This window comes from Rhodoplanes sp. SY1 (assembly GCF_046000175.1).
GTDB lineage: Bacteria > Pseudomonadota > Alphaproteobacteria > Rhizobiales > Xanthobacteraceae > Rhodoplanes.
In genome coordinates, this window is sequence record NZ_JBEOMB010000045.1 from 1 (window position 1) to 54,393 (window position 54,393).

Consider the following 54,393-nt stretch of genomic DNA (forward strand, 5'->3'; position numbering starts at 1 on the left):
CGGCCTGCGAGTCCTCGGCCGGGGAGGCTGCCGGCACGGCCGGTGGCGCACGACGCGGCTCCGGCGGGCGGCGCAGATCGGGGACCGGACGACGGGCCTCGGGAGGTCGCGGCTCGGACATTCGCGGCTCGGGCATGCGCGGCTCGGGCCCCCGCATCTCCGGCATGCGAGCCTCGGGCATCCGCGGTTCCGGCATCCGCGGTTCCGACATGCGAGGTTCCGGCACGCGCGGCTCGGCCGTCCGGGCCTCCGGCATCCGCGGGTCGAGGACCCGCGGCTCGGGCATGCGCGGCTCGACGATCGGCGGCGGGGCGCTGCGGGCGAGCTCGGCGGCCAGCCCGGCGAGGCGGTCGACCGTCTCGCGGCGGCCCGGCTCCGCCTGCGGCTGCAGCGGCAGCTCCTCGGCGATCGGCGGGATCATGGCCCCGCGGGAGGCGCGGAACGGCGGCTCCGGAGCGGGCGGCGCCGGCGGCGCCCACAGGCCGTTCTCGGGGGCCGGCCGGCCGGCCGGCTCCATCCGGGGCGGCGCGGCCTCGCGCATCGGCGCGGCCGGCTGGCCGCGGACGATGCTGGCCTCGACCACCACGTCGGTCGGGCCGCCCAGCATGATCAGATGCTCGACATTGTCGCGGCGGACCAGCACGAGGCGCCGCCGGCTGTCCACCGCGGTCGCCTCGATCACGCCGAGCCGGGCCTGGCGGCCGCGCGCCGAGGCGGCGCCGAGCCCGCCGGCGCCGAACCGCCGCACCAGCCACGCGACGCCGCCGATCAAGGCGAGCACGATCACGAAGGCGATGAAGAACTTCGCGGGAAGCGGCATGTCGCCGATCATGGCCGTTAATCCTTTCTCCGCTCCTCGCCGCGCGTGCCGAGCCGATTCGTCGAAGCGTTAACGAAGGCGGCAAAAGCTGCCGCCCCGGATGTCGACGATTCCTTAACACGAAAGCGCAGGGGAGCCCACCCGATACGCATCTTCCACGGTTTTCCGGACCGGCAGAACGTGGCGATCCGATGGCGCCGCGCGGGATTAACGGGTCGTTAACCATAAGCCCGGCAATGTTTGCCGGGTGGTGGACTCAGGTGTCCTCCCGACGGCAGGCGACCATGGCGATCTCGGACATCCCGATCTTCTCGATGCTGCGCACCAAGATGCAATGGCACCAGGAGCGCCAGCGGCTGCTCGCCGAGAACGTGTCGAACGCCGACACCCCGAAGTTCCGGCCGCGCGACCTCGAGGCGCTGTCGTTCGACCGCGCCGCGCCGCCGCCGGTCCGGCTCGCCCAGACCGCACCGGGCCACATCGCCGCCCTGCCGGGCACCACGCAGTTCCGCGACAAGCCCGAGAAGTTCGCGGTCCGTCCCGGCGGCAACGCCGTCCACCTCGAGGACGAGATGCTGAAGGTGGCGAGCAACCAGATGGACTACCAGGCGGCGACGCAGCTGTATTCCCGCAGCCTCGCGCTGCTCAAGGCGGCGGTCGGCAAGGGCTGATCGTGACGTCCGTGGACCGTGACGAGTGAGGTGATGCCATGGATTTCGTCAAGTCGCTCTCCATCGCGGCGTCCGGCCTGCGGGCCCAGGCCGGCCGGATGAAGGTGCTGTCGGAGAACATCGCCAACGCCGATTCGACGGCGCAGAAGCCCGGTGCCGATCCCTATCGGCGCCGCATCCCGACCTTCCGGTCCGAGCTCGACCGCGAGCTCGACGCCCGCACGGTCCAGCTCGGCCCGACCCGTCCCGACCAGAGCAGCTTCCGCACCAAGCACGAGCCCGGCCATCCGCTGGCCGACGCCAACGGCAACGTGCGCTACCCGAACGTCAACTCGATCGTCGAGATGACCGACATGCGCGAGGCCCAGCGCTCCTACGAGGCCAACGTCAACGTGATCGGCGCGACCCGCCGGATGATCCAGCGCACGCTCGACATCCTGCGCGCCTGAACCAGAGGGGAAGACAGATGGCCATTCCGGGCATCGCCGCGAGCGCCTATGCGGCCACGGCACGTCTCGGCACGCCGGGCGCCGAGCTGAGCAAGACCATCGGCGACATCGCCGGCGGCAAGCCGGGCGATTTCGGCGCGATGCTGCGCGACGCCGTGCAGGACATCGCCGCGGCCGGCCACAAGGCGGACGCGAACAGCCACGCGCTCGCCAACGGCAAGGCCAACATCGTCGACGTGGTCACCGCGGTCGCCGAGACCGAGACCGCGATCGCGAGCCTCGTGTCGGTGCGCGACAAGGTCATCCAGGCCTACGAAGAGATCATGCGGATGACGATCTGACCATGCGGCGGGGCGCAGGGGGACGGGACGTGGTGCGAGCGGGACGCGACGGGGGAGCGGCATGACCGGACCGGAGGTCGTCGACGTCGCGCGCGACTCGATCATCACGCTCGTCCTGGTGGCGAGCCCGCTGATGCTGGTCGGCCTGGTGATCGGCGTGATCGTCTCGCTGTTCCAGGCGCTGACCCAGATTCAGGAGGCGACACTCGTCTTCGTTCCGAAGATACTCGCCATGTTCGCCGCGATGATTCTCGCGCTGCCGTTCATGGCGGACCAGCTCTACGGCCACATGATGCGGCTGGCGTCGCGGATCTCGGGCGGCTGAACCGCCCGGTCGGGACAGTCGCCCGGCGGGACACGGCACCGGGCGGCGAAGACGCCGGACAAGGCACGCCCGAATCGGCACGCCCGAATCGGCAGCCCAGGAGGGGCGGGAATGCGCATCGACCTCTCGTTCCTGCCCCCGCTCGCGGTCGCCTTCATGCTCATGTTCGCCCGCACCGGCACCATGATCATGCTGCTGCCGGGCTTCGGCGAGCGCAGCGTGCCGGTGCGCATGCGGTTGACCGCGGCCCTGGTCCTCGCGGCCGTGGTGATGCCGCTCTATCGCGACGCCTACCGGATCGACCTGACGAGCTTCGGCCCGGTGATCCGGATGCTGTTCAGCGAGCTCGCCGTCGGCTTCCTGCTCGGCATGACGGCGCGGCTGTGCATCTCGGCCTTGCAGGTCACCGGCTCGATCGTCGCCCAGCAGCTCGGCTTCGGCTTCGTCTCGACCATCGACCCGACCCAGGGCCAGCAGGGCGTCATCGTCGCGAACTTCCTCACGCTGCTCGGCATCGTGCTGATCTTCGCCACCGACACCCACCATCTCGCGATCGCGGCGCTGGCCGACAGCTACGTCCTGTTCCGCCCCGGCGAGGTGCCGGCGACCGGCGACATGGCGGCACTGGCCGCCAAGCTGGTCGGCGGCGCGTTCCTGATCGGGGTCCAGATCTCGGCGCCGTTCCTCGTCTTCGGCATCCTGTTCAATGTCGGGCTCGGCGTGCTGTCGCGGCTGATGCCGCAGATGCAGGTGTTCTTCGTCGCGATGCCGCTGTCGATCTTCGCCGGCCTGCTGATCTTCGCCTTCGTCATCGCCGCCATGATGGCGACGTTCCTGGGGTTCTTCGAGAGCGTGATGCACGACATCGCGCCGCGTGGCTGAGGACGCCGCTCAGCCATGGCCGAAGACCAGGACAAGTCGGACAAGACAGAAGACCCGACACAACGACGCCTCGACCAGGCCCTCGAGCACGGCGACGTCGTCAAGAGCCAGGAGGTCGCGACCTGGTTCGTCATCGGCGGCGGCACGCTGGCGCTCGCCATGTTCGGCGCCTCGTCGAGCACGGCGCTGACCGCCGTCATGAAGGGGCTGATCGCCAAGTCCGGGGCGATCCACACCGACGGCCACGTCCTGGTGCGGCTGACCGAGACGATCACGATCGAGGTGCTGGCCGCCATCGGCCTGCCGTTTCTCGTGCTCGCCATCGCGGCGCTCGCCGGAACCGCCATCCAGCACCAGCTCGTGTGGACGACCGAGACGCTGACCCCGAAGCTCTCCAAGATCTCGCCCCTGGCGGGGCTCAAGCGGCTGTTCTCGGCGGAGGCGCTGGCCAACTTCGTCAAGGGCCTGCTCAAGCTCGGCCTGGTCGGCACCGTGCTCGTCATGCTGCTGTGGCCCGAGCGCAACCTGCTCGAGGCGCTGGTGTCGACCGACCCGGCCGCGATCCTGCCGGTCTCGATGTCGCTGATGCTGAAGCTGCTCGGCAGCGTCGTCGCCATCATGGCGGTGATCGCCGGGGCCGACTACCTGTTCCAGTACCAGCGGTGGTACAAGCGCCAGAAGATGTCGCTGAAGGAGATCAAGGACGAGTACAAGGAGACCGAAGGCGACCCCAAGATCAAGGCCAAGATCCGGCAGATCCGGGTCAGCCGCATGCGCAAGCGCATGATGGCGGCGGTGCCGGGCGCCACCGTGGTGATCACCAACCCGACCCACTACGCCGTCGCCCTGAAATACGAGCGCGGCATGAACGCGCCGGTCTGCCTCGCCAAGGGCACGGACCGCATCGCGCTGAAGATTCGCGAGGTCGCGACCGAGGCCTCCGTTCCGGTCATCGAGAATCCGCCGCTCGCTCGCGCCCTCTACGCGACCGTCGAGATCGACCGCGAGATCCCGCCCGAGCACTACAAGGCGGTCGCCGAGGTGGTCGGCTACGTCATGCGGCTCAAGAAGGCGTGGCGGTAGGCGATCGCGCCGGCCGCCAGGGTTCGCGGCCGCCGGAGCGGGCCGTGTCGGCGCAGGGCGGCCGCCACCGGCCGAGGCGCGCGGCGCCCTTGTTCGAAGCAGGGGACTCGGGCACAGATTGATTCGCGCGGTCGGGCGACGGAGCCGATATCGATGACGACGCATGACCTGAGCAGGGGAGGCGGCGCGCCCGGCGGAGGCTTTTCCAGCGACGGTGCGACCGGCGAAGGCTCGTCCAGCGGCGGCTCGTCCGGCCGGCGCCCGGCCGGCGGAGGCTTCAACGGAGGCTTGGACGTGTTCCCGGGCGGCGAGCGACGAGGAAGCATCCGGTTCGTGCTGGTCATCGCGCTCGCGCTGATCGCCGCGGCCGCCGGCCTCCTGTTCCTCGGACGGCCCGACGCCGAGCCCTATGTGCTCGGCCTGCTCGCCGTGCTCGGCATGATCGGCGTGTTCTCGCTGCTCGCTACCGCGACCGGCATCCTGCGCTTCGCCGGCGGCGCCGAGGCGAACCCGATGTTCCGCCGGGTGCTCGACGACGCCTTCGACGGCATCGTGGTCACCGACGCCAACGGGCGGGTGGTCTACGCCAACCCGGCCTACTGCCAGCTCGTCGACGCCACCGACCTCTCCGACGTGCGGCCGGTCGAGCGGGTGTTCATCGGCGATCCCGACGTGTCGGAGGCCGTCTACCGGCTCCTCAAGGCGGCCCGCGAGGGGCGCCGCCTGCAGGAGGAGGTGCGGGTCGCGGGCGTGCCCGGCGAGCCCGCCCGCTGGCTGCAGATGCGGGTCCGGCCGCTCGGCCGCGCGGGCGCCGACGCGCGCCTCACCGTGTGGACGGTCGCCGACGTGTCGCGCGAGCGCGAGCGCCAGGAGAACGTCTTCCAGGAGCTGCAGCACGCCATCGACTATCTCGACCACGCGCCCGCCGGCTTCTTCTCGATCGATGGCGGCGGCGCGGTCGGCTACATCAACGCGACGCTCGCCGAATGGCTCGACTACGACCTCGCCGAGGTCGGCTCCGGGGGCCTGCAGCTCGAGGACATCGTGCCGGCCAACGGTGCCGCGCTCCTGACCGCCAGCGCCTCGCATCCGGGCGAGGTGAAGACCGACGTCGTCGACCTCGACCTGAAGACCCGCAGCGGCAAGAGCCTTCCGGTGAGGCTCTACCACAAGGTGGCGTTCGGGGCGGACGGCGTGCCGGGCGCGTCGCGCACCCTGGTGCTCAACCGCGCCCGCAGCGAGGGCACCGACCCGCAGCGCGCCGCCGAGGTGCGGTTCATGCGGTTCTTCATCAACACCCCGATGTCGATCGCGACCGTCGACCGGGCCGGCCGCATCGCCCGCACCAACGGGCTCCTCGCCAAGCTCTTCCAGGATCTCGCCCCCGGCGACGGCCGGCCGGAGGGGCGCTCGATCCTCGACGTGGTGGCCGAGCGCGACCGGCTGGCGCTGGAGACGGCGATCGCCAAGGCGGCGCGCGGGCAGGGCGACATTCCGCCCGTCGAGGCGGCGCTCGCCGGCGCGGGCGAGCGCTGGGCGCGCTTCTGGGCGACCGCCGTGGAGGAGGAGGGCGACCAGGAGGCCGCCATCGTCTACGCCCTGGAGACCACCGAGCAGCGCGCCCTGCAGAAGCAGGTCGATCAGGCGCAGAAGATGGACTCGGTCGGCAAGCTCGCCGGCGGCATCGCGCACGACTTCAACAACGTGCTGTCGGCCATCATGATGGCCACCGACTTCCTGCTCAACGCCCACCGGCCGACCGACCCGTCCTTCCAGGACATCATGCAGATCAAGCAGAACGCCAATCGGGCGGCCGCGCTGGTGCGGCAGCTCCTGGCGTTCTCGCGCCGCCAGACGCTGCGGCCGCAGGTGCTCGACCTGTCCGAGGCGCTGTCCGACATCTCGATGCTGCTGCGCCGGCTGATCGGCGAGAAGGTGGCGCTCGACGTCCGCCACGGCCGCGACCTGTGGCCCGTGAAGGCCGACCTCTCGCAGTTCGAGCAGGTGATCGTGAACCTCGCCGTGAACGCGCGCGACGCCATGCCGGACGGCGGCCGCCTCACGCTGCGCACCCGCAACGCCGGCGAGGACGAGACGCGGCGCGCCGCCCACAAGGGCATGCCGCCCGGCGAGTACGTGCTGATCGAGGTGTCGGACACCGGCTCGGGCATCCCGCCCGAAATCATCGACCGCATCTTCGAGCCGTTCTTCTCCACCAAGGAGGTCGGCAAGGGCACCGGCCTCGGGCTCTCCACCGTCTACGGCATCATCAAGCAGACCGGCGGCTACGTGTTCGTCGAGTCGGAGATCGGGCGCGGCACAACGTTCCGCATCTACCTGCCGCGCCATGTGCCGACGCTGGAGGAGACCGAGGCGGCCGCCGCGTCGCTGGCGCCGGCCCAGGCGGCGACGCCCGAGCAGGCGCGCGCCGCCGACCACACCGGGCAGGGCACCATCCTGCTGGTCGAGGACGAGGAGGGCCTGCGCGGCCTCAACGCGCGCGGTCTCACGTCGCGCGGCTACACGGTGTGCGAGGCCGGCAACGGCCAGGAGGCTCTGGAGCTGATCGACGCCGGCCAGAAGGTCGATCTGGTCGTCTCGGACGTCGTGATGCCGGAAATGGACGGCCCGACGCTCCTGAAGGAGCTGCGCAAGCGCGATCCGGACCTGAAGATCATCTTCGTCTCCGGCTATGCCGAGGAGGCGTTCGCCAAGAACCTGCCCGAGGGCGGGCAGTTCGCCTTCCTGGCCAAGCCCTTCACGCTCAAGCAGCTGGTCGCCGCCGTGAAGGAGACGATGGGCGGGTGAGCGTGGCCGGACGATATGCGTAGCCCGGCCGGAGCGCAGCGACCGGCGGGACCGGCGTCCGCCGATCTCGCCGCCGTCCGTCCGGGCCGCGCCGACGACGCGCGGGATGTCCGCGCATGACCGCACCGCCGCCCCGCAACGACGACGACGAGGACGAGGGCAGCCGTCGGACCACCAACATCATGCTGGTGATCTTCTTCCTCGCCGTGATCGCGGCCGGCTACTGGCTGGTCGAGGCGATGCTGGAGCAGCGCCGGGCCGACGATTGCGCGGCTCAAGGCCGCCGCAACTGCGGCGCCCCGCTGGTCGTGCCGCCGGCAAGGTGACCCGGCGACTGGCACGCGGCGTGCTTGGAAACGCCGTAGCCCGCATGGAGCGAAGCGGAATGCGGGGCCGGCAGCCACCCCGGATTGCGCTTCGCTCCATCCGGGCTACGGGTGGAGCAGGCCTGCGTCGCGGCTCGATGTCTGCAAGCGAAAGACCCCGAAGCAATCCATGGCGAAGGACGCTGACAAGACTTCGGCCAAGCGGCCGGGCGACCGGGCCGAGGCGATCTACCGGGCGCTGCGGCACGCCATCATCGAGCAGGCGCTGGAGCCCGGCGCCAAGCTGCCCGAGGACGCCATCGGCGAGCGCTTCGGGGCGAGCCGCACCATCGTGCGCCACGCGCTCGGCCGGCTCGCCGCCGAGGGGCTGGTCGAGCTGCGCCGCAACCGCGGCGCGTCGGTCGCGACGCCCGGCTGGGACCAGGCCGGCGACCTGTTCGACATCCGGCTCGGGATCGAGCGCCTGGTCGTCACCCGGCTCGCCGGCCGCCTGACGCCGGCCCAGATCGCTGCGCTCGAGGCCCATGTCGCCGAGGAGGAGGCCGCGCGCGGCACCGACGAGCGGCGCTCGATCCGGCTCGCCACCGAGTTCCACATCGTGCTGGCCGAGATGACCGGCAGCGCCGTGCTGGTCCGCTACCTCTCGGAGGTGGCGCTGCGCTGCGGCCTGATCCTCGCGCTCTATGCGCGGCCGCACTCCTCCGAATGCGCCGTGAGCGAGCACCGTGCCGTCATCGACGCGCTGGCGAAGGGCGACGCGGCGGCCGCCATCGCCGTGATGGACCAGCATCTCGGCGCCGTGATGGACCGCGCCCTGATCGTCCCGCGCCCCGCCAAGGAGCGCGACATCGGGGCGATCCTCGCCCCCTACGCCGAGGACGCGGCGCCGGCCGCCGCGAAGCGGGCGCGGGGCGGGCGGAAGCGGTGAGGGCCGTCATTCCGGGGCGCGGAGCGTCAGGTCCGCGAGCCCGGAATCCATACGCCCGGCCCAGGTGACTTACGAAAGACAGGAGTTATGGGTTCCGGGCTCGACGCTTCGCGTCGCTCCGGAACGACCAGCTCACGCCACGATGCCGTTCTTGGTCAGCAGGCGCTCGGCCGAGTCGTTCCACACGTCCATCTGGACGATCTTGCCGCTCCGGACGACGAAGCGGTCGATGTAGCGGTTGCCCTCGAACGGCGTGCCGTCCGGCCATTCGCCATAGAGATGGCCGAGATTGTAGCAGATGGTCTCGCCGGCGCCCGGCACCACGTCGGTGCGCAGCATGCGCTTCTTCACCCACTTGTAGCGGCCGGCGTTGAAGGCGGCGCTCTCGCGCGGATGCGAGAATTTCCGCCCGCCCGTGAAGGTGATCACCAGGTCGTCGGCGATGTAGGTCGCGGCCTTCACCGGATCCGGCACCATCGAGGCTTCGAGGAAAGCCTCGACGATGGCGGCGGCGGCCTGCGTCTCGGACGGGCTGTCGAGCGGGGCGGGGGCGGGTGTGGCGACGGGCATGGGGTCCTCCGGCTGTCGTTCGGATCGTGATCGGGGCGGTCGGGCACCTTGAAATGCATTTTCCCGGCCAGCCCGGCCGCGGCCCGGTTCGCCTGGAATCGTATGCGAACACGATCATGATTGTATACACTTTTGCATGCGATTTGGGCGCGGCGGCGATGCGTTTGCCCACCGGATAGGCGTTTCCTTGGGCTTCTCGGGGGCGTTTCGGAGCGAATCCCGAACATCGCGGCTGGCATGCGGCTTGCGAGGAGAGGGCCGGTCCACCCACCCCCGTGAGGTACGCCCATGTCCAGGATCGTCCTGCCCAGGATGTCGTTCGCCCGCCCGACCCGGCGGCTCGCCCTCGCCGGCGCGACCGCGCTGTTCGCCGGCACGCTCGCCGGTCTGGTCGCCGCGCCCGCGCAGGCGCAGGAGACCATCAAGCTCGGTCTCGTCGCGGCGATGTCGGGCCAGTCGGCAAAGTCCGGCGAGGCGATCGTGCGCGGCCTCACCCTCGCCGTCGACGAGATGAACGCCAAGGGCGGGCTGCTCGGCAAGAAGGTCGAGCTGGTCGTGCGCGACGACGAGAGCAACCCGGCCAAGGGCGTCGTGGCGGCGCGCGAGCTGGTGCAGCGCGAGAAGGTCGCGGCGTTCTTCGGCGGCCTCGACACGCCGGTGTCGATCGCCATCGTGCCGTTCGCCAACCAGTCCAAGGTGCCCTTCATGGGCGTGTGGGCGGCCGGCACGCCGATCACCAAGAACGGCGCGCCCGACAACTACGTGTTCCGCGTCTCCGCCGTCGACGAACTGGTCGACGTCGCGCTCGTCGACTACGCCGTGAAGAAGTACGGCGCCAAGAAGCCGGGCATGATCCTGATCAACAACCCGTGGGGCGAGTCGAACGAGAAGGGCCTCAAGGCCGCCCTGGAAGCGAAGAAGATCCCGTACGCGGGCGTCGAGAAGTTCGAGACAAACGACGTCGACGTGGTGCCGCAGCTCACCCGCCTGAAGCAGGCCGGCGCCGACGTGCTGTTCCTGGTCGCCAACGTGGCACCCTCGGCCCAGGTGGTGAAGTCGCTCGATCGCATGGGCTGGTCGGTGCCGATCGTGTCGCATTGGGGCCCGGCCGGCGGCCGCTTCGGCGAGCTCGCCGGCGCCAGCGCCGACAAGGTCCATTTCATCCAGACCTTCACGTTCTCGGGCAACGACGCGCCCAAGGCGGCCGCCGTGCTGGCCGCGCTCAAGGCGAAGTACCCGGCCGTCAAGTCGCTCGCCAACGTGACGCCGGCGGTCGGCATCGCCAACGCCTACGACGCCGCCCATCTCGTCGGCCTCGCCATCGCCAAGGCGGGCTCGACCGACGGCACCAAGGTGCGCGACGCCCTCTACGCGATCGACTCGTATGACGGCCTGATCAAGACCTACAAGACGCCGTTCACCAAGCAGAACCACGACGCGCTCGCCGCGTCCGACTACATCTTCACCCAGTTCAAGGGCGACGAGATCGTCCCGCTGAAGTGAGGCCTGAAGGCGTCGCCGGCGCGCCGGCGTGAGTTCCTTCTCCCCGCGCGCGGGGAGAAGGTGTCTCGCCGCGCAGCGGCGAGACGGATGAGGGGGCGTTTCCCCGGCGCAGAGACTCGCGGGCGCTCAAGCTCGCGGCGGCGCCCCCTCACCCGACGTCCGCGCTCATCGCGCGAACGTCGACCTCTCCCCGCGAGCGGGGAGAGGTGACGGACGGTGGAGATCGGGGCTGGCTCCCGGGGAGAACGAGATGCTGCTCACCTCGTCGATCGTCTCCGGGCTCGGGCTCGGCAGCATGTACGGGCTGATCGCGCTCGGCTTCCATGTCACCTACGTGGTGTCGAGCACGGTCAACTTCGCGCAGGGCTCGGCCATGATGCTCGGCGCCGTGCTGGGCTACGTGTTCGCGATAAAACTCGGCTGGCCGTGGGTGCCGGCCGCGATCCTGGCGCTGTTCCTGTGCGCCGCCTTCGGGCTCGTGATCGAGCGCGTGCTGGTGCGTCCCTTCGTCGACCGCCGCTCCGACGCCTGGCTGATGGCGACGGTCGCCGGCGGCATCGTGCTCGACAACGCCGTCCTGTTCACGTTCGGCAAGGAGCCGCGCAGCTTCCCCTCGTCGCTCGCCGTCGAGCCGGTGCAGATCTTCGGCGCCGGCGTCTATCCGCTGCAGCTCGTGATTCCCGTGGTCGGCCTCGGCATCGCGGTGCTGCTGCATCTCGCCTTGAGACGCACCCGGCGCGGCAAGGCGCTGCTCGCCGTGGTGCAGAATCCCGACGCGGCGCGGCTGATGGGCATCGACGTGCGCCGCGTCGTCGCCGTCGCCTTCATGCTCTCGACCGCGCTCGCCGGTCTCGCCGGCCTGCTGATCGCGCCGTTGTTCAGTGTGCAGTCCGAGATGGGCACGCTGTTCGGCATCAAGGCGTTCGCGGTGGCGATCTTAGGGGGCATCGGCTCGGCCTGGGGCGTGATGCTGGCCGGCCTGATCTATGGCCTCACCGAGGCGCTGGTGACGGCCTATCTCGGCTCGACCTACACCCAGATCGTCGTCTTCTCGGTGGTGATCGCCGCGCTCGCCCTGATGCCCCACGGCCTCCTCGGCCGCGCCGCCGTGAGCAAGGTGTGATGACGCGCCTCGCCCAATCATATGCGACCCCGGTCGCCGTCGCGCTGCTCACCGCGGTCGCCCTCGGCTTCGCGCTGCTCGCCGAAGGGTATGCGCCCTTCGTGCTGGCACTGGTCGCGCTCACCGTCGTCGTCTGCGTCGGGCTCAACATCCTGCTCGGGCTGACGGGTCAGGTGTCGCTCGGCCATGTCGGCTTCTATGCGATCGGCGCCTATGCGGTGGCGATCCTGACGCTCGCCGGCGTCGACTTCTGGCTGGCGCTGCCGGCCGCCGGGCTGATCGCCGCCGTGGTCGGGTTTCTTCTGTCGCTGCCGGCGCTGCGGGTGGCGGGTCCGACGCTCGCGATGCTCACCATCGCGTTCGCCTTCATCGTCCAGCACGGCACCATCGAGTGGCGGGCGCTGACCGGCGGCGCCAACGGCCTGATGGGCCTGCCGCCGCCTTCGATCGGCAGCCTCGTCTTCACCGAGCGCGAGATGGCGGCGCTCGCCGTGCTGCTCGCCGGCGCAGCGCTGTGGCTCTATCACCGCATCGCGGCGAGCGCCTGGGGCAAGAGCATGATCGCGGTGCGCGACGCCGAGATCGCGGCCCGCTCGGTCGGCCTCGATCCGGTGATCGTCAAGGCGGCGGCCTTCACCCTGTCGGCCGGCTTCGCTGGAGTCGCGGGCGGCCTGTTCGCGCCGCTGATGATGTTCGTCGCGCCGGACTCGTTCCCGTTCTCGCAATCGATCCTGTTCCTGCTCGCCGTGGTGGTCGGCGGCGCCGGCGCCGTGTTCGGCCCGGTGATCGGCGCGGCGATCAGCGTCGTGCTGCCCGAGCTTCTCTCGGGGCTCGCGGAGTACCGGCTGCTGTTCTTCGGCGCGCTGCTGCTGGGCGTGCTGTGGCTCGCGCCCGAAGGCGTCATCGGCACGTTGTCGCGGCTCTGGCGGCGCATCGATCCGCGCACGGCCGACGGCGCCGGCACCGACCTCGCCGCGCTGCTGACGCCGGCGGAGCCGAAGGCGCTGCGGGTCGAGGGGCTGACGCTCGCCTTCGGCGGCATCAAGGCGGCCACCAACGTCGCCGTCACGGCCGAACCCGGCCGCGTTACCGCCATCATCGGGCCGAACGGCGCCGGCAAGACGACGGTGCTCAACATGATCGGCGGCTTCTACCGCCCCGATTCCGGCAGCGTCCGGCTCGGCGACCGCGACCTCGCCGGTGCGGCGAGCCACACCGTGGCGCGCGCCGGCATCGCGCGCACCTATCAGACGACGCGGCTGTTCGGCTCGCTCTCGGTCCTCGACAACATTCTGGTGGCGCTCCGGCGCGGCAAGCTCGGCGGGCTTTTCGGCCGCTTCGCCGGGCCGGACGACGAGAGGGCCGCCGAGGCACTGCTCGCCTTCGTCGGCTATCGCGGCGCGCTGGCGACGCCGGCCGCCGACCTCGCCCATGTCGACCGCCGCCTGGTCGAGATCGCCCGCGCGCTCGCCATGCGGCCGCGCGTGCTGCTGCTCGACGAGCCGGCCGCCGGCCTGATGCGGGCCGACAAGGACACGCTCGCCTTGCTGCTGCGCCGGATCGCCGATCTCGGCATCGCCGTGATCCTGGTCGAGCACGACATGCAGCTCGTGATGGGCATCTCCGACCAGATCGTGGTGCTCGACGCCGGTGTGCCGATCGCGACCGGCACGCCGGCCGAGATCCGCCGCGACCCGAAGGTGATCAAGGCCTATCTGGGCGGCGAGACCACGGCCGGGCGCGGCCGCGGCGCGCCCTGGGAGGCGCCCGTCGACGCCATCCTCACCGTGATGCGGCTGACCGCCGGCTACGGGGCGGCCCCCGTGCTGGAGAACGTCGACCTCGAGGTCCGGCCGGGCGAGACCGTGGCGCTGATCGGCGCCAACGGGGCCGGCAAGTCGACCACCATGCGGGCGCTCGCCGGGCTCCTGCGGCCGGTCGACGGCGAGGTCGTGTTCAACGACCTGCGCATCGACTATCTCGACGCGCCCGAGATCGCCGCCGCCCGCCTCGTGCTGGTGCCCGAGGGCCGGCAGGTGTTCCCGGACCTCTCGGTGCGCGACAACATTCTGCTGGGCGCCCACACCCGCAACGATCGTGACATCGACGCCGACATGGAGCGGCTGCTCGATCTGTTTCCGCGATTGCGCGAAAGAATCGACAATCCGGCAGGCCTCCTGTCAGGCGGCGAGCAGCAGATGCTGGCGATCGTCCGCGGCCTGATGGCGCGCCCGCGCACGCTGATGCTCGACGAGCCTTCGCTCGGGCTCGCCCCGGCCGTCATCGAGGGACTGTTCGACGTGCTCGCACGGCTGCGCGACGAGGGCGTCACCATCTTGCTGGTCGACCAGATGGCGCAGCTCGCACTCGACGTCGCCGACCGCGCCTATGTGCTCGAGTCCGGACGCGTCGTGCGGGCCGACACGGCTGCGGCCCTGCGCGGCGACCCCGCCATCGAGGCGGCCTATCTGGGCCACGCGGCGGAGTGAGCTTGTGATGTTGTTTCGATCCTCTCCGCTGTCATGGCCGGGCTCGTCCCGGCCATCCACGACAGAGCCTCGCCGCTCGAGACGTGGATGCCCGGCACAAGGCCGGGCATGACGACTCAGAATTTGTCGCGCTTCCGGACCCTCGAAACAATGCCCCTCGATCTCGTCTTCAAGAACGTCCGCCTCGTCGGCCGTGAGGCGCCGTGCGACATCGGCGTCGCCGATGGTCGCATCGTCGCGATCGAGCCATCCATCGCGGCGGACGCGCTCGTGGAGGACATCGGCGGCCGGCTCGCCGTCGCCGGCTTCGTCGAGACCCACATCCATCTCGACAAGTCGTGCATCCTCGATCGCTGCAGGAGCGAGCACGGCACGCTGGCCGAGGCGATCGCCCAGGTCGCCGCGGCCAAGAAGAACTTTACCGAGGAGGATGTGTATGCGCGGGCGAAGCGGACCCTGGAGAAGGCGATCCTGCAGGGCACGACCCGCATGCGCACCCATGTCGAGGTCGACCCGCGCATCGGGCTGACGAGCTTCCGGGCGATCCGCCGGCTGAAGCGCGACTACGCCTTCGCGATCGATCTCGACCTCTGCGTCTTCCCGCAAGAAGGGCTACTCAACGATCCCGGCGCCGAGGATCTGCTGATCCAGTGCTGCGAGGACGAGCCCGACACGATCGGCGGCTGTCCCTACACGGACACGGATCCGCACGGCCAGATCGTCCGCATCTTCGAGATCGCCCGACGCTACGATCTCGACGTCGATTTCCATCTCGACTTCGATCTCGACCCGACCTGGACCCATCTCGACGAAGTGTGCCGGCAGACCGACCGCTTCGGCTGGGGCGGCCGTGTCGCCATCGGCCATGTGACCAAGCTGTCGGCGATGCCGGAGGTGGCGCGGGCGGCGGTCGGAAGGCGGCTCGCCGACGCCGGCGTGGCGTTGACCGTGCTGCCGGCGACCGACCTGTTCCTCATGGGCCGCGGCCACGACCACGATGTTCCGCGCGGCGTGACGCCCGCCCATCGCCTGGCGGAGCAGGGCGTCACCTGCTCGATCGCCACCAACAACGTGCTCAACCCGTTCACGCCGTTCGGCGACTGCTCGATGATGCGGATCGCCAATCTCTACGCCAACGTGGCCCAGCTCGGCCGCGCCGCCGAGCTGGAGACCTGCCTCGACCTGATCACCGCGGCGCCGGCGCGGCTGATGAATCTCCCCGATTACGGCATCGCGGTCGGCAACCCGGCCGATCTCGTGGTGCTCGACGCGCACGACCCGGCCGGCGCGATCGCCGAGATCGCCGTGCCGCTCGCCGGCTGGAAGCGCGGCCGCCGCACTTTCTCCCGCGCGCCCGCCGTGCTGCATCGGGACGACGTGGCGGCGGAGTGACGCCGTGCCGCTTGCGCCGGAACCGCGCAGGTCGATACCTTCGGCCGGAGCGCGTTCGGTGACTGATCCCTCGCACACGATGTCCGCTCGTCCCCGCGAAGGCGGGGATCCAGGGGCAGCACGGCACTGCGCTTCTGGATCCCCGCTTGCGCGGGAATGAGCGGAGGGGGCGAGAGCAGCGGAACGTCGCTCCGGACTCTGGTCGAGGCGTGGTCGCAATGCTGGTCGTCGGTTCCCTGTTGCTCTTCGCCGTCGTCGTTCTCGCGGCGTCGGCGCTGCTCTCCTGGTGGCTCGCCCGCACGATCGAGAAGGAGAACCCGCCGGTCGGCCGCCTGATCGACACCGGGGCGGCGCGCATCCACCTCGTCGACCTCAAGCCGGAGGCGCCGGCTCCGTCCGGCACCGAGTCCGCCGCGCCGCCGGCCGTGCTGCTGCTGCACGGCGCCAATGTCCAGCACACAGACATGCGGGTCGCGCTCGGCGACCGGCTCGCCCGCCGGCTGCGCGTCCTGCTGCCGGACCGGCCGGGGCAGGGCTGGTCGGGGGAGGGCGGTCCGGAGGTCTCCGACCCCGGCCATCAGGTGGCGCTGATTCGCACCGCCGTCGAGACGGTCGGGGCCGGCCCACTGATCGTCGTCGGCCACTCGCTCGGCGGGCTGATCGCGCTCCGCTACGCGCTCGACGAGCCCGGTGCCGTGAAGGCGCTCGTGCTGATCAATCCGACCACGCATCCCCGCCCCGGCGGGCTGCCCTGGTTCCAGCGGGTCGCCGAGGTGCTGTTCGTCGGCCCGCTGATCTGGACCGTGCTGCTGCCCGCGACCCTGCCGATGATGGACCGGCTGGTCGCCCGGCTGTTCCGGCCGGAGCCGCCGACGCGCGACTACGCCGCCCGCACGGCGCTGGCGCTGGCGCTGACGCCGCGGCGCTTCCGCAACAGCATGACGGAGTATTCGGATCTCCGCGACCACCTCGTCGCGGTCGCGCCGCGCTATCCCGACGTCACGGTGCCGACCGTCGTGGTGGTCGGCGACGCCGACCCCATCGTGCCGCCCGCCGTCCACGGCGAGGTGCTCGCCAAGGTCTTGTCGCACGGACGCCTCGTGCGCATCCCTGCGGCCGGCCACATGGCCCACCATCGCCATGCCGAGGTCATCGCGGCCGAGATCGAGCGGCTCGCCGGCCTGCCGCTGGCCTGAGTCGTCGGGCCGCCGGGCCGTGGCCGCGCGGCACCGGCGCGGCACCGTCCGCGAGGCTTCGCGACACGACCAAATTCACCCGCCGCCCGCCGTGCCGGCCTTGCCAAGGGGGCGGGGATCATGCATCTAGAGCCCGTGGCGGCTCGGTTACGCGCTGTCGCATCCTCGTCCGGAGGAGTGTAGCTCAATTGGTCAGAGCACCGGTCTCCAAAACCGGGGGTTGGGGGTTCGAGTCCCTCCACTCCTGCCAGCGAGAGCCGGACATCTCCCTCCCGAAGTCCTTCCACGGTTGACACGCGCTGTCGCTTGCCTCCGAGAGCCTCCTCTCGAAGGCCGCGCTCGACCACCGCATTCGCCGGTGACGGGCCGTGCGCGGCCGTCGCTTTCGCCCGGCGCGACCTTTCCGCTCCGCAACGGGTGTCCGCCGCCGGGAGTCGTGAAAAATTTCTCGGTCTTTCGATTTACGCTGCGCCGGCACATCCCCGTAGACGGATCGCCTGCTTGGGCTATGCTTCTGCAAACAAAGAGGTATTTTGTTCCTTCCGAAGGGGGTGCGAGAGTCTGTGGGGTTGTGCTAGACGCGGTCTAGTCAACTCAGGGTATTGTGGGCGGTCGCCTTTGCGGGGGACCGTGCGGGATCAACCTTGAAGTCGGGGCGGGACGATGGCCGCGGAAGCCGCAATGCTTCGGGGAGGTGACGCGGATCGCGACGCCCAGGCGGTGAACCGCGAGGCGCCGGCTGGCCGCGTCGGGCGTCGGCTTTTCATCCATATCGGCGGATTCGATCCGGAGCCTCCCGAGCGGGTGTATCAGCGCTTCGCCCGCGAGACGGGCCGCTTCCGCCGGGCCTGGTCGGTTCTCACGGTGATGTCCGAGCCGGCGCACCGGCCGGACGGCTCCGACTGGACGGTCGAGACCACCGGCCGCAACTGGCGGGTGACGACCCGGGTCCGGCTCCTGCGCTGGGACGATCTCCTGGACGCGTATGCGGCCGCCCCGTGGTGGAAACGCATGGGGCGCGGGGTGCTCGCCTGCCTCGACTTCGTGCTCGGCGGCGCGCTCCACCGCTATTTCCGGACCGCTTGGCGCTATGCGCTGTTCTTCCTCTACCCGCCCCTCACGGTTCTCGCTTTCGGCGTCGCGGCCGGCCTCGGCGGCGCGGCGCTGAGCCGGGCGACCGATTCGGCGGCCGCCGGGGTGCTTCTCGGCGCGACCGTCTTCGGCGCGCTGCTGTACGGGCCGGGCCGGTGGTTCAAGCTCCCGCTGGCGTTCGACGACTGGAGCTTCGCGAGCGCTTATGTCCGAGTTCCGCCGCGAGTTCTGGCAGACCGGCTCGACCGGCTCGCGGCCGACATCGTCGCCGCGGCGCGCGCCGGCGAGGTCGACGAGATCGTCGTGCTCGGCCACAGCCTCGGCGCGGTGCTCGCCGTCGACGCGATCGACCGTGCGCTGACCCTGGAGCCCGAGCTGGGGCGCACCGGACCTCCCGTGGGCCTGGTCACGGTCGGCTCGTCCGTCCTCAAGATCGCGCTGCACGGGCGCGCCGCCTGCTTCCGCGCGGCGCTCGCCCGGGTCGCGGCCGCGGACGGCCCCTTCTGGGTCGAGTATCAGGCGATCAGCGACGTGATGAACTTCTACAAGACCGACCCGGTCGGCGACGCCGGGCTGGCGCCGAGCGGACGGCCGCTGGTGCGCGTGGTGCGAATCAGCCGGATGCTGGACCCGGACTATTACCGGCGCATCTGGGGGCGGTTCTTCCGCCTGCATTGCCAGTTCGTCCGCGGCAACGACCGCCGCACCGCCTACGACTATTTCATGCTGGCCTGCGGGCCGCTCGCCGTGCGAGAGACGGCCTGTCTGCCGGATGGCCCGGCTTCGGCGTTCGCGACCGACGGATCGTTGATCGAGAGAGCGCCGGCGAACGCCGCGGCCCAGGTGGCCGGCTCGGAGATCGTGTTGGCGCGATGACCCCGCTAATCGCGAAGCTCGCCTACGGCGCGCTCGTCGTCGGCTGGTTCATCATTCGCTACCCTTATGCCCGGCGGGCCCGGCGGACGCCGGTCGCGTCCAGCCGTCGTGGCTTTCGGGAAAACCTCCTTCTGAGCGTCTCGCTGACCGGCCTCGGGCTGCTCCCGATCCTGTATCTCGCGACCGGGATGCCGCGCTTCGCCGACTACCCGTTCCATCCTGCCGTCGGGACACTCGGCGTTCTCGTCGCCGTCGCCGCCCTCGTGATGTTCCGGCTCTCCCACAAGGCGCTCGGCCGCAACTGGTCGATCAGCCTCGACGTCCGCGACCGCCATACGCTGGTGACCGACGGAATCTATCGCTGGGTCCGGCACCCGATGTACACGGCGTTCTGGCTGTGGGCGCTCGCGCAGGCCCTCCTGCTGCCCAACGCGATCGCCGGTCCGGCCGGGCTGGTCGGCTTCGGCATCCTCTTCTTCGGGCGGGTGGGCAGCGAGGAGCGGATGATGCTGGATGCGTTCGGCGACCAGTACCGCGCCTACATGGCGCGTACCCGGCGCGTCATCCCGCTGGTCTACTGATCCTCGGGTCTGGCCCCGCCGACCCCTCCGGCGTATCGCAGACCGAATCGTCGAAGCTCCGCTGCTCCTGCCGAAGCCATCGCCCACTCATCCCCAAGCTTCGAGAGGCTCTCCGAGCCACGAGGGCCCCCGGGCTATCCGGGACGGCTTGCCGGGAGGCGCGCGAGCGACTCGACCGATCCGACTTCCTCCATAATTACCATGGGTTTCCGCAGCTTTCTTCGGATGTCTTGTCGCGCAACTAACGTGAGCGTGCTAGGAGCTAGCCGTGCCCGTGAGGCGTGTCTTTGGTGCAACAATACTTTCGGAATGCGCTGCCTGGAGGGCGTTTTCGGGCTATCGACGGTTGCGCCGCCCGATGTCTTGCACGACGCTTCGGCAGCTCACGGTGGACGTGGGTACTTGGGGAAAGATCACGGGGGCTCACATGTTGAAACTCGCAGTCATCGCATCCGCCAGTCTCGCCTTGGTCGGCTCGGCCTTCGCCGCCGACATGCCGGTTCGGCAGCCGCCGCCGCCGGTCGCGGCCGTCGGCAAGGCTCCGATCGGCAAGGCTCCGATCGGCAAGGCGCCGATCGGCAAGGCTCCGATCGGCAAGGGCCCGGTCGTCGCGAAGTACTGAGACAGGTCTCGGGCCGGCCGATCGCTCGGCCGGCTCGCTCTTCTCGGCCGGTCCATGACCGTCGGCTGCAAGACCGTCCGTTACAAGACCGTCCGCTGCAACATCCGGGACCGCTGGTCGCTATGCTCGACCTGCGGTCCCGCAGCAACCGGTGCCGTGAGCCAGGAGGCCTCGATGTTCGACCTTTTCAATCGCAAACGTCTCGTCGCGATCGTCGCCGGCCTGTCAGCGATCGTCCTGTCGAGCGGCGTCGCGATCGATGCGGCCCAGGCGCAGAGCACCACTCTGACGCGCGTCTCCGCCGTCGGCCAGGTGGACGGCGACGTCGCCGCGCCGCGCCCGCCCAAGCCGGCCGCGAAGTCCGGCGGCCGCTACTATGTCGATTTCCGCGCCCGCACCGCGGCGAGCTACGGCCACGCCTTCATCTGGTACGGCAAGTCGGGCCAGCGCGCCGTCGAGGTGGCCGGCCTGCATCCGGCGACCGACAGCGTCATTCCCTACATTCTCGGGCATATCCTCCCGGTGCCGGCCGAGACCGGCAAGAGCTACGGCGATCTCGACGAGCAGTACCTGACCGCGAGCTACCGGGTGTACCTGACGGACGCCGAGGCCCAGAAGGTGTTTGCCTACATCAAGCGCAAGCAGGCCACCACGCTGGTGTGGAACGCCGCGACCATCAACTGCGTCGCGTTCATCTCCGACATCGCCCAGTACATGGGCCTCGAGGTGCCGAGCTCGAACCTGCTGTACCCGGAAGACTGGGTGAACAAGCTGCGCGCGCTCAACCGCGGCCGCAAGGTGACGGTCGGCGCGGAGACGCGCGGGTTCCAGAGCGACGCCCGTTGAAGGGCGGCGCCGGTCGCGGCGTAAACCGCCACGGGACCGGACGGATCGAGATGCGACGGCTCGCCCCCTGGGCGAGCCGTCGGCGTTCAGGGGGCCGGTCGCGGTGGCCGAGCGGGTCCGATCGGCGACGTTCGACTGTTCTTCGAGCCCTTGAATTTCCCGGAGAAAACCGCGCCCCGGCCGACCCGGATCGGCCGGGTTCTGTTGACGGCCCCGCCCGAACGTGTAAAACGGGCCGACCTAGACGTTCGAAGTTTCGGACGAGTCTGCAGGGACCGCCCCGATTTCGATTGCGATCCGAGCCTCCTGGCGTCTGGAATTCCTCAACTCCAGCCTGGTCTGAGCGTCGCCGATCGCACAGCCCGGCCGGGGGGCGGCTCTCGCGGCAGGATGTCCGTGAGGAGAGGGAGCCGACGGCGATCCGGCCGTCGCCCGCGCGGCTTTTCACGCATTTTGGGACGATCGGAAGAGGCGATGGCGAAGGTTAGCCCGTTCAAGTTCTTGCAGGAGGTCCGCTCGGAGACCGAGAAGGTCACCTGGCCGACCCGGCGGGAAACCGCGATCACCACCCTGATGGTGTTCGTGATGTCGGCGAGCGCCGCCATCTTCTTCCTGCTCGCCGACCAGGTGATCCGGTTCGGCGTGACGCTCGTGCTCGGGATCGGACGCTGACGCGGCGGATGATGGACATGAGCAAGCGCTGGTACATCGTTCACGCCTATTCGAATTTCGAGAACAAGGTCGCCGAGTCGATCCGCGAGCAGGCGCGCCAGCGCCACCTCGAGCACCTGTTCGACGAGATCCTGGTGCCCAAGGAGAAGGTCCAGGAGGTGCGCCGCGGCCGCAAGGTCGATTCGGAGCGCAAGTTCTTCCCCGGCTACGTGCTGGTGAAGATGGACCTCACCGACGAGGCCTACCACCTCATCAAGAACACCCCGAAGGTCACCGGCTTCCTCGGCAGCGACAACAAGCCGATGCCGATCTCCGAGGCCGAGGCCGGCCGCATCCTGCATCAGGTGCAGGAGGGCATCGAACGGCCGAAGCCGACCGTCTCGTTCGAGATCGGCGAGCAGGTGCGGGTCTCCGACGGCCCGTTTGCGTCGTTCAACGGCGTGGTCGAGGAGGTCGACGACGCCCGCTCGCGCATCAAGGTCGCGGTGTCGATCTTCGGCCGCGCCACGCCGGTCGAGCTGGAGTTCGGGCAGGTCGAGAAGGTCTGACCGCAACATCCTGTCAACCATGGAATTTCGTCGATCGGCCGGGCTTCGTCCCGGCCGTTTTCGTCGGCGGCGGGTCGGGCGCGGGGCGAGTCGGGTGAGCGTCGGTTCCTCCGGCGTCTCGGGCGTCACGCGGGGGCGCCCCCTTGTCTCCGGCCCGGTCCCGGGATAGAGAACCGCCACCCCGCCGCCGGCCTCGCGCCGACGGCGGCGGCGATACGTGGGAGGAGGGACGGTTCGCCGACCGCCCTTGATCCGCACCACGAACCCTGCGAGCCGGCGGCGCCGGCGCGAAGGACTTTGCCATGGCGAAGAAAATCACAGGATACCTGAAGCTTCAGGTGCCGGCGGGAGCGGCCAATCCGTCTCCGCCGATCGGCCCCGCGCTCGGTCAGCGCGGCCTCAACATCATGGAGTTCTGCAAGGCGTTCAACGCCCAGAGCCAGCAGATGGAGAAGGGATCGCCGATCCCGGTCGTCATCACCATCTATGCCGACCGCTCCTTCACGTTCGAGATGCGCACCCCGCCGGTGTCGTACTTCCTCAAGAAGGCGGCCGGCATCCAGTCGGGTGCCAAGGCGACCGGCCGCGATTTCGTGGGCTCGATCACCCAGGCCCAGGTGCGCGAGATCGCCGAGAAGAAGATGAAGGACTTCAACACCGACAACATCGAGTCGGCGATGCGCATGATCGAGGGCTCCGCCCGGTCCATGGGCCTGAGCGTGAAGGGCTGATCCGATGGCAGAACATGGAAAGCGCGTGGTCGCCTCCCGCGAGGGCATCGACCGCAACAAGCTCTACCCGCTCACCGAGGCCGTGACCCTGGTCAAGGCGCGGGCCACCGCCAAGTTCGACGAGACGATCGAGATCGCCATGAATCTCGGCGTCGATCCGCGCCACGCCGACCAGATGGTGCGCGGCGTCGTCACCCTGCCGAACGGCACCGGCCGCACCCTGCGGGTCGCCGTGTTCGCGCGCGGCGCCAAGGCCGACGAGGCCCGCGCGGCGGGCGCCGACGTGGTCGGCGCCGAGGATCTGGTCGAGCGCGTCCAGGGCGGCAACATCGACTTCGATCGCTGCATCGCCACCCCGGACCTGATGCCGCTGGTCGGCCGCCTCGGCAAGGTGCTCGGCCCGCGCGGCATGATGCCGAACCCGAAGGTCGGCACCGTCACCATGGACGTCAAGGGCGCCGTCGCCGGCGCCAAGGGCGGCTCGGTCGAGTTCCGCGTCGAGAAGGCCGGCATCGTGCACGCCGGCGTCGGCAAGGCGTCGTTCGACGCCGACAAGCTGGTCGAGAACATCAAGGCCTTTGCCGACGCCGTGTCGCGGGCCAAGCCGGCCGGCGCCAAGGGCCAGTACATCAACCGGATCGCCATCTCCTCGACGATGGGGCCGGGCGTGAAGGTCGAGCCGGGCACCGTCCTGGCCGCGGCCGCCGCCGCGCAGCACTGACGAGCCGCGACGCGGGCGTCGCCCGCGTGCGAGACGAACGAGGAACGGCCGGGCCAGTCCCGGCCGTTTCGATTCGCGCAACACGGTTCGCCTCTGTGGATCGGCCCGAATTGTGTCCGCTCGTCGCCATAGTCTGGGCGGGAATGCGCGCATGATACGGTCGACAGCGTTGGCCGGTCGGCGCGAAGCCATTAAGACTCCGTCAATGATCGAATGTCCTCGACGGATTCGCGCTCCGGCACCCGCATCGGCCGATCTGCAGACCCGGAGGTGCCCGGCGTGACCTTGTGCCGAGTATCGACTCTGTTTCTGATCGCCATCCTGGCGCCGCTCGCCGGCGCTGCTCGGGTGCAGGCGCAGCAGACGACCATCACGACGGGCTTCGTGGTGCGCATGCCGATGCCGCTCGCGGCTGTGCCGCGGCCCGACGCCGAGCGGCCCACGCTGGTCGGGCACGGGCTCTCCTTCACGCGCCGCGGCACGCCGATGGCGCAGCCCGGCCGGGCCGGGCTGCTCGTGGAATGCCGGCAGGGCACGCTCGAGCTGCTCGCCCTCGACCTCGACTGGCCGCCCGGCTCGGAGCCGGTCGGCGACGTCGACGTGACGGTCCTGCTCGATCAGGTGGCGAGCCCGGAGCGCTGGCGCATTCTCGGCAACGCCTATGCGCCGCCCGACCCGGCGGCGCTGCTGGAGCGCTTCCGCACCGCCCGCAGCTTCGCCCTGCAGGTGCGCACGAGCGGCGGCGAGCGCGAGCTCAGCTTCGATTTGCGCGGCGTCTCGGCGGCCGCCGGCCGGCTCCACGCCACCTGCGCCAACTGAGCCGCCTGGTCCTCGGGGCGTCGCCGCCCGGCCGCGGTGGGCAGCCCCCGTTCCGTCACGCCTTCGGCAGGCCGCCGCGCTCGAACACCGGCGTGTCCTCGTCACGGTCCTCCGCGCCGGGGCCGGTGGCGATGTCCTCGGCGGCGCGTCGCGTCGCCTCCTCGGTCTCGCTCAGTCCGTCCGCGGTCTCGTCGGCGCCGGTTCCGGGCTGGTGCGCGCCCGTCACGGCGCTGCGCGGCACCGCGCCGACGTCCCGCCGGCGGGCCTCGTCGTCGAAGTCGCTGCGATCGGCAGGATCGCGCTCGGCCGAACGGCCGCCGGGGGTCTCCAGCAGAGGCCGGTCGGCATCGCTCACCTGGCCCTGATCGGCGAAGCCCTTTCCGGGCGGTCTCGCGCGCGTCTCGTCACGGTCCATGCGGGGTCTCCCTGTCCCGGGGAAACCCGTCGCCGGAGAGGCCGTTCCGTCACGCCGGCAGGCCCCGGCGACGGCGTGACGGCGGGCTGCGGCCGGATCAGGCGCCGAAGGCGCTGCGCAGCGCGCGGCTGAGCGCGAAGGCGTAGTTGTGGAGATTGGCGTCGGCGAGGGCCGGCAGGCCCTCGATCATCTCCTCGCAGGCCTCGAGCCGCATGGCGGGGAGGTCCGGCGGACGCTCGGCGAAGGCCTTCGACACGTCGGCGAGGATCAGCGGCGGGCACTTCAGGCCGCCGAGCACGACGCGGCTGGCGCCGCGCTCCGGATCCGAGATCACGGCAGCGATCGCGTCGGCCGATTCGCTGACCGTCCGGGTGACCTTGTAGTAGCCCCAGCGCGCTCGCTTCGACGATCGCGGCAGGCTGATCGACGTGACGATCTCGGCGGTGCCGAGCGCGTTGGTGAACGCCTCGGGGTAGAAGCGGGTGATCGGGATGCGGCGCTCGCCCTCCGGCGACAGCGTCACCATGGTGGCGTCGAGCGCGACGAGGGCGGTCGGCCAGTCGGCGCAGGGGTCGGCCCAGCATGCGGTGCCGCCGAGCGTGCCGCGGTTGCGGACGTCGCGGTGCGCGATGCCGTGCGCCACATAGGGCAGCATGCCGGCGACCGGATCGGGCACCAGCCCGTCCTCGATCATCGCATGGGTCACCATGGCGCCGACCATCACGGTGTCGCCGTGCGCCTCGATCATGCGCAGCTCGGTGGCTTGGCCGAGGTCGACGAGCACGTGCGGGACCGTCGACCGCAGGCTCATCTGCGGGATCAGCGACTGACCGCCCGCCATGACCACGCCGCGCTCGCCGCACTGGGCCAGCACGTTGACGGCCTCCTCGGCGCAGAGCACCCGGACATAATCGAAATGCGCAGCGTCCATGCAGACGTCCAGCGAGGGTTCCTTCATGGGGCGCCTCCCGGCCGGGAGCGCGCCCGATCCTCACGATCGAACGGCCCGCCTTCGATTGCCCGAACGGGCGAGGCCGACGGCGCCGGCATTATCCGCGCGAGGCTCCGGTTGCGGGCCTCGCAGACGTGTCTCGTTGCGCGAGCCGGGGCCGCGGGACGCGGCGCGTCCGAAAACAGGAAGGTCCAGCGATCCAACACGGTCCTGAGCCGGGCTCGTCACGAAACAGTCCGAGGTTGACGCAACCCCGGACGTTCCTGCTCTCACGGAAATCAGGTCGTTGTCAATTTGTCAGAACACGGCCTGAGTCCGGTGTTCTGGACAGCGGGCCGGAGGCGCTCGCCGCCTCGTCACTGCGCCGCCGCGGCGATGCCGCCCGTCCCCCGTCCGCCCGGAAGCTGACGCGGACGCGGCGGCGCGAATCGTTCAGGCGGGGCCGCTCACGGCCGACAGCGCGCTGCGCCGCTTGCGGCTCGGCCGCGCTGTGACGTCGATCACAGCGTTCGACTCGGCCCGCTTCGCCGGCGCGGTCGGCGTCGCCACCTCGAGGGCGAAATAGTCGATGGTCGACCGCAGCCCGTCCTCCAGCGCGATGCGCGGCTGCCACCCGAGCGTGCGGGCCGCCGCCGCGATCTCCGGCTTGCGCCGGCGCGGGTCGTCCTGCGGGAGCGGATGATAGGCGAGGCGCGAGCGCGAGCCGGTCTGCGCCAGCACCATGTCGGCGATCTCCTTCACCGTGACCTCGCGCGGATTGCCGAGGTTGAACGGCCCCGTGACCGCGTCGTCGCTCTCCATCAGCAGCTCGAGCCCGTCGAGCAGATCGTCGACGTAACAGAAGGAGCGGGTCTGCGAACCGTCGCCGTAGAGCGTGATCGGCTGGTTGCGCAGCGCCTGCACGACGAAGTTCGAGATCACCCGGCCGTCGTTCTCCAGCATGCGCGGGCCGTAGGTGTTGAAGATGCGGGCGACCTTCACGGACACGCCGTGGACCCGCCGATAATCGAAGAACAGCGCCTCGGCGCAGCGCTTGCCCTCGTCGTAGCAGGCACGCGGGCCGACCGGGTTGACGGCGCCCCGGTAGCTCTCCGGCTGCGGATGGATGTCGGGATCGCCGTAGACCTCGCTGGTCGAGGCCTGGAGGATGCGGGCGCCCGTGGCGCGGGCGAGCTCCAGCGCATGGATGGCGCCGAGCACGCAGGTCTTCACGGTGCCGATCGGATCGCGCTGATAGTGCGGCGGCGAGGCCGGGCAGGCGAGATTGTAGATGCGGTCGACCGGGCCCTCGATCACGAGCGGCTCGCGCACGTCCGCCTTGACGAAGCTGAAGTTGCAGTGGTTGGACAGCGGCCGGACGTTGTCGAACCGACCCGTGTACAGATTGTCCACGCAGGTCACGGCGTGGCCCTCGTGGACGAGCCGGTCGCACAGGTGTGAGCCGATGAATCCGGCTCCGCCGGTGACGACGATGTTCAGGCTTCGGCTCGGGGGCACGCGCGCTCTCCTTCTTCGTGATCCGTCTGTTTCTTTCGTCATCCGTCTGCCAGGCCCGGCGCCGCGTGGCGGATAACCGGGCTCGACGCCCGATCCCGCCCCGGCCGGACGGATCTCGTTCTACAAACCGCGTGCGGGCGACGAGAGTTCCTGATCAAGTCGTCAGGCGACCGCATCCACGGCTCTTGCCGCGACGGCCCGCGCCCGCGCGGCCCGCGCTTCGGCGTGGTGGTCCTCGAGCGCGCGGGCGCGCTCGCGCGCCGTGTGGCAGGCGAGTGTCCGTCGGCGTGCCGCCGCCGCGATGTCGCGCCGGCGCTCCTCCGGCATGTCGCGCAGGATCGCCATGGCCTCCTCGGTCGTGTCCGCGACCAGAATCTCGGAGCCCGGCGCGTAGAAGGCATCGAGCCCGGCCCAGCGATCCGAGATGACCGGCACGCCGCAGGCACCGGCCTCGAACAGCCGCACGCTCGGCGACCAGCCGGCTGCGATCATGTCGGCCCGGGTGACGTTGAGGGTGAAGCGCTGCCCGCAGTAGAAGCGGGCGTGCTCCTGCGGCGGCAGGTGATCGATCCGCGCGACGTTCGCGGGCCAGTCGAGCATGGGGGGATACTGCGGCCCGGCGACCGCGAAGCGCAGCGCCGGCAGGCGACGCGCCGGCTCGACCAGCAGCCGATCGAGCGTCGGCTGGCGATCCGGACTGTAGGTGCCGACATAGCCGAGCGCGAGATGCGGAACGACGTCGTGCGGCCTGTGCAGCTCCGGATCGACGGCGCAATAGAGCGGCCGCGCCGCCCGCGCACCCCAGGTCTCCTCGATCAGCTCCAGCACGGGGCCGCCGGTGAACGACAGATAAAGATCGAAGCGCGGCACCAACGCAGGGGCGATGTAGTCGGTGACGCCCTGCTCGAGCCGCTTCAGCGTCACCGGCGTGTCGATGTCGTAGAAGGCCGTGATGCCGCGCGCCTCGGTCGTCACCCAGTCGGCGATCGCGGTGCCGTCCGGCACGAAGGAGCCGAGGATCACGAGATCGGCCTCGCGCACCAGGCCGCCGTGCCGGCGCGGCAGCTCGGCGAGCGACTCGTAGAGCTCGATCCGGCACCAGTCGGGCCGGACCAGATCACGATGGTCGCGATACCAGGCGACGTCCCGCTCGAGAAACGTCACGCGGTGACCGCGATCGGCCAGCGCTTTGATCAGCGCCCGGTACGTCGTGGCGTGGCCGTTGCCCCAGGACGACGTGATCGAGAGGCCGAGGACGACGATGTCGAGCGTCATTCCGCGGCCTCCTGCCCGAGCGACGGACGCGCCGGAATGCCGAGCCGGTCCAGCACGGTGCGGGCGCGGTGCGCGTAGGTGTGCTCGGCGAGGACGCGGGCATGCCCGGCCACCCCGATGCGGCGCGCCGTTGCCGCGTCGAGACCGTCGAGCAGCGCGGCGACCTCGGCGCCCGAGTCGGCGACGAGAATCTCGCGCTCCGGCTCGAGAAACTGGTCGATGCCCTCCCAACGGTCGGTGATCAGGCAGGCGCCGGCGCCGGCCGCCTCGAACACGCGGGTCGGCGGCGAGAAGCCGTAGCGCGCCATGCTGGCGCGATTGATGTTGAGGGTGGCGAGCGACGAGCAGAAGAAGGCGTTGTGATCGGCGCTGCCGACGTGACCGAGCCGGCGCACGTTCGCCGCCATCGGCTTGTCCTCCCAGCCGGCGCCGCCGAGCAGGAAGCTCCGCGCCGGCAGCCGCGCCGCGGCGCCGAGGAAGAAGTCCTCGACGCGCGCTTCGCGGTCCGGCAGGCGGTTGCCGAGAAAGCCGAGATCGCAGCGCCATTCGTCGCGCGGCGCGACCGGGTGGTGGGTGTCGGGATCGACGGCGTTGTAGATCGGCACGCAGGCGCGGGCGCCGAGCGCCGTGTAGGCGTCGACCACCGGCTCGCCGCCCCCGTAGGTGAAGACGAGATCGTAGCGCGGGATGGCGTCGCGCAGATGATCGTTCGGGTTCGCCGCGACGGCGTCGAGCGTCGCCGGCGCGTCGACGTCCCAATAGACGCAGGCGGCGCCGGGGCGCACGGCGCTCGGCACGGCGATCTCCAGCTCGCGGTCGAAGACGCCGACGCCGCTCGCCTTGACCAGCAGATCGGCGTCGCGGCCCGCTTCGTCGAGCGCCCGGCGCCAGCCCTCGGCGGTCGCCGGGTAGACGACGACGCGCGCCCAGGCCGGGTCGGCGATGTCGCGATGCTGCTGGCGCTGATAGGCGTCGGGCTCGTAGAACACGACGTCGACGCCGTGCGCGGCGAGCGCCTTCAGGAGCCCGCGATAGTAGGTGGCCGCCCCGTTCCAGTAGGAGGAGACGAGGCTCGATCCGAAGAAGCGCAGTCTCATGACACGGCGATCCTGATAAGCTCGGCGGAACGGGCCGAGGAGGCAGAGGCGAGGTCGTCGCGAACCGAGGCGACGATGTCGAAGAGTTCGGCGACGCGATGCGCGCAGGTGTGGCGGGCGCGGATCGCGGCGAGCCCCGTGCGCGCGAGCGTCTCGGCGCGGTCGCGATCGCGCAGCACGGCGGCGAGCGCCGCCGTCATGCCGTCGCGATCGGCGACCTTCAGATAGCTGCCGTCGGGGAAGAGGCCTTCGGAGTCGTCCCAGGGCGCGCTGACCAACGGGATGCCACAGGCGAGCGCCTCGAACATCCTGATGGTCGGGATGCCGCGCAGCGCCTCGGCATAGGGGCGGCGCGGCACATGGACGGTGACGCGGGCGCGGGCGAAGGCTTCCGGCGCGCGGTGGTTGGGGAGCCATCCTGAGTAATCGATGTCGCGTGCGGCGAGCTCGGCGCGCGCCGCCGCGGGCCAGCGCACGCCGTGCACGCGCGCCGCGAGGCCGAGCGACGCCACCGGGTCCATCAGGAAGGTCTTCAGCTCCGCATCGCGTTCGCCGTCGCCGTAATTTCCGATGAACACGAGATCCCGTTCCTTTTCGCGCGGGAGCGGCCGGAACAGGGCCGTGTCGGCGGCCTCGTGCCAGGTGAAGACACGGCGGCCCCAGCCACGCATCAGATAGACTTGGCGCAGCACCTCGCCGAAGGCGAGCACGCCGTCATAGCCGTCGAGATCGAAGCGCCCGATCTCGTCCGGCGCCGTGACGGCCCGGTGGTGCGTGTCGTGGAAGAACAGCAGGAACCGGCCGCCGGCCGTACGGCGGGCGCCGAGCGCGGCGATCAGGCCCGGCTCGTTCCACTCGTGCGCCAGGACGAGGTCGGCGCCGTCGAGCGCGTGATCGAGATCCGGGCCGGCGGCATCGTAACGGTGAAGCCCGACGCCGGGGACGAGCACGGCCGCCGGCGCGAGCGCGTCCGGGCCGCCGTCGGCGACCGCGTTGGTGCGGCTCCAGCCGTCGGCCGGCTCGTGCACGTCGACCACGTGGCCGGTGCGCAGCAGCTCGCGCGCAATGCCGCGCAAAAAGTGCGCGTTGCCGTGGTTCCAGCAGGATTCGATCGAGTGGCAGAAGATCACGACCTTCATGCCACGGCCTCCGGCGTCCGGGAGGCCGCGTCGATCGCCGGGCCCACGTCGCGCGCGATCAAGTCGTATTGCCTCTCGATACGGTCAGTCATGGCGTCGACCGTGTAGGTTCCGGCGCGCGCCTTCGCGGCCCGTCGCAACGCGGCGCGCCGGACCGGGTCGGCGGCGAGTGCCGTCACCGCCGATGCGACTGCGGCCGGCTCGCCGGGCGGCACGAACACGGCGGCGCCGTCCCACAGCTCGCGCAGGGTCGGGATATCGGTGAGGACGAGGGCCGCTCCGCAGGCGGTCGCCTCGGCGATGGTGAGGCCGAACGGCTCGTAGCGCGCCGGCGCGACAAAGATCTCGGCGGCGTGCATCTCGGCGTGCAGCGCGGCCCGGTCGAGTGTGCCCAGCAGCGTGACTCCTTCCGGTGCGGTGACAGCGGTTCCGCCGTCGGGCGCCGTCGCGGCCCCGGCGATGCGGACCGGCCAGGGCAGGGTGGGTGCCGCGGCGAGCAGCGTGTCGATCCCCTTCGCCTCGTCCCACAGCCGGCCGGCGGCTAGCACGACGCGTCGGCGGGTGTGCGGCGCGAGCCGGCCTGGGAGTGTGATGCCGTTCGGAATCACGATGCCGTCGCGACGCGGCGCGTAGATCGACGTGATCAGGTCGCGGAACGCACGGGTCGGCGCGACCCACGCGTCGGCGGCGGCGAGGCCGGCCGCGACGTTGTCGCGATAGGGTCGCCAGCGCGGCGCGTCGGGCTCGCCGCCGCGGCAGGCCCGCCACCACGAGCGGACGCAGGAGTGCGCGACCACGAGGGTCGGCGCCCCGAACCGGACGGTGGCCTCGCGGAACCCGCCGAGGTGGATGATGTCGGGCGCCCACTCCTCGGCGATCGCGCCGAGAACGTCGCGGGCGCGGCCGAGGTCGTGCCCCTCCGGATCCAACCATTCGAGGGCGAGGTCGGTCGTGACGATTTCCACGCCGTCGATCCCAGCGACGCCGGCCCGCTGGCCCGGACTCGGCTCCGGCCCGAGCGTGACCAGCAGCACGTCGTGACCACGCCTCGCGAGCGCCGCGGCGAGCGTGGACGCATAGGTCCACACGCCGCCGACGGCGTCGGCGGTCATCAGCACGCGCCGGCGCGGCAATGTCATGCGCAGCACTCCAGCTCGTGCAGCGGTTTCGGACGCTCCTCCTGGATGTCGCTGAAGCCGGCGAACTGGGCGAGGTACCAGGCGTGCGCGCGCTCCCAGGCGTCGTCGTCGGGCTCGCCCCACATCCTTCGGTAGTCCGGCGCGCCGGGATAGGGAAACAGCGGCACGGGATCGTTCGCCCAGACGCCGGCGGACCGCATGGTGTCGCGCCAACGCTGCACGGTCTCGTCGTCGTCCTGCGGCACCTCGATCAGGTTCGCCTGGACGAACGGGATGTGACGTTTGGCGGCGAGAAGCCGCTCGGCCAGCTCGTCGGTCGTGAGCCGGCATTTTTTCCCGAGGGCGTCGCGACCTTCCGGCGACAGGCTCTCGACGCCGGCCTCGACCGAGACGCAGCCGGCGCGGCCGAGCAGCGCGAGCTGGTCGGGCTTCCACAGGTCGATGCGGGTCTGGACGCCGAACGTCAAGCCGCGCCCGACGAGCCCGTCCAGAAGCTCCGCGTTGGGCAGGAAGATCTCGTCGATGAAGTAGACATACTCGACGCCCTGCCGCTGGAGCCGCGAAATCTCCTCCAGCACCGACGCCGCTGGGCGGCGGCGATAGCCGTTGCGGAAGTTCTCTTTGGCGCAGAACGTGCAGTTGTAGGGACAGCCGCGCGAGGCCTCGACCTCGGCGCCGGGCCCGGTCGGCTCGGCATCGAAGCGGTGGTGATGATGCCGGTGGCGGGCGACGAAGGCATCGGGCCAGGCGAGCGGCGCCATGTCGACGAAACGCGCCGCTTGCGGGCCGCCCTGCACCCGGATCGTCCCCGCGTCGCGATAGCAGAGGCCCGGAACTGCGTCGCGCTCGCCGGCGGCGAGACGGACCAGCGTCTCCTCGCTCTCGCCCATCACCACCACGTCGACGGCGAGCTTGGTCAGCGCGGCGCGCGGCGTGGTCGAGCCGTGCGGCCCGATCGCGACGAGAATCGGCGCGAGATCGCGCAGCACCCTCGCCGTCTCCTGCGGAACCCGAAGCTCGGGCGGCGCGCAGCGCCAGAACAGATAGGTCGGCGCCGTCGTGATCACGATCATGTCCGGCGTCATCGTCCGCACCTGATCGGTCAGATCGGCGAGCGACAGCCCGAACAGATGCGCGTCGATGATCCGCGTCTCGTGCCCGGCCGCTGCGAGAAGCTGCGCCGCGCAACCGAGCTCGATCGGCAGATGCGGCGCCCGGCAGCCGAAATAGATGCTGCCATCGTAGCGCCAGGGCGGATTGACGAGGGCGACCCGCATCACGCCACCAGGCCGCGCCGCTCGAGCTCGGCGGTCGCGTGCTCGACCTGATCGACCGCGATCTCGGTCGCGAGCCACTCGGCGAGCTCGGTCAGGCCCGTCTGGAAGTCGACCTGTGGGGCGTAGCCGAGGCGGCTGAGGCTCTTGCTCAGGTCGGCGAAGCAGTGGCGGATGTCGCCGGTGCGGAACTTTCCGGTGATGTGCGGGGCGAGGTCGCTCGCGTTCATCACGCCGGCGAGGTCGTGCGCGACCGACGTAATGGTGCGGCTCGCCCCGGAGCCCACGTTGAACACCTCGCCGACGCCCGTCTCCGTGCTCAGTGCCAGCAGGCAGGCGCGCGCGACGTCGCGCACATGAACAAAGTCCCGCCGCTGCGCGCCGTCCTCGAACACCAGCGGAGGGCGTCGGTTGAGAAGCCGTGCGGCGAAAATCGCCAGCACGCCCGTGTAGGGGTTGGACAGCGCCTGATGCGGCCCGAACACGTTGAAGAATCGCAGCGCGACGGTCGGGATGCCGTAGGCGCGGCCGGTGATCAGCGCCATGCGCTCCTGCACGTACTTGTTGAGCGCATAGATCGAGTTGAGGGCGGGGTGCTTGGTCTCCGGCGTGGGCACCGCCTCGAGCGGCGTGCCGTCGTGATCCTCGGGCTCCCAGCGGCCACGACGGAGCTGATCGGCGCTGCGGTCGGCCGGCTCGACCAGCGTGCCGTCCGGACGCCGTGCGAGGCCCTCGCCATAGACGCTCATCGACGAGGCGACGACCAGGCGCTCGACCGGCCGGCGCAGCAGCGCCTCCATCAGCACCGCGGTGCCGAGGTCGTTGGTGTCCGTGTACGAGACGATCTCGTACATGCTCTGGCCGACGCCGACGGCGGCGGCCAGATGGATCACGGCGTCGGTGTCGGCCAGCAGCTTCGACAGGACGTCGGCATCGCGGACGTCGCCGACGATCAGCTCGGACTCGGGCGAGAGGTGACGGGGCCGGCGGGCGCCGCGCGCGTCGGGGCCGTGCACCTGCGGGTCGAGGGTGTCGAGAACTCGGACCTGATCACCACGCTCGAGCAGGAGATCCGTGACATGGGACCCGATGAAACCCGCTCCCCCAGTCACCAGAACACGCCGCGCCATCGTCTCTCCCTTTCGTCGATCCGACGATGGGCGAACGCGACGTCCGGATCATTGTTCCTGCACGAAGGTGTGGCGGCACCGAATCGGTAAGCTGCTGGCGGAATCAGCCGCGTACGTGCGGCGGCCAGGGAAGATCGAGGTGGCTCGCGACCGCTCCGGCCACGCCCGCGAAGGTCGTCAGAACACCGAGAGCCGACCGTCCTATCCCGTAGGTCAGCACCGGGACCTGCTCGCGCGTATGATCGGTGCCCGACCAAGTCGGATCGCAGCCGTGATCCGCCGTGATCACGACGAGATCGTCGGCGCGCAGCCGTGCGAACAGGTCCGGCAGTCCGCGGTCGAACGCCTCCAGCGCGGCGGCGTAGCCAGCGACGTCGCGACGGTGGCCGTAGAGGCTGTCGAAGTCGATGAAGTTGACGAACAGAAGCCCGCCCTCGGCGAGCGCGTCGACGCCGTCGAGCGTGCGCGCGAACAGCGCGGCGTTGCCGCTCGCCGGCCATTCCCGGCCGGTCGCACGATGGGCGAAGATGTCGCCGATCTTTCCGATCGTGATCACGTCGCGGCGTGCCGCGGTCGCAGCGTCCAGGATCGTCGGCCCCGGCGGCGGCACGGCGAAGTCCTTGCGGTTGCCGGTGCGCACGAAGTCGTTCGCCGAACTGCCGGTGAACGGTCTGGCGATCACCCGGCCGATGATCATGGGATCGACCAGCCGGCGTGCGACGCGGCAGACGTCGTAGAGCCGCGCGAGGCCGAAAGCCTCCTCGTGGGCGGCGATCTGAAAGACACTGTCGGCCGAGGTGTAGCAGATCGGCTTGCCGGTGCGCACGTGCTCCTCGCCGAGCGTCGCGATGATCTCGGTGCCCGAGGCGTGACGGTCGCCGAGGATGCCGGGGAGGTCCGCCTCCCGACACAGCGCCGCGATCAGGTCCGGCGGAAAGCTCGGCACGCTGCTCGGGAAGTAGCCCCAGTCGAACGTCACCGGGCAGCCGGCGATCTCCCAGTGGCCGGACGGCGTGTCCTTGCCGCGCGAGGTCTCCGCCGCGCAGCCGAAGCCGCCGATCGGCGGCGTACTGCCGGCGAGCGCGGCGGGACGCGGCCGGTCGCCAGCCGGCAGGCTTCGCCGAGGCCGAGCCGGACCAGATTGGGCACCATCAACGGTCCTTCGCGAAGCCCGACGCGATCCGCGAGTCCGCGCGCGCACGCCTCGGCGATGTGGCCGACCGTGTCGGCCCCGGCATCGCCGTAGCGCGCCGCGTCCGGGGCGCCGCCGATACCGACGGAATCGAGAACCAGGAGGAACGCGCGGGCCATGATCTCCTCGAAACCAGCGGTGTGGCAGGTTTCCTTATAACCGATCCTCGGCTCGGCTGCTGCGGGAGGGCCGTCAGGCCGCGGCCTATCAACGAAGGCGATGACGGTCGCATTCGCCCGAGGACGGAGCGCGGGGCGCAGCGTCGGCGCGAGGGCGCTGCCGGGCTCAGGCTGGACAGGCGGTGAGGACAGGCCGCGGCGGCGTGCGGTGCGCCGCATAGCGCGCGATCATGGCGGCGCAGAAGTCGGCGAAGGCGCGCGGGTCGCGCGGTGCGCTCGTGTGATGCGGAACGAGACCGAGATGCTCCGGCGTGAAGCAGAACGTGACGGTCACGTCGAAGTCGGCGAGCGCCTCCATCTGGCGGTCGAACCAGGCGAGGGCATCGGGCCGGAAGCTGTCGGCCCAGGACAACCCGGTGCGCAGATAGGTGACGCCGAGCCGTTTCATCCAGGCCACCGCCTCGTCGAGCCGGTGGTCCTGGTAGTGGAACCACTGGCACAGGCCGAGCGCCGGCGTGTGGCGGGCGAAATGCTCGAGCGCCAGCTTGGGCGTGCCATCCTCGCGCAGCAGCCCCATGTCGAAATGCCGGTAATAGGACGAGCCCTCTGCCTCCTTGTGGCGGGTCGTCGCCGGCCAGGCGCGCGGCAGGTCCCAGAGACTGTACCAGTGGATGCGCGGCGCCTTGCCGACCAGCAGCTCGGCCGTGCGGTTCACGCCGAACACCTGCACCTCCTCGGCCCCGAAGGTCGAGACGCCGACCTCCGACACCCAGATCGGCAGCGACGTGACGGCGCGGAGCTCGTCGATCTTGCTCGGCCAGTCGTGAATGCTCCACAGGTTCCAGTCGAGCGGGAAGCCGTGCACGGCGACGACGTCGACGTGGTCGAGCACGCCGCGGCCGGCCAGATTGGCGATGAAGGTCGGATCGATCGGCGAGATGCCGCCGAGCACGCGCGGCAATGTTGGATCGACGGCGGCGATCGCCTTGCCCGCCAGGATCGCCATTTCGGAAAAGCGCGACCAGTCGGGGTCGATCTCCGGATCCCAATGCGACTTGTTGTTGGGCTCGTTCCAGATCATCGCGGCTTCGATCATGACGGCGGTCGGGCTCCGAGGTTGGGGAGCTCCGCCGCGGCGCCGGCATCGGGCGCGGTGCAGCGGCAGAGGAAGACTTCCGGCTCGGGATGCGCCGCGACCACGAAGCCGGCGCTGCGCAGCATCGCCTCGACGCAGGCGCGGTTCGGCACCCACCAGTTGGTCGGGTCGCCGGCGTAACGCTGCTCGACGAAATGAAGCTTGGGCCAGCCCGGATCGTCGAACTGCTCGGCCTGCCAGAAGTCGTAATCCGCCGCCGCCTCGAACACGTCCGTGCTGCCGCGCTGCATCGACTGGAAGAGCAGAAGATCACGGGCGGCGTGGGTTCTGATCAGATCGAGCGCCAGAAGCGGGTGGCGCAGGTGATACAGCACGCCCATGAAGATCACGAGATCGAAGGTCTCGCCGATCGCGCCGACCTCGTAGACAGACAAGCGGCGAAACTCGATGTCGGCATCCAGCACCTCGGCGGCGAAGCGTGCCTGCGCCAGATAGTCCTCGTCCGAGTCGATGCCGAGCACGCGGGCGGCGCCGCGGCGCTTCATCTCGATCGAATAAAAACCGCCGTTGCAGCCGATGTCGAGCACGCTCTTGCCGGTCAAGTCGTCGGGCAGCGCGTGCACGAAGTTCCTCCACTTCACGGCCGGATAATCGCCGAGGAAGTGATCTGGCGCGGTTCGTACACCATGGAGATCGAGATTGTGGAACCACGGCCCGAGCGCTCTTGCGCGGGCCGCGATGGCGTCGCGGGACAGACGCCGCGTCGGGCGGAGCGCGGCCGTCGATCCGGTCTGGGTCATGGCAGGCGCACCTCCGGCGGATCGGCGGATCGCACGCCGGTGCCGACCGGCAGCATCGTCTGCCCCGGGGCGATGCCGTCACCGAGCAGGCCGACGGCGGCCCGGTAGCCATGAACGGTGCCGACGTCGACATAGGCGGCGCCGGCCTTCACGCCGATCGCGCGGCCGCCTTCGGCGAGCCAGGCATTGACCAGCGTGCCGACATACTCGTCGCCGCGGCCGGGCCGGCGCCACAGCGCAGCGAGCTCGTGGAAGACCCGGCCCGGCATCTTGAAGGCGCCCCAGATCCAGCGCGAGCGCGCGTCCTTCTGCTTCACCCGGATGGCCGTGACCCGGTCGGCACCGTCCAGCTCGACCGCGTCGAACAGGTCGGGCCGGTCGACCGGGAACAGCAGGAAGGAGAGCCGGTCGTCCGGCAGCGCGGCGAGTGCATGGGCGGGAAACCAGACCGTGTCCGGCAGGCCGACCACGACGGGCTCGTCCGCGGCGATCAGTGGGGCGGGGCGGAAGATCGCGTCGCACAGGCCGACCGGGCGCGGTTGCACCATGTAGGCGATGTCGGCCGCCCCGTAGGCGGCGCCGTAATACTCCATGATGTCCGACTTGCCGGGCGAGATGACGAAGCAGATCTTCGTCGCGCCGCCCAGGATCATGCGCTCGACCAGATACTCGCTCACCGCGCACGGACGCTCCCCGGTCTCGGTCGGGCGGCTGCCGACCGGCAGCAGCTCCTTGGAGAAGGCGAGTGGCTGGATGCGGCTGCCGCGGCCTGCGGCCGGCACGATGCCCCACATGGTCAGGCCTCCACGATGGTGGATGGGGACGGGACGGGATCGGCGGGCGCCGGCGCGATCGCTTCGAACGGGGCGACGCCCGGTGCGGCCGCGGCCTCGATCAGATGCTCGAAGGCGACGGCACGGTGCGCCGCCGTGTGCGCATCCATCACCCGATCGTGCGCGGCCCGCCCGAGCCTGGCGATCTCGGTGTCCGACAGCGCGAGCGCCGCGTCGATGTCCTCGGAGCCGCGGGCGACCAGCACCTCGGTGCCGGGCGAGAAGAACGTCTCCAGTCCCTCCCAGTCGTCCGTGACGATGGCGGTGCCGCAGGCGGCGGCCTCGAACAGCCGGCCCGACGGGCACCAGCCCATCGCGGCCATCGCCTTGCGGGTGATGTTGAGGGTCAGGCGCGACGAGGAGAAGAAGGCGGCGTGCTCGGCCGGCGGCAGGTGGCGCACGAACCAGATGTTGTCGCTCCAGGGAAACTCCTTGGGGTACTGGGCGCCGCCGATGACGAAGCGCCGGTCGCGCCAGCGCGTCGCCGGCTGGAGCAGGAACGTCTCCAGGGCCGGCTGGCGGTCGCTCGCATAGGTGCCGAGATAGGAGAGGTCGGCGATGTAGTGCGACACCGGCGGCACGCGATGATGCACGCGCGGATCGACATGGCCGTAGAGCGGCGCGGCGCGCCGAGCGTGAAGCCGCGTGATCAGCTCGTCGAGCGCGCGGCCGCCCGTGTAGCTGAGCACCAGGTCGAAGCCGGCGAGGCCGCCTGCGGGAAGATACGGGACCGTGTCGCCGTCGCGTAGCGTGGCGAGCGTCACGGGCGTGTCGAGATCGTAGAAGACGCGGACCGGCCGCGGGGCGTCGAGCACCATGGCCGATACGGCGGGCCCGTCAGGACAGTAGGACGTGACGATCGCCACGTCGGCGTCCGCCAGCACGGCGTCGATGCGGGCGCGCATTTCGGCGAGGTCGCGATAGAGGATCAGATCGCCGTCCGGAAGCGCCTCGAGATCGCGGTTCGCCGCATAATAGGGGACGTCGCGCTCGAAGAACGTGGTGTGATGGCCACGCGCTGCGAGCGCCGCGATCAGGCCCCGCCACAGCGTGGCGTGGCCGTTGCCCCAGGTCGACGAGACGGTGAGGCCGAACACGACGATCTTCATGCCGCGACCCGTTCGTTCAGCGAGAGGAGCTTGGCGCCCCACGTGCCGACCACCAGGGTCGACACGCTGGCGGGACTCACCTCGAGCCGGTCGTAGGCATCGAGCGTCATGCCGAGATAGTGGAGCAGCGCCGCCCGGATCACGTCGCCATGGCTCACCGCGGCGATCCGGCCGTCGGGATGCGTTCGCGACAGCCGGTCGAGCAGCCCGACGACGCGCTGCTGCACCGCCCGCATGCTTTCGCCCTCCGGAGCGCGCGCCTGTCCGCGATCCTCGTTCCACAGTCGCCACTCTGGATCGTCGGCGATCTCGGCGAGGCCGCGGCCGGTCCACGAGCCGAGGTCGACCTCGTCGAGATCCGGCGAGATGGTGACGACGACGCGGGCCGCCTCGGCGATCGGGTTCGCCGTCTCCTGGGCGCGCTCGCGCGGGCTGGCATGCACGCCCGTGAGGGCCTCGGCGGACAAGCGAAGGGCGAGCATCGCCGCCTGTCGCCGGCCGTCGGCGGACAGGCCGATGCGCGGCGTGCGGCCGACCAGCACGCGGTCCTGCAGCCCGTGGGGAGCATGGCGGACCAGAAAGAAGGTGGTGGTCATCGCGGCGCTGTCCGGATCGTCAACCCTCTCCGTCGATGAAGGCGTCGAGGCGCAGGCGCGCCTCGTGATCGGTGAACTGCACGGGTGGCGACTTCATGAACCAGCCCGACGGGCCTTCGAGGGCGCCGCCGATGCCGCGGTCGAGCGCCAGCTTGGCGCAGCGCACGGCGTCGATCACGACTCCGGCGGAGTTGGGCGAGTCCCAGACCTCGAGCTTCAGCTCGAGATTGAGCGGCGTGCCGCCGAAGCCGGCGCCCTCCATGCGGATGTGTGCCCACTTGCGATCCTCGAGCCACGGCACGTGATCGCTCGGACCGATGTGGATGTCGTCGGGGGCGAGCGGCACGTCGAGCTGGCTCGACACGGCGCGTGTCTTGGAGATCTTCTTGGAGTCGAGCCGCTCGCGCTCCAGCATGTTCTTGAAGTCGGCATTGCCGCCGAAATTGAGCTGATAGGTGCGGTCGAGCCGCACGCCGCGCTCGCCGAACAGATGCGCGAGGACGCGATGCACGATGGTGGCACCGACCTGGCTCTTGATGTCGTCGCCGATCAGCGGGATGCCGCGTGCCGCGAAACGGCGGCGCCAGGTGTCGTTCGACGCGATGAAGGCCGGGATGCAGTTGACGAAGGCGCAGCCGGCATCGAGCGCGCATTCGGCGTAGTACTCGGTCGCCTTCTGGGAGCCCACCGGCAGGTACGAGACCAGCACGTCGGTGCCGGTCTGCTTCAGCGCCCGGCTGACATCGACCTCGGGCTCTGGCGATTCCGGCACGTCGTCGGTGAGGCAGCGGCCGATGCCGTCGAGCGTGCGGCCGCGCATCACGCTCACCCCGAGCGGCGGCACGCGGGCGAACCGGATGGTGTTGTTCGGCGGCGCGAGGATCGCCTCGGCGACGTCGCGGCCGACTTTCCTGGCGTTGACGTCGAAGGCCGCCGAGATCTCGATGTCGCGCACGCGATAGCCGCCGAGGTCGGCGTGCATCAGACCGGGGACCGGCTCGTTCTCGTGGGCGTCGCGGTAATGGAAGAGGCCCTGCACCAGCGCGGAGGCGCAGTTGCCGACGCCGACGAGGCCGACACGGACGCGCCGCGACGCTGCACTTGCGGAGGCGGCACTCGTCATCGGAACGTCCGGGTCATGAGATCCCCCTCGGTCCGCCGCCGCCGGCGGCGGTGTGGGCGAACCTATGTACGTTTCGCCAACGTCCGCTCGGAACGAAGGTTCCCCGGTCCGTGAAGGCCGATCGGCACGGCCCTGATCAGCATGGCAGTGAGGCGGTCGAGCACGGTCCGCCAGTCCTCGTCGGCGCGCCGGCGCAGGAGCCGCATGCTCGGGTACCACGGTGTGTCGTCACGCCGCGTCATCCAGCGCCAGTCGCAGTCGTCCTTCAGCAGCGTCACGCAGGGCAGGCCGAGCGCCCCGGCGAGGTGCGCCGGCATGGTATCGACCGAGACGACGAGATCCAGCGCCTGCATCCGTCGCGCCGTGATCAGGACGTCGTCGCTGCCGATGTCTCGCGCCGGCAACGACTTCAGCTCGCTGTTGGAGAGACCGCGCTGGAGCATGCAGGGCTCGATGCCGAGCGTGGCGAGGCGCTGGAACAGGCGTCTCATCAGGTCGGTCGGGATCGAGCGGCCCGGATCCCAGCCGCCGGCCGTCCAGACGAAGCCGATGCGCAGTGGCGCGCGGCCCTCGATATCGCTCTCCGCGCGCAGCGCGATACCGTTCCCCGCCTGCGGCTCGATACCTCTCCCCGCGTGCGGGGAGAGGTCGACATTTGCGCGTCCGGCGCGAATGTCGGGTGAGGGGGCCTCTCGTGGAAACGGAGACGCCCCCTCACCCGACTCGCCGCTGCGCGGCGAGCCACCCTCTCCCCGCGTGCGGGGAGAGGGAACCGGACTGCCGTGCCGGTGATCCGACACGATCGCCCGATCGAGAATCTGCTTCGCCCGCTCCGGAAACAGATACGGCACCGGCCCGAGCGTGTCCGGCGTCGCCCGCAGCGCGTGGGCGAGCTCCATGATCTCGATGTCGAGGTCGTAGTCGACCTCCGGCGTGCCGTCGTGCAGCGGCAGCACGGCGTCGACGCCGGGCGCGGTGGCGACGAGCGGTAGCACCGCCGGCTGGACCCAGAGGGTGACATGCGCCGCGATGGTCCGCAGCGGCGCGGCGAAGCGCACGAACTGCAACGTATCCCCGAGACCGTGGTAGCAGCGGACCAGCACATGCCGTCCGGCGAGCGGCGCGCCGGTCCAGACGAGCTGCTCGTGGCGCGGCCGGTGCCAGCCGGTCTCGCCGCGCGCGCGACGATCAGCCAGCACGCGATCGCTGATCGCCCAGGCGGCGGCGAAATCGCCGCGCCGCATCGCCTCCGTCCACGGATCGGCCGCCGCGGCGGGGATCGTGTCGTTGGGGGCCGTCGTGTCGCCCATCCTGCCTCCCGCGTCGGACTCTTTGGCCGATCGCGCGATCGCGCCGCCCGACGTGGAACACGCGACGGAGCCCGACGGTTTCCGCACCGACGGCCGACACGCCGCTGTCGGAGCGAGGACGCGAGGAGAAGCCGATGTCACAGGGCAAGGTCACGACCGACCACGACGCCATCCGCAAATGGGTGGAGGAGCGCGGCGGCCATCCGGCGACCGTCGAGGGGACCGAGACGGGCGGCGAGCACGCCGGGATCCTGCGAGTCGACTTCGGCCCCAAGGACGACACGCTCGAGACGCTGTCCTGGGACGCGTTCTTCGAGAAGTTCGACGAGGCCGATCTCGCCTTCCTGCATCAGGACAAGACGGCGGACGGCAAGGTCTCGCGCTTCCACAAGTTCGTCAGCCGGTCGAAGCAATGAACGAGGCGGCGCTGCACGACCGCCTCGCCGAGGCCTACAACCTGATCGCCGCGGCGCTGCGCAGCGACGCTCCGGACTTCGATCGGGTGATGGACGCGATCGGCCGGCTGTTCGATCCCAAGGGGCCGTTCAACACGCCGACCATGACGCTCGCACTGCCGCCCTCGGTCGACCGCGCCGTGCTCGATCTCCGCGACGTGATGGAGCGGTTCCGCGACCGCAGCGCGGAATCGACCGAGGAAGCGGTGCGCGAGGTGTGGTCGGTGCTCAGCCGCCGGGAGGTCGTGGCGGCGTTGCGGAAGCGGGAAGCGTTCGAGGCGGAGTAGGTCGAGCATCACGGCGTCGCGCGGCAGCCCGCGTCACGCGCGGGTCGCACAGCCGTGTCCGGCCGCTCACCCGTCGAGCACGGCCTTCAGCTCGCGCAGATCGTGCTCGTCGACCACTGGGGCGAGATCGTGGATGTGGATGTCCAGGTGGGCGGCGATCTCGCGGGCGAGGTCGTGGTGTCCGCGGCGGGCCGTGTCGGCCAGGATGATGCCCATTCCGAGAAGCGTGGCGGAGTGGACCGTGCCGGAGAAGTCGGTGACTGTACGCATCGTCAGTCCCCCTCGATTGCTCATCATAGCATCGGATCGTTGATGCTTCGCTTAAGGAGCTTCGCGTAAGGAAGAAACCGTGACCGCGGGCCGTCTCGCGTGGGCGGCCGGCCGGCGTGGGCGGTGTCGTTCGAAGGTGGCGTGCGTGAGATCAGGGCGCCGCCGGCGGCCCGGAGGCGTCGCCGTCCGGCTTGCCGGTGCCGTAGCGCGTCCGGATCGCCTTCTCGATCGGGCCGCCGGCGAGCAGCACGAAGAACAACAGGGGCAGGGCGATCGCGATCACGGTCCAGGCCGCGACCGCGCAGGCCGCGCCGAGGCTCGCCGTCACCCAGATGCAGGCCGCCGTGGTGAGGCCGCGCACCCGGGCGTCGCCGGAGCCGCGCACGATCACGCCGGCGCCCAGAAACCCGATGCCGGTGAGGATGCCCTGGACGACCCGGCTGACGTCGGTGAGCCGGTCCTGCTCCTGGATCGAGGGATCGACCGCCGCCATCACGGCGAGCGCGGCGCCGAGACCGACGAGGCCGAGCGTCCGCATCCCGGTCGGCTTGCCGTGCAGGTCGCGGTTGAGCCCGAGGATCATGCCGACCACGGTGGCCGCGGTCAGACGCAGGGCGATGTCGGTCCAGTCCATGACGTGCCTTCATCCGCCCGGCGGAGCGAGTTGCCGTCACCTCTCCCCGCCAGCGGGGAGAGGTCGGATTTCGCGCCGAAGGCGCGAAGTCCGGGTGAGGGGGCGTCGCCGCGAGTCCGAGCTTGTCCGAGGCGCCCCCTCACCTCGACCCTCTCCCCGCGCGCGGGGAGAGGGGGAGCCGGCGTCGTGCCATGGCGGCAGCGACGTCGATCTCACCCCGCCGTGTGGCCGCGCAGGTCGAGCTGGCGGAGCGCGCGGTCGATCCACAGCTTGGTGAGCTTCTCCTGGGTGCCGTTCTGGGAGAGGCGGCTCCTCAGATTGGCGAAGTCGACGCGGTCGAGCTCCTGGTCCTGGTTGGCGCAGGAGAACACCACGGTTTCGGTGCCGGTCGCCGGGTCCTTGTGGACCTGCAGGCACTGCGCGCAGATCTCCTTCATCATGCATTGCATGGGCGAGTTGATCGAGCCGATCGCCTTGTGGCCGGGCTTGAGATGCGCGGCCAGCATGCCGTGGCGGGCGCGCGCGACCGCCGCCATCATGCCGTCCGAGCCGATCGCGATCACCCGGTCGATGTCGCCGAGGTCGACCGGCTGGTCGCCGAGCGCCCCGGTCGCGTAGGCCTCCAGCGCCGCCACCATGTTGCCGACGAAGGTCTTGTCCTGCGGCCGGTCGGCGGAAAAGCCCGGCGCCTCGTCGCAGCACCACACGATCGCGTCGGCGGCGCGCTCGATCTCGGCGACCTTGTAGCGGTCGCGGATCTGCTTGTAGCCGGCGAAGTAGAGCACCTTGCCGCCGCGGGCGCGGGCCGCCTCGCCGATCGAGAACAGCACGGCGTTGCCGAGGCCGCCGCCGATCAGGAGCACGGTCTCGCCTGGCTCGATCTCGGTCGGCGCGCCGGTCGGGCCCATCAGGATCACCGGCTCGCCGGGCCGCAGCGTGGCGCAGAGGTCCGACGAGCCGCCCATCTCCAGCACGATCGTGGCGAGCAGGCCCTCGTCGCGGTCCGTCCAGGCGCCGGTGAGGGCGAGGCCCTCCATGGCGAGCGCCGTGCCGTCGACCCGGGTCGCGAAGGTCTCGTAGTTCTGCAGCCGGTAGAACTGGCCGGGCTCGAAGGCGCGCGCCGCCGCCGGCGCCTTCACCACCACCTCGACGATGGTCGGGGTGAGGCGGTTGACAGCGTGGATGGTGGCGCGCAGCTCGTGGTCGAGCTTTTGATACAGCGCGGCGCGATCCGGCGGCGCGGTGTCGAGCGTCGCGAGCAGCCGGGCGACGACCGGGAAGCCCTGCTTGGCGCTCGCCATCGCCTTCACGACATTGCCGGCGAAGGAGGGATGCAGGTCGCCGAAGAAGCTGACGGCGCGCCCGTCCGCGCGAATGTCCGTCAGCACATGGGCGACCGAGGGCTTGGCGATCCGCTCCGGCGAGACCGTCGCACCCGCCTCGTCGCGCGCGCGAAAATACTTGCCGTCGAGCGCCATGGCGGCATCCTCGCGGGCCAGCGTCGTGTTGGGCTGGGTGCCGGCTGCGACCACGATGGTGCGGGCCGGCAGCGTCACCTCGGCCTCGCCCGGCACCTCGCCCTGACGGGCGAGTTTCAGCGCGCGCGCGTGGCCGTAATTGTCCAGGACCACCTCGGTCGGGGAGAGGCGCTCGGCGAACCAGATGCCTTCCTCCATCGCCTTGGCGATCTCTTCGTGATTGAGCGTGTAGCTCGGCGCCTCGACCATGCGGCGCCGATAGGCGACCGTGACGCCGCCCCAGCCCTTGACCAGCTCGGCGAGCCGCGCCGGCCGGTTTTCACGCGCTGCAGCGTCCCGCTCCGCCCTGATTTTTCGCGCGTGGTCGATGAACTCGTCGGCGATCAGCGTCTCCGCCTCGCTCCAGGCGGCCCGCACCTGCGGCTCGCTGCGCTCGGCCGCGAGCGCCTCGTAGCGGGCCAGGAACTTCTCGACCTGCAGCGGATAGTAGGCGAGCGCCTCGGTCGCCGTGTCGATCGCGGTGAGGCCGCCGCCGATGACGACGACGGGCAGGCGGATTTGCAGGTTGGCGATACTGTCCGGCTTCGCCGCGCCGGTGAGCTGCAGCGCCATCAGGAAGTCGGAGGCCTGGCGCACGCCGGTGGCGAGCCCGTTCTTCATGTCGACGACGGTCGGCTTGCCGGCGCCCGTGCACAGCGCGACGTGGTCGAAGCCGAGCCCGAACGCCTCGTCGATCGTCAGCGTGCCGCCGAACCTTATGCCGCCGAACATCTTGAACTGCGCCCGGCGCTCCAGCAGCAGCCGGATCAGCTTGAGGTAGTTCTTGTTCCAGCGCACCGTGATGCCGTATTCGGCGACACCGCCGAAGCCGGCCATCACGCGGGTGCCGAGATTCTCCTCCAACTCGGCGAGATCGCGGATCGGCCGGAACGGCACGCGGGCGCCCGACATCTCGGTGCCGGAGATCGAAGGATCCAGCGGCTCGATCTTGAGGCCGTCGACCGCGACGACGCCGTGGCCGTCGTTCATCAGGTGATGCGAGAGCGTGAAGCCGGCCGGGCCGAGGCCGACGACCAGCACGCTGCGGCCGGTGTCGGGCTTGGGCAGCGGGCGGCGCAGGTTGAGCGGGTTCCAGCGGGTCAGGAGCGAGTAGATCTCGAAGCCCCACGGCAGCGCCAGCACGTCCTTGAGGGCGCGGGTCTCGACCTGCGGGATGTCGACCGGGTCCTGCTTCTGGTAGATGCACGACTTCATGCAGTCGTTGCAGATGCGGTGGCCGGTCGCCGCGCACATCGGATTGTCGATCGTCACGATCGCCAGCGCCCCGACCGTGTGGCCGCCGGCCTTGACGAGATTCATCTCGGAGATCTTCTCCTCGAGCGGGCAGCCGGCGAGCGGCACCCCGAACTCGTTGCGCCGGAAGCCGCCGGCCTTCTCCTTGAGGCCGCGCGAGCAGGAATCCTTGCCCTGGTTGTGGCACCAGATGCAGTAGTTGGCGTGATCGAGCGCGCCGGTCAGATCGGTGCCGCAGTCGGTGAGATCGAAGCCCTCGCGGAAGCGGCGGTGGTCGTCGGAGAGCTTGAACACCGTCACGCCCTCGACCACTTCGGTCTCGACCGGCACCAGCCGCATCGGATCGATCTTGCCGGGCGCCTTGAACAGGACGCCGCCGTGGTGGCGGTGCTGGCCTTCGGCCGTGTGGGTGGCCCAGGCGGCGTAGCGGGCGAAAAGATCGAGCACCTCGGCGTGCTCGGCCTCTTTCTCGAAGATCGGCGCCACGAAGGTGGCGAAGGCGAGCTCGTCGAGCGGCCCGCCCAGCACCTTCTCGACCTCGGCCGCGAGGGCGTCGCCGTCGAAGGCGGTGGCTGCGGCCGGGCCGTATTTCTTGGCGGCGCGGCGCTGCACGAACAGGCGCTTCACGGTGTAGAGCGGGGCGAGCGCGTGGTGGCGGGCCTGCAGGGCGCGCACCTCGGCGCCGATTCCGAACAGGTCGGCGAGGAAATCCTCGACATGCGGGGCGAGCGCGATCAGCAGCTCGGACTCGTCCTTGGCCGCGACGGCGTCCGGTGTCGCGCGGGCGACCATCAGGCGATCGTGCAGGCCCTGGTCGGCGGCCGCCAGCCAGGACACGAAGGCGGCGTCGAGCCGCACCAGTCCGTCGCGGTCGTAGAGGTCGGCGAAAGCGAAGCCCTGGGCGAGGCGGAGGGGCGCCGCGTCGGCGCTCGGGGTGCCGGACGCCGGAGATACGGGACGCACGACAGAATCGATCGGCGAGGTCATGTCGGGAAAGCTGTCCTGGTCTACGCTGCTGCGCCCGTCGGCGCGGTCGTTTGGGGCCGAGGACGGCTATAGCACGAATCGAGAGGGGCCGAATCGCCCCCGGCCGTGCCGTTCCGGCGGGTTCCGGGTGAGCCCACCTACCCGGACGGGCGGGTTTTTGGGTTCCACCACGGTTTTTTACTACCCCCGTGATAGGACTAATGGCGCAGGCGAAGAATTAGGTGTCTCTATCGGTTGCCGAGCGGACGTGGACGCGTCTGCAGGAGGCCCGGGTGCAAATGCGCCACTTAGGTCGGCGAAGCTGGTCTGCGAAACGTGGCCGACGACACATGGTCGGCGAAAGCGAGACTGTTTCCGGGCGTCGTACCGAAAAGACCGCGCGCGGCCGAGGCCGGCGTCCGGCCATGCTCAGCATGTGCCGGACCGGACCTCGTGGCGACGGTCGATCAAGTCGGGCCGTGTCATGACCGATTCAGAATTGTCCTTCGACGTGCCGGCGCTGGTGTCGCTGTCGCGTCAGATCGAGATGCATCTCGAGCGCCTCATCGTGCAGGGTGCGCTCAAGAGCGGGCAGCGCCTGTCGGAGCCCGACATCGCCAAGCGGTTCCGCACCAGCCGGTCGCCGGTGCGCGAGGCGTTGCGGCGGCTGGAGCAGGTCGGGCTGGTGGTGATCGAACCGCGTCGCGGGGCGTCCGTGAAGGCGCCGAACGAGCGCGACATCTCCGACATGCTGGCGATCCGCGAGGCGCTGGAAGGGATGGCGGCGCGGCTCGCCGCCGAGCGGGCCGAGACCGAGGACATCGCAAGGCTCGAGGCCTGCATCGCCGATCCGGCCGCCACCGACGAGCAGTCGAGCCTCGCGCTGGTCGACTTCCACGAGGCGCTGGCGCAGGCGGCGCACAATCCGGCCCTGCAGGCCATGCTGCGCGGCTCGCTCAACCTGTTCCGGATGGTGCGGGCGATACCGGTCGACCATCATGCGCGCAAGGTGCGCGCCGCGGAGGAGCATGCGGCGGTCGTCGCCGCCATCGCGGCCCGCGATCCCGACGCCGCCGAGGCGGCGGCCCGCCGTCACATCCGGACGATGCGGGCGCAGCTGCTGGAGGCCGGTGGCGGGCTCACCGAGGAGGAGCGGTCGGCGGCAGCCGGGGTGGCGTTCGACGCGACCGCGGATGCGGACGACGACGAGGCGCTGACCCGCCCGACCAACGGCGCGCGACGGTCGACCCGCGGCGGTGCGCTGGGGAACGGCCGCGACGATCCGGCCGGGTGAGACTCTAGACTAGCCGTCACGTCGTGCGGTCAGCGCGCGGTTCAGCCGCTCGCGCACGGCGTCGGCCTCCTCGCGCGTCCAGGTGCGAAAGCCTTCGCCGGTCTTCATTCCGAGCTTGCCGTCGGCCACCTTGGCACGGAGGAAGTCGGTCGGCTCGGCCGAGCGGTCGAGCTGCGGGACCAGCGTCTCCTGGATGTCGAGCGTGAGATCGAGGCCGACGAGGTCGCATTGCTCGAGCGGACCGAGCACGGCGAGCCGCGCCCCGAAGCCGGTCTTCACGACGGTGTCGATCGTGGCCGCGTCGGCGACGCCGGCGGCGAGCAGCGCGATCGCCTCGCGCTTGAGCGCGTGCTGGAGCCGATTGCCGATGAAGCCGGGAATGTCGCGCCGCACATGCACGGGCGCCTTTCCGGCGGCGCGCAGCAGATCCATGGTCGCGGCGATCGTCGTGTCGGTGGTCCATTCGGTCTGGATCACCTCGACCAGCGGGACCAGATGCGGCGGGTTCCAGAAATGAGTGCCGACGACGCGGCCGCGATGCGCCAGATGACGGCCGATCTCGGTGCTCGGGATGGCCGAGGAGTTGCTGGCCAGGATCGTCTCGGGCGCGACGACGCCCTCCAGCTCGGCGAACAGGGCGCGCTTGAGCGCGAGCTTCTCGGGGGCCGCCTCGAACACCACGTCGCTGCCGGTGGCGGCCGGGGCGAGACGGTCGAAGATCGCGATTCGATCGACGACGGCGCGGTCGCGCCCGAGCAGATCACAAAGCCCGGCGAGCCGGTCCGGCAGCGCCGTCCGCACCGCCTCGGTCGGCTCGAAGAGGCGCACGGGATGGCCGGCGGCGGCGAACAGGAAGGCGATACCGTGGCCCATCAGGCCGCCACCCACGACCGCGATGGTCTTGCCCGTCACCTCGTGCTCCTGTCTGGAAATGCTTCGCCCGAACCGGCGGCCGCCCGGCCGGGCAGGCCACGACGGCGACGACGCGCGGCAACGCCGCGGGATCAGCGGCCGCGACGGGCCGGCTTGCAGAACGACTTGTGGAGCGCCGCGATGATCTCGCGGACCTCGGGACGGGCGAGCGAGTAGTAGACGTTCTTGCCGTCCCGGCGCGTCTCGACGAGGTCGTCGGCGCGCAGCCGCGCGAGCTGCTGCGACACGGCCGGCTGGCGGAGCTTCACGGTCTGCTCGATCTCGCTGACCGACTTCTCGCCCTCGGTCAGCATGCAGAGGATGACCAGGCGGGCCTCGTGCGACAGGGCTTTCAGGAATTCGCTCGCCTCGCGGGCATTGGCCCGCATGGTGCCGACATCGACCGCGCTGCCGGCGGAGGACGTCCGCGTGCGGCGGGCGACGGGGGTCTGAAGGTTCATGCGTGGTCCTGTCTCGGTGGCCCTGTTTGTCGGTCTCGATGATCGTTCTAGGCAGTGACGGTCTAGTAGTGTCATTCGCGAAGGAGTCGTTCTCAGTGGTGCGCGAGCCCGGGCCGAGACGCCGGCTGCCGCCGCCGTCGCGGCCCAGCCATTGTTTCAAATATCACGATATTGAAGGTCTGTCAGCGCGCCGCCGCGCTGGCCGGAGATGCACGACCCCGCGTCCGACGCTGGTGCGACGGTGCGGCCGAGCAATCGCTTCGATGAGCGCCCGGCCGCGCCCGGGCCCGGTCTCGCTCCCGGCGCTCAGTCGTTCGTTCCGCCGGCGGGTCGGCGTCCGGTCGGGGCGACCTTGCCCTGATGGCCGGTCTGCTGCGAGCGCTGGCCCGGCTCCTTCCACGGCTCGTGGGTGCCCTGCTGACCGCTCTTGTCGCGGGTCTTGGGATCCTGTTTAGGATCGTTCTGAACTGGACGATGGATGTTCTCGGTCACGGGCGGCGTCCTCGACGGGGGAGGGCCGGGCCCCGAGACCGAGGTCCCGAGACCAAGCCCAGAGGCTGACGACCGGCGCACGGGATCGCGCGCCGGGGCCTGCCGCCGATGCGAGGACTTGCGCCGGCTACTCGGCGGACTTCACCCGCACCTTGGTGGCGACCGGACCCGTGTCGCCAACACCCTCGACGTAGTAAAGTTCGTCGCCGCGTCCGAGCGCGTCGAAATCGCCGGCCAGGACGCTGTTGCGGTGGAAGTAGAGCAGGCTGCCCTCCGACGTGACGAGATAGCCGAAGTCCTGCTCCGGCTGCACCTCGGCGACCTGCCCGAGCTTCTGGTTCTGGATGTCGCTGTAGATCGCCTTGGTCTTGCCCTGCCGCTGCTCCTTGAGGCCGACGAGCTGCCGCTCGGCGATGCGGAACGCCTCGTTGATCGCCTTCTGCAGATCGGGCCGCTGATACTTCCGTTGCAGATGCTCCGGCTCGTGGCTGACGACCAGATCGGCGCGGCCGGGGATGCCGATCTCGATCCGCACCACGGGCGGGATCGAGGAGCCGTTCGACTTGGCACGCTGATCGACCCGGACCCGGCACGACGTGATCCGCTCGAACAGACGCTCGAGGTCCGCGACCCGGTTGCGGATCATGGTCTCCGCCCAGTCCGAGGAGTCGATGTTGTGGAAAGCGATGTCGACGGGAACTTGCATTGGTCACCTGACAAGCGGTGAGGAGGAAGGCGCGGGACGATTCACAATGCCCCAATCTAGGCATTCCTGCGCGGGATTTCCAGGATGCGCGGCGGTGGGCCGCGCCGTCGGGTGGGGCGCAGCGGGGCGGGGAGGGCATTGTCGCCCGGAACCAGCATGGATCGGGCGGAATTGATTTTTCGCTAAGAACAACAACCAGGTCATCCCCGATGCCGAAATCCTCCGCCGCGCCGTCGCCGACTCCCGGTCGGGATGCTGAACCGGCTCCGGGCGCCGGCGGAAAGTCCTGCGGGCCGGGCGGTCGGCGTGCCGACCGTCTCACCCGGCGGATCGGTCTCCTGCGGGTGGAGGCCGCGTCGCTGTCGATCCGGCGGACGAAGCGGGGCCGCGGCTGGTCCTATGTGGACGCCGACGGCACGCCGGTGCGCGATGCGGAGACGCTCGCGCGGTTCGCCTCGCTCGCCGTGCCACCCGCTTACGCCGACGTGCGCTTCGCGGCCGACCCGCGCGCCCACATCCAGGCGATCGGGCGCGACGACGCGGGCCGGACCCAGTACCGCTACCATCCCGACTGGGTGAAGGTGCGCGAGCGTCGCAAGGCGCAGCGGCTGCTGCGTCTCGTGCAACGTCTGCCGGTGGTGCGGCGCGCCGTGACCCGGCACCTTTCGGCGCAGACGCCGAGCCGGGCCTTCGCGCTCGCCTGCGCGATCGAGCTGATCGCCTGCACGGCGATCCGGGCCGGGGACGAGGCCTATGCCAGGCAGCGCGGCACGCGCGGGGCGGCGACGCTCCTCAAGTCCAATGTCCGGATCGAGGGCGACACGGTCGCGCTGTCGTTCAAGGCGAAGGGCGGCAAGGCGGTGAGCAAGGCGGTGACCTCGGCGCGTCTCGCCGCGGCGCTGCGCACGCTCCTGACGCTGCCGGGGCGCCGGCTGTTCCAGTATCGCGACGCGGCCGACGCGATCCACATCGTGCGTCGTCAGGACATCAACGCGTTCCTGCAGGAGGTCGCAGGCGCCAAGATCTCGGTAAAGGATTTCCGCACGCTCTGCGCTTCCGCCATGGTGCTGGAGACGCTCGCCCGCACGGTGCCGGCCGCGAGCGCCCGCGGCCGCCGCAAGCAGGTGCTGGAGGCGGTCCGCGCCGCCGCGGACAGCCTCGCCAACACGCCGGCGATCTGCCGCAAGAGCTACGTCCACGAGACCGTCGTGACGGCCTTCGAGACCGGCGTGCTGGAGGGCTTCTCGGCCACCATGAAGCAGTGCCGCACGGCGGCGCGGCGTGAGCAGATCGTCGCCCAGGTGCTGGTCGGCATGGCGAGCTGACGAACCTCTCGCTGCCGCGCGCGGCGCGGGTCGTGCGCCGAACGCGGTGGATGCGACCTGCTCGGGCCGCCGCGCGTGTCGCTCTCACATTCGGAAATGCGCGTACGACCTTCGTCGAGCGGCTCGCGTCGACCTTGAAGGGATTCTGCTGCGTCGGCGGTGTGAGGTGCGGTTCCGCGCGGTCGCAGCGTCGCGGACGCGAAGGCGAGCCGAACCGAGAGGTCGTGATCAGGCCTGCGGACGCTCGGCGATGATGTTGATGCGCTCGGCGGGGATCAGACCGAAGAGCTTGCGGGCGATCGCCCCCTTGACGCGATGAACAGGCAGCGTGCCGTCCTGGCGCCACACCGTGACTTTCGGGGTCAGCCGGCCGTCGCGACCGTTCCAGCTCACCAGATACTCGGAAATGAGTCCCTTCTTCTTGATCGTCTCGAGAAAGCGGACGATCTCGTCGTGTCCGTGCAATTGATGCTCTCGTACGAACATTGAGGGCTCGCTCGCCGCCGCGGTGGGAAACGCCATCAGCACACCACAGTTTCGCAGACGCGCAAAGTCATTTTCGCAGTCGCGAATTTTTTTCCACCTTGTGCCAGAGCCGCTTGATCGAAAGTCGAAGGGGGGAGGGAAGAAAGGACCGAAAACAGGGCGTCCGGCACGCTCGAGAGACAAACGTCGGAGCGCCGAGAAGGTTCGCTTGCATCGCAACAAAGACGGGGCGTCCGGTGTATCCCGTCGCCCCGTCTCGTAAAACGTGCTTTGGTTATCTGCGCGTCAGACCACGGCGCGATCCGAGGGGGCCGCGGGCGTCTCCGCCGACCGCGCGGTCGGCTCCGCGGCCGTGGCAGTGGCCGTCGGGTGCTCGTGGTGGTGCTCCTGCTCGGAGCCGGTGACGCCGGCCGGCAGCTGCAGCACCGTGGCCATCTGGCCCTCGCACAGCCGTGTCAGCAGGACGACCTGGCCGCTCGGGAACTCGAGCGCATCGTGGTGCTCGTACGGGTTGTCCATGTTGATCTGCCGGAAACGGGCGACGCGCTCGCGCAGCTTGCGGCTCGGGAAGAAGCCGAGCGCGTGATCGCACTCGACGTCATGGTCGAAGGCGAGCTCGGTGCCCGGGAGGATGCAGACCGCCACGTTCGGCACGCCCGCCTCGGAGAACCCGCGCGTGATCGAGTTGTTGAACTTGGTGGTCACCAGGGTGTCGCCGACCTTCGCGGCACGAGTCGCGACGTGTTGCAGGCTGTAGTCGCACATCGGGGGTCTCTCCTTTCGAGCTGACGGGGCGGCCTCTCGGCGTCGGCCCCGCATGGTCC

Annotated in this window: 54 protein-coding genes, 1 tRNA gene and 1 pseudogene; 28 read left to right on the forward strand and 28 right to left on the reverse strand. The window is 70.4% G+C overall.

All coding sequences use genetic code 11. From position 1 onward, the window contains the following. The coding region (locus tag ABTU92_RS12670; protein WP_408091112.1) for a flagellar biosynthetic protein FliO at nucleotides 1–832 on the reverse strand (832 nt) is incomplete at its 3' end. 272 nt (nucleotides 833–1,104) lie between these two features. On the opposite strand from ABTU92_RS12670, the gene flgB reads away from it, so the two are divergent. The 9 genes from flgB (at nucleotide 1,105) to ABTU92_RS12715 (ending at nucleotide 8,633) form a co-directional block, all read left to right on the forward strand. After that, a complete protein-coding gene (flgB, locus tag ABTU92_RS12675) occupies nucleotides 1,105–1,491 on the forward strand; it encodes a flagellar basal body rod protein FlgB (RefSeq protein ID WP_408091241.1) in 387 nt (128 codons plus the stop codon). A gap of 38 nt (nucleotides 1,492–1,529) precedes the next feature. Next, nucleotides 1,530–1,940 (forward strand): flagellar basal body rod protein FlgC, encoded by a 411-nt coding sequence (gene flgC / locus ABTU92_RS12680; RefSeq protein ID WP_408091114.1) that lies wholly within the window; start codon nucleotides 1,530–1,532, stop codon nucleotides 1,938–1,940. 17 nt (nucleotides 1,941–1,957) lie between these two features. Beyond that, nucleotides 1,958–2,281, forward strand: coding sequence for a flagellar hook-basal body complex protein FliE (locus ABTU92_RS12685; protein WP_408091116.1), 324 nt, complete (start codon nucleotides 1,958–1,960; stop codon nucleotides 2,279–2,281). Nucleotides 2,282–2,342: 61 nt separating this feature from the next. Further along, complete coding sequence (gene fliQ / locus ABTU92_RS12690) at nucleotides 2,343–2,606, forward strand: flagellar biosynthesis protein FliQ (protein WP_408091118.1); 264 nt, start codon at nucleotides 2,343–2,345, stop codon at nucleotides 2,604–2,606. Nucleotides 2,607–2,717: 111 nt separating this feature from the next. Continuing rightward, nucleotides 2,718–3,488, forward strand: a complete 771-nt coding sequence (gene fliR, locus ABTU92_RS12695; RefSeq protein WP_408091120.1) for a flagellar biosynthetic protein FliR — start codon at nucleotides 2,718–2,720, stop codon at nucleotides 3,486–3,488. Nucleotides 3,489–3,503: 15 nt separating this feature from the next. After that, nucleotides 3,504–4,571, forward strand: a complete 1,068-nt coding sequence (gene flhB, locus ABTU92_RS12700) for a flagellar biosynthesis protein FlhB (RefSeq protein WP_408091122.1) — start codon at nucleotides 3,504–3,506, stop codon at nucleotides 4,569–4,571. Between the two features lie 153 nt (nucleotides 4,572–4,724). Then, nucleotides 4,725–7,379: a cell cycle histidine kinase CckA gene (gene cckA, locus ABTU92_RS12705; protein WP_408091124.1), complete on the forward strand. Its 2,655-nt coding sequence runs from the start codon at nucleotides 4,725–4,727 to the stop codon at nucleotides 7,377–7,379. A 116-nt stretch (nucleotides 7,380–7,495) separates the two neighbouring features. Further along, nucleotides 7,496–7,705 carry a hypothetical protein gene (locus ABTU92_RS12710; RefSeq protein ID WP_408091126.1) on the forward strand — a complete coding sequence of 70 codons (210 nt, stop codon included), beginning with the start codon at nucleotides 7,496–7,498 and terminating at the stop codon, nucleotides 7,703–7,705. Between the two features lie 169 nt (nucleotides 7,706–7,874). Continuing rightward, nucleotides 7,875–8,633 (forward strand): GntR family transcriptional regulator, encoded by a 759-nt coding sequence (locus ABTU92_RS12715; protein ID WP_408091128.1) that lies wholly within the window; start codon nucleotides 7,875–7,877, stop codon nucleotides 8,631–8,633. Between the two features lie 132 nt (nucleotides 8,634–8,765). Here ABTU92_RS12715 and ABTU92_RS12720 read toward each other — a convergent pair whose 3' ends face one another. Next, a complete protein-coding gene (locus tag ABTU92_RS12720) occupies nucleotides 8,766–9,203 on the reverse strand; it encodes a nuclear transport factor 2 family protein (protein ID WP_408091130.1) in 438 nt (145 codons plus the stop codon). Between the two features lie 288 nt (nucleotides 9,204–9,491). Between ABTU92_RS12720 and ABTU92_RS12725 the strand changes: the two genes are divergently transcribed. The 15 genes from ABTU92_RS12725 to ABTU92_RS12795 all read left to right on the forward strand — a co-directional run bounded on the left by ABTU92_RS12725 (nucleotide 9,492) and on the right by ABTU92_RS12795 (nucleotide 24,414). Next, nucleotides 9,492–10,706 (forward strand): ABC transporter substrate-binding protein, encoded by a 1,215-nt coding sequence (locus tag ABTU92_RS12725; protein ID WP_408091132.1) that lies wholly within the window; start codon nucleotides 9,492–9,494, stop codon nucleotides 10,704–10,706. A gap of 253 nt (nucleotides 10,707–10,959) precedes the next feature. Beyond that, the gene (locus ABTU92_RS12730; RefSeq protein WP_408091243.1) at nucleotides 10,960–11,829 is read left to right on the forward strand and encodes a branched-chain amino acid ABC transporter permease; all 870 of its coding nucleotides are present in this window, start codon (nucleotides 10,960–10,962) and stop codon (nucleotides 11,827–11,829) included. After that, nucleotides 11,829–14,318 carry an ATP-binding cassette domain-containing protein gene (locus ABTU92_RS12735; RefSeq protein ID WP_408091134.1) on the forward strand — a complete coding sequence of 830 codons (2,490 nt, stop codon included), beginning with the start codon at nucleotides 11,829–11,831 and terminating at the stop codon, nucleotides 14,316–14,318. The genes ABTU92_RS12730 and ABTU92_RS12735 overlap by 1 nt, the downstream gene beginning before the upstream one ends. Nucleotides 14,319–14,468: 150 nt before the next feature. After that, nucleotides 14,469–15,710, forward strand: a complete 1,242-nt coding sequence (locus ABTU92_RS12740) for an amidohydrolase family protein (protein WP_408091136.1) — start codon at nucleotides 14,469–14,471, stop codon at nucleotides 15,708–15,710. 218 nt (nucleotides 15,711–15,928) lie between these two features. After that, entirely contained in the window at nucleotides 15,929–16,906 is a 978-nt protein-coding gene (locus ABTU92_RS12745; RefSeq protein ID WP_408091138.1) for an alpha/beta fold hydrolase, read from the forward strand. A gap of 173 nt (nucleotides 16,907–17,079) precedes the next feature. Beyond that, a tRNA-Trp gene (locus tag ABTU92_RS12750) sits at nucleotides 17,080–17,156 on the forward strand. 431 nt (nucleotides 17,157–17,587) lie between these two features. Further along, entirely contained in the window at nucleotides 17,588–18,874 is a 1,287-nt protein-coding gene (locus ABTU92_RS12755; protein WP_408091140.1) for a hypothetical protein, read from the forward strand. Continuing rightward, nucleotides 18,871–19,455: a protein-S-isoprenylcysteine O-methyltransferase gene (locus ABTU92_RS12760; RefSeq protein WP_408091142.1), complete on the forward strand. Its 585-nt coding sequence runs from the start codon at nucleotides 18,871–18,873 to the stop codon at nucleotides 19,453–19,455. The genes ABTU92_RS12755 and ABTU92_RS12760 overlap by 4 nt, the downstream gene beginning before the upstream one ends. A gap of 427 nt (nucleotides 19,456–19,882) precedes the next feature. After that, a complete protein-coding gene (locus ABTU92_RS12765) occupies nucleotides 19,883–20,077 on the forward strand; it encodes a hypothetical protein (RefSeq protein ID WP_408091144.1) in 195 nt (64 codons plus the stop codon). Between the two features lie 174 nt (nucleotides 20,078–20,251). Beyond that, the gene (locus tag ABTU92_RS12770; RefSeq protein ID WP_408091146.1) at nucleotides 20,252–20,923 is read left to right on the forward strand and encodes a hypothetical protein; all 672 of its coding nucleotides are present in this window, start codon (nucleotides 20,252–20,254) and stop codon (nucleotides 20,921–20,923) included. A 474-nt stretch (nucleotides 20,924–21,397) separates the two neighbouring features. Continuing rightward, on the forward strand, nucleotides 21,398–21,595 hold the full coding sequence (gene secE, locus ABTU92_RS12775) for a preprotein translocase subunit SecE (RefSeq protein WP_111355511.1): 198 nt from the start codon (nucleotides 21,398–21,400) through the stop codon (nucleotides 21,593–21,595). A gap of 17 nt (nucleotides 21,596–21,612) precedes the next feature. Further along, nucleotides 21,613–22,143: a transcription termination/antitermination protein NusG gene (gene nusG, locus ABTU92_RS12780; RefSeq protein ID WP_111355535.1), complete on the forward strand. Its 531-nt coding sequence runs from the start codon at nucleotides 21,613–21,615 to the stop codon at nucleotides 22,141–22,143. A gap of 302 nt (nucleotides 22,144–22,445) precedes the next feature. Further along, on the forward strand, nucleotides 22,446–22,874 hold the full coding sequence (gene rplK / locus ABTU92_RS12785) for a 50S ribosomal protein L11 (RefSeq protein ID WP_111355514.1): 429 nt from the start codon (nucleotides 22,446–22,448) through the stop codon (nucleotides 22,872–22,874). 4 nt (nucleotides 22,875–22,878) lie between these two features. Beyond that, the gene (gene rplA, locus ABTU92_RS12790) at nucleotides 22,879–23,595 is read left to right on the forward strand and encodes a 50S ribosomal protein L1 (RefSeq protein ID WP_408091149.1); all 717 of its coding nucleotides are present in this window, start codon (nucleotides 22,879–22,881) and stop codon (nucleotides 23,593–23,595) included. Between the two features lie 213 nt (nucleotides 23,596–23,808). After that, complete coding sequence (locus ABTU92_RS12795; RefSeq protein WP_408091151.1) at nucleotides 23,809–24,414, forward strand: hypothetical protein; 606 nt, start codon at nucleotides 23,809–23,811, stop codon at nucleotides 24,412–24,414. Nucleotides 24,415–24,469: 55 nt separating this feature from the next. Here the strand turns inward: ABTU92_RS12795 and ABTU92_RS12800 are convergent, their stop codons facing one another. From ABTU92_RS12800 to ABTU92_RS12880, 17 genes and pseudogenes are all read right to left on the reverse strand, one after another. Further along, complete coding sequence (locus ABTU92_RS12800; protein ID WP_408091153.1) at nucleotides 24,470–24,829, reverse strand: hypothetical protein; 360 nt, start codon at nucleotides 24,827–24,829, stop codon at nucleotides 24,470–24,472. A gap of 97 nt (nucleotides 24,830–24,926) precedes the next feature. Then, entirely contained in the window at nucleotides 24,927–25,787 is an 861-nt protein-coding gene (locus ABTU92_RS12805) for an FAD binding domain-containing protein (RefSeq protein WP_408091155.1), read from the reverse strand. A 426-nt stretch (nucleotides 25,788–26,213) separates the two neighbouring features. After that, entirely contained in the window at nucleotides 26,214–27,320 is a 1,107-nt protein-coding gene (locus ABTU92_RS12810) for a UDP-glucuronic acid decarboxylase family protein (RefSeq protein WP_408091157.1), read from the reverse strand. Between the two features lie 120 nt (nucleotides 27,321–27,440). Next, entirely contained in the window at nucleotides 27,441–28,553 is a 1,113-nt protein-coding gene (locus ABTU92_RS12815; RefSeq protein ID WP_408091159.1) for a glycosyltransferase, read from the reverse strand. After that, nucleotides 28,550–29,650, reverse strand: coding sequence for a glycosyltransferase (locus ABTU92_RS12820; protein WP_408091161.1), 1,101 nt, complete (start codon nucleotides 29,648–29,650; stop codon nucleotides 28,550–28,552). The genes ABTU92_RS12815 and ABTU92_RS12820 overlap by 4 nt, the downstream gene beginning before the upstream one ends. Beyond that, nucleotides 29,647–30,789 (reverse strand): glycosyltransferase, encoded by a 1,143-nt coding sequence (locus ABTU92_RS12825; protein WP_408091163.1) that lies wholly within the window; start codon nucleotides 30,787–30,789, stop codon nucleotides 29,647–29,649. Before ABTU92_RS12825 ends, ABTU92_RS12820 begins: the two co-directional genes overlap by 4 nt. Beyond that, nucleotides 30,786–31,928 (reverse strand): glycosyltransferase family 4 protein, encoded by a 1,143-nt coding sequence (locus tag ABTU92_RS12830; protein ID WP_408091165.1) that lies wholly within the window; start codon nucleotides 31,926–31,928, stop codon nucleotides 30,786–30,788. Before ABTU92_RS12830 ends, ABTU92_RS12825 begins: the two co-directional genes overlap by 4 nt. Beyond that, the gene (locus ABTU92_RS12835; RefSeq protein WP_408091167.1) at nucleotides 31,925–33,205 is read right to left on the reverse strand and encodes a TIGR04295 family B12-binding domain-containing radical SAM protein; all 1,281 of its coding nucleotides are present in this window, start codon (nucleotides 33,203–33,205) and stop codon (nucleotides 31,925–31,927) included. Before ABTU92_RS12835 ends, ABTU92_RS12830 begins: the two co-directional genes overlap by 4 nt. Then, nucleotides 33,205–34,332, reverse strand: coding sequence for an NAD-dependent epimerase/dehydratase family protein (locus ABTU92_RS12840; protein ID WP_408091169.1), 1,128 nt, complete (start codon nucleotides 34,330–34,332; stop codon nucleotides 33,205–33,207). The genes ABTU92_RS12835 and ABTU92_RS12840 overlap by 1 nt, the downstream gene beginning before the upstream one ends. A 103-nt stretch (nucleotides 34,333–34,435) precedes the next feature. Then, a pseudogene (locus ABTU92_RS12845) lies at nucleotides 34,436–35,643 on the reverse strand (phosphopentomutase). Between the two features lie 166 nt (nucleotides 35,644–35,809). After that, nucleotides 35,810–36,739 carry a beta-xylosidase gene (locus ABTU92_RS12850; RefSeq protein ID WP_408091171.1) on the reverse strand — a complete coding sequence of 310 codons (930 nt, stop codon included), beginning with the start codon at nucleotides 36,737–36,739 and terminating at the stop codon, nucleotides 35,810–35,812. Beyond that, a complete protein-coding gene (locus ABTU92_RS12855) occupies nucleotides 36,736–37,539 on the reverse strand; it encodes a TIGR04290 family methyltransferase (RefSeq protein ID WP_408091173.1) in 804 nt (267 codons plus the stop codon). Before ABTU92_RS12855 ends, ABTU92_RS12850 begins: the two co-directional genes overlap by 4 nt. Beyond that, entirely contained in the window at nucleotides 37,536–38,333 is a 798-nt protein-coding gene (locus ABTU92_RS12860) for a sugar phosphate nucleotidyltransferase (RefSeq protein ID WP_408091175.1), read from the reverse strand. Before ABTU92_RS12860 ends, ABTU92_RS12855 begins: the two co-directional genes overlap by 4 nt. 2 nt (nucleotides 38,334–38,335) lie before the next feature. Beyond that, a complete protein-coding gene (locus ABTU92_RS12865) occupies nucleotides 38,336–39,481 on the reverse strand; it encodes a glycosyltransferase (RefSeq protein WP_408091177.1) in 1,146 nt (381 codons plus the stop codon). After that, nucleotides 39,478–40,077, reverse strand: coding sequence for a histidine phosphatase family protein (locus ABTU92_RS12870; RefSeq protein WP_408091179.1), 600 nt, complete (start codon nucleotides 40,075–40,077; stop codon nucleotides 39,478–39,480). Before ABTU92_RS12870 ends, ABTU92_RS12865 begins: the two co-directional genes overlap by 4 nt. Nucleotides 40,078–40,096: 19 nt before the next feature. Further along, nucleotides 40,097–41,200 carry an inositol-3-phosphate synthase gene (locus tag ABTU92_RS12875; RefSeq protein ID WP_408091181.1) on the reverse strand — a complete coding sequence of 368 codons (1,104 nt, stop codon included), beginning with the start codon at nucleotides 41,198–41,200 and terminating at the stop codon, nucleotides 40,097–40,099. 62 nt (nucleotides 41,201–41,262) lie between these two features. Beyond that, nucleotides 41,263–42,510, reverse strand: a complete 1,248-nt coding sequence (locus ABTU92_RS12880) for a glycosyltransferase family 9 protein (protein ID WP_408091183.1) — start codon at nucleotides 42,508–42,510, stop codon at nucleotides 41,263–41,265. A gap of 134 nt (nucleotides 42,511–42,644) precedes the next feature. Here ABTU92_RS12880 and ABTU92_RS12885 point away from each other — a divergent pair, with 134 nt between their 5' ends. Beyond that, nucleotides 42,645–42,926 carry a hypothetical protein gene (locus ABTU92_RS12885; RefSeq protein ID WP_408091185.1) on the forward strand — a complete coding sequence of 94 codons (282 nt, stop codon included), beginning with the start codon at nucleotides 42,645–42,647 and terminating at the stop codon, nucleotides 42,924–42,926. Then, nucleotides 42,923–43,252 (forward strand): hypothetical protein, encoded by a 330-nt coding sequence (locus tag ABTU92_RS12890; RefSeq protein ID WP_408091187.1) that lies wholly within the window; start codon nucleotides 42,923–42,925, stop codon nucleotides 43,250–43,252. Before ABTU92_RS12885 ends, ABTU92_RS12890 begins: the two co-directional genes overlap by 4 nt. Nucleotides 43,253–43,318: 66 nt before the next feature. On the opposite strand, the gene ABTU92_RS12895 is transcribed toward ABTU92_RS12890, so the two are convergent. From ABTU92_RS12895 to ABTU92_RS12905, 3 genes are all read right to left on the reverse strand, one after another. After that, nucleotides 43,319–43,522: a hypothetical protein gene (locus tag ABTU92_RS12895; RefSeq protein ID WP_408091189.1), complete on the reverse strand. Its 204-nt coding sequence runs from the start codon at nucleotides 43,520–43,522 to the stop codon at nucleotides 43,319–43,321. A gap of 151 nt (nucleotides 43,523–43,673) precedes the next feature. Next, complete coding sequence (locus tag ABTU92_RS12900) at nucleotides 43,674–44,156, reverse strand: MgtC/SapB family protein (RefSeq protein WP_408091191.1); 483 nt, start codon at nucleotides 44,154–44,156, stop codon at nucleotides 43,674–43,676. A 212-nt stretch (nucleotides 44,157–44,368) separates the two neighbouring features. Then, on the reverse strand, nucleotides 44,369–47,890 hold the full coding sequence (locus tag ABTU92_RS12905; RefSeq protein ID WP_408091193.1) for an FAD-dependent oxidoreductase: 3,522 nt from the start codon (nucleotides 47,888–47,890) through the stop codon (nucleotides 44,369–44,371). Nucleotides 47,891–48,377: 487 nt separating this feature from the next. On the opposite strand from ABTU92_RS12905, the gene ABTU92_RS12910 reads away from it, so the two are divergent. Beyond that, the gene (locus ABTU92_RS12910; RefSeq protein ID WP_408091195.1) at nucleotides 48,378–49,187 is read left to right on the forward strand and encodes a GntR family transcriptional regulator; all 810 of its coding nucleotides are present in this window, start codon (nucleotides 48,378–48,380) and stop codon (nucleotides 49,185–49,187) included. Between the two features lie 9 nt (nucleotides 49,188–49,196). Here the strand turns inward: ABTU92_RS12910 and ABTU92_RS12915 are convergent, their stop codons facing one another. The 4 genes from ABTU92_RS12915 to ABTU92_RS12930 all read right to left on the reverse strand — a co-directional run bounded on the left by ABTU92_RS12915 (nucleotide 49,197) and on the right by ABTU92_RS12930 (nucleotide 51,758). Continuing rightward, nucleotides 49,197–50,099, reverse strand: coding sequence for a 3-hydroxyacyl-CoA dehydrogenase family protein (locus ABTU92_RS12915; RefSeq protein WP_408091197.1), 903 nt, complete (start codon nucleotides 50,097–50,099; stop codon nucleotides 49,197–49,199). 92 nt (nucleotides 50,100–50,191) lie between these two features. After that, a complete protein-coding gene (locus ABTU92_RS12920; protein WP_408091199.1) occupies nucleotides 50,192–50,560 on the reverse strand; it encodes an ArsR/SmtB family transcription factor in 369 nt (122 codons plus the stop codon). Between the two features lie 306 nt (nucleotides 50,561–50,866). Further along, the gene (locus tag ABTU92_RS12925; protein WP_408091201.1) at nucleotides 50,867–51,052 is read right to left on the reverse strand and encodes a hypothetical protein; all 186 of its coding nucleotides are present in this window, start codon (nucleotides 51,050–51,052) and stop codon (nucleotides 50,867–50,869) included. Between the two features lie 127 nt (nucleotides 51,053–51,179). Beyond that, complete coding sequence (locus tag ABTU92_RS12930) at nucleotides 51,180–51,758, reverse strand: HPF/RaiA family ribosome-associated protein (RefSeq protein ID WP_408091203.1); 579 nt, start codon at nucleotides 51,756–51,758, stop codon at nucleotides 51,180–51,182. Nucleotides 51,759–51,967: 209 nt separating this feature from the next. Between ABTU92_RS12930 and ABTU92_RS12935 the strand changes: the two genes are divergently transcribed. Continuing rightward, a complete protein-coding gene (locus tag ABTU92_RS12935; RefSeq protein ID WP_408091205.1) occupies nucleotides 51,968–53,083 on the forward strand; it encodes a DNA topoisomerase IB in 1,116 nt (371 codons plus the stop codon). Between the two features lie 228 nt (nucleotides 53,084–53,311). Here the strand turns inward: ABTU92_RS12935 and ABTU92_RS12940 are convergent, their stop codons facing one another. Beyond that, nucleotides 53,312–53,611 carry a hypothetical protein gene (locus tag ABTU92_RS12940; RefSeq protein WP_408091207.1) on the reverse strand — a complete coding sequence of 100 codons (300 nt, stop codon included), beginning with the start codon at nucleotides 53,609–53,611 and terminating at the stop codon, nucleotides 53,312–53,314. Between the two features lie 243 nt (nucleotides 53,612–53,854). Continuing rightward, nucleotides 53,855–54,334 carry a hypothetical protein gene (locus tag ABTU92_RS12945; protein WP_408091209.1) on the reverse strand — a complete coding sequence of 160 codons (480 nt, stop codon included), beginning with the start codon at nucleotides 54,332–54,334 and terminating at the stop codon, nucleotides 53,855–53,857. Nucleotides 54,335–54,393 lie beyond the last annotated feature (59 nt).

What these genes read in the sequence shown, in the direction of transcription:
- ABTU92_RS12805 (WP_408091155.1), bottom strand. Translation starts at nt 25,787, where the DNA reads ATGAAGGAACCCTCGCTGGACGTCTGCATGGACGCTGCGCATTTCGAT.
- ABTU92_RS12815 (WP_408091159.1), bottom strand. Translation starts at nt 28,553, where the DNA reads ATGACGCTCGACATCGTCGTCCTCGGCCTCTCGATCACGTCGTCCTGG.
- ABTU92_RS12875 (WP_408091181.1), bottom strand. Translation starts at nt 41,200, where the DNA reads ATGACGAGTGCCGCCTCCGCAAGTGCAGCGTCGCGGCGCGTCCGTGTC.
- ABTU92_RS12880 (WP_408091183.1), bottom strand. Translation starts at nt 42,510, where the DNA reads ATGGGCGACACGACGGCCCCCAACGACACGATCCCCGCCGCGGCGGCC.
- ABTU92_RS12755 (WP_408091140.1), top strand. Translation starts at nt 17,588, where the DNA reads ATGCTTCGGGGAGGTGACGCGGATCGCGACGCCCAGGCGGTGAACCGC.
- ABTU92_RS12900 (WP_408091191.1), bottom strand. Translation starts at nt 44,156, where the DNA reads ATGGACTGGACCGACATCGCCCTGCGTCTGACCGCGGCCACCGTGGTC.
- fliQ (WP_408091118.1), top strand. Translation starts at nt 2,343, where the DNA reads ATGACCGGACCGGAGGTCGTCGACGTCGCGCGCGACTCGATCATCACG.
- cckA (WP_408091124.1), top strand. Translation starts at nt 4,725, where the DNA reads ATGACGACGCATGACCTGAGCAGGGGAGGCGGCGCGCCCGGCGGAGGC.
- ABTU92_RS12740 (WP_408091136.1), top strand. Translation starts at nt 14,469, where the DNA reads ATGCCCCTCGATCTCGTCTTCAAGAACGTCCGCCTCGTCGGCCGTGAG.
- ABTU92_RS12725 (WP_408091132.1), top strand. Translation starts at nt 9,492, where the DNA reads ATGTCCAGGATCGTCCTGCCCAGGATGTCGTTCGCCCGCCCGACCCGG.
- ABTU92_RS12820 (WP_408091161.1), bottom strand. Translation starts at nt 29,650, where the DNA reads ATGAGACTGCGCTTCTTCGGATCGAGCCTCGTCTCCTCCTACTGGAAC.
- ABTU92_RS12770 (WP_408091146.1), top strand. Translation starts at nt 20,252, where the DNA reads ATGTTCGACCTTTTCAATCGCAAACGTCTCGTCGCGATCGTCGCCGGC.
- ABTU92_RS12860 (WP_408091175.1), bottom strand. Translation starts at nt 38,333, where the DNA reads ATGTGGGGCATCGTGCCGGCCGCAGGCCGCGGCAGCCGCATCCAGCCA.
- ABTU92_RS12715 (WP_408091128.1), top strand. Translation starts at nt 7,875, where the DNA reads ATGGCGAAGGACGCTGACAAGACTTCGGCCAAGCGGCCGGGCGACCGG.
- ABTU92_RS12945 (WP_408091209.1), bottom strand. Translation starts at nt 54,334, where the DNA reads ATGTGCGACTACAGCCTGCAACACGTCGCGACTCGTGCCGCGAAGGTC.
- ABTU92_RS12760 (WP_408091142.1), top strand. Translation starts at nt 18,871, where the DNA reads ATGACCCCGCTAATCGCGAAGCTCGCCTACGGCGCGCTCGTCGTCGGC.
- ABTU92_RS12920 (WP_408091199.1), bottom strand. Translation starts at nt 50,560, where the DNA reads ATGAACCTTCAGACCCCCGTCGCCCGCCGCACGCGGACGTCCTCCGCC.
- ABTU92_RS12825 (WP_408091163.1), bottom strand. Translation starts at nt 30,789, where the DNA reads ATGAAGGTCGTGATCTTCTGCCACTCGATCGAATCCTGCTGGAACCAC.
- ABTU92_RS12930 (WP_408091203.1), bottom strand. Translation starts at nt 51,758, where the DNA reads ATGCAAGTTCCCGTCGACATCGCTTTCCACAACATCGACTCCTCGGAC.
- ABTU92_RS12830 (WP_408091165.1), bottom strand. Translation starts at nt 31,928, where the DNA reads ATGACATTGCCGCGCCGGCGCGTGCTGATGACCGCCGACGCCGTCGGC.
- ABTU92_RS12865 (WP_408091177.1), bottom strand. Translation starts at nt 39,481, where the DNA reads ATGAAGATCGTCGTGTTCGGCCTCACCGTCTCGTCGACCTGGGGCAAC.
- rplA (WP_408091149.1), top strand. Translation starts at nt 22,879, where the DNA reads ATGGCAGAACATGGAAAGCGCGTGGTCGCCTCCCGCGAGGGCATCGAC.
- ABTU92_RS12885 (WP_408091185.1), top strand. Translation starts at nt 42,645, where the DNA reads ATGTCACAGGGCAAGGTCACGACCGACCACGACGCCATCCGCAAATGG.
- ABTU92_RS12765 (WP_408091144.1), top strand. Translation starts at nt 19,883, where the DNA reads ATGTTGAAACTCGCAGTCATCGCATCCGCCAGTCTCGCCTTGGTCGGC.
- fliR (WP_408091120.1), top strand. Translation starts at nt 2,718, where the DNA reads ATGCGCATCGACCTCTCGTTCCTGCCCCCGCTCGCGGTCGCCTTCATG.
- flgC (WP_408091114.1), top strand. Translation starts at nt 1,530, where the DNA reads ATGGATTTCGTCAAGTCGCTCTCCATCGCGGCGTCCGGCCTGCGGGCC.
- ABTU92_RS12795 (WP_408091151.1), top strand. Translation starts at nt 23,809, where the DNA reads ATGTCCTCGACGGATTCGCGCTCCGGCACCCGCATCGGCCGATCTGCA.
- ABTU92_RS12720 (WP_408091130.1), bottom strand. Translation starts at nt 9,203, where the DNA reads ATGCCCGTCGCCACACCCGCCCCCGCCCCGCTCGACAGCCCGTCCGAG.
- ABTU92_RS12800 (WP_408091153.1), bottom strand. Translation starts at nt 24,829, where the DNA reads ATGGACCGTGACGAGACGCGCGCGAGACCGCCCGGAAAGGGCTTCGCC.
- ABTU92_RS12735 (WP_408091134.1), top strand. Translation starts at nt 11,829, where the DNA reads ATGACGCGCCTCGCCCAATCATATGCGACCCCGGTCGCCGTCGCGCTG.
- ABTU92_RS12910 (WP_408091195.1), top strand. Translation starts at nt 48,378, where the DNA reads ATGACCGATTCAGAATTGTCCTTCGACGTGCCGGCGCTGGTGTCGCTG.
- ABTU92_RS12745 (WP_408091138.1), top strand. Translation starts at nt 15,929, where the DNA reads ATGCTGGTCGTCGGTTCCCTGTTGCTCTTCGCCGTCGTCGTTCTCGCG.
- ABTU92_RS12855 (WP_408091173.1), bottom strand. Translation starts at nt 37,539, where the DNA reads ATGACCCAGACCGGATCGACGGCCGCGCTCCGCCCGACGCGGCGTCTG.
- ABTU92_RS12810 (WP_408091157.1), bottom strand. Translation starts at nt 27,320, where the DNA reads ATGACGAAAGAAACAGACGGATCACGAAGAAGGAGAGCGCGCGTGCCC.
- nusG (WP_111355535.1), top strand. Translation starts at nt 21,613, where the DNA reads ATGAGCAAGCGCTGGTACATCGTTCACGCCTATTCGAATTTCGAGAAC.
- rplK (WP_111355514.1), top strand. Translation starts at nt 22,446, where the DNA reads ATGGCGAAGAAAATCACAGGATACCTGAAGCTTCAGGTGCCGGCGGGA.
- flgB (WP_408091241.1), top strand. Translation starts at nt 1,105, where the DNA reads ATGGCGATCTCGGACATCCCGATCTTCTCGATGCTGCGCACCAAGATG.
- flhB (WP_408091122.1), top strand. Translation starts at nt 3,504, where the DNA reads ATGGCCGAAGACCAGGACAAGTCGGACAAGACAGAAGACCCGACACAA.
- ABTU92_RS12710 (WP_408091126.1), top strand. Translation starts at nt 7,496, where the DNA reads ATGACCGCACCGCCGCCCCGCAACGACGACGACGAGGACGAGGGCAGC.
- ABTU92_RS12935 (WP_408091205.1), top strand. Translation starts at nt 51,968, where the DNA reads ATGCCGAAATCCTCCGCCGCGCCGTCGCCGACTCCCGGTCGGGATGCT.
- ABTU92_RS12840 (WP_408091169.1), bottom strand. Translation starts at nt 34,332, where the DNA reads ATGGCGCGGCGTGTTCTGGTGACTGGGGGAGCGGGTTTCATCGGGTCC.
- ABTU92_RS12850 (WP_408091171.1), bottom strand. Translation starts at nt 36,739, where the DNA reads ATGATCGAAGCCGCGATGATCTGGAACGAGCCCAACAACAAGTCGCAT.
- secE (WP_111355511.1), top strand. Translation starts at nt 21,398, where the DNA reads ATGGCGAAGGTTAGCCCGTTCAAGTTCTTGCAGGAGGTCCGCTCGGAG.
- ABTU92_RS12685 (WP_408091116.1), top strand. Translation starts at nt 1,958, where the DNA reads ATGGCCATTCCGGGCATCGCCGCGAGCGCCTATGCGGCCACGGCACGT.
- ABTU92_RS12835 (WP_408091167.1), bottom strand. Translation starts at nt 33,205, where the DNA reads ATGCGGGTCGCCCTCGTCAATCCGCCCTGGCGCTACGATGGCAGCATC.
- ABTU92_RS12895 (WP_408091189.1), bottom strand. Translation starts at nt 43,522, where the DNA reads ATGCGTACAGTCACCGACTTCTCCGGCACGGTCCACTCCGCCACGCTT.
- ABTU92_RS12890 (WP_408091187.1), top strand. Translation starts at nt 42,923, where the DNA reads ATGAACGAGGCGGCGCTGCACGACCGCCTCGCCGAGGCCTACAACCTG.
- ABTU92_RS12870 (WP_408091179.1), bottom strand. Translation starts at nt 40,077, where the DNA reads ATGACCACCACCTTCTTTCTGGTCCGCCATGCTCCCCACGGGCTGCAG.